Origin of the sequence: Bradyrhizobium sp. ORS 285 (assembly GCF_900176205.1) — a bacterium.
Lineage (GTDB): Bacteria > Pseudomonadota > Alphaproteobacteria > Rhizobiales > Xanthobacteraceae > Bradyrhizobium.
On the sequence record NZ_LT859959.1, the window covers coordinates 5,444,683 to 5,502,353 of the forward strand.

Here is a 57,671-nt window from a genome sequence, read left to right on the forward strand (position 1 = left end):
ATTGCTCTTGGCGGCCTTGCGCAGATACTGACCGAGAATGTCGCCGGTCACCTCCAGCGTCAGCGCGCGCTCGGTCAGGATGCCCTCGTCATTGACGAGCCGCGCCGTACCGCCGCCGGACGACAGCACGATGACGTCCTTGCGCGACCAGTCCATATCGCGATGCGACGAGTTCGGATCATCCGCGAAAAAGCCGATGCCGCGGCCGGAGAACTGCGCGCCGTAGCGGCCGCGCCAGGCAAAGTAGCGCTCCGCCGTCTCGTCATAGGCTGCGATCAGCTCGGACGTTTCCTTGAGGAAACCCTTCGCGGCGAAGATCTCGGCGACCGTCTTGCCGACGATGTCGCCGACGGAGATCCGCAGCGTCGATGTCGTGATCGCGCCCTTGGCGTTGGCCTTGAGCTCGATGAAGACGCGGCCCGCCTCGTCGTTCGACGGCGCGGTGTAGTCGAGCCGGGTGACAACATAGGGCAGAGGCCGGTTGGCGACGTTGGCGGTAAACATCCAGCCTCGGATGGCACCGGAGATCAGATAGCGAGCGATCGCCGGCAGCACCTGCTCGAGCTCGTTTTCCGAGAAGCGCGTGCCGGAATCGCTGAAGGCGCGTTGCAGGGTTGCGATATGCGCGGCGCGGGCGTGCCATTCGGGGCCCGCCTTCTGATAGCTGTCGCGCAGAAAATCGAGCTCGGCGGTCGCGAGCTGCGCGAGGTTGACCTCGACCTTGTCGCCGAAGCGCAGCTGCTCCGTCAGCGAGGCGAGATGCGGAAAGGCGGTCGCCATCGCCTCGATGATCGGACGCTCGATCTGCAGTTTCATTGGAGCTCACTCGATCTTTACTTGGCCATCCTTCGAGACGCCCGCCTGCACGGCGGGCTCCTCAGGATGAGGATCTTTTTGCGGGAACCGTATTGACCCTCTCCATGAACACGCCTCCCGGCGTGTTCATGGTTGAGGTGCAGGCCTCCTTGGGTGCCAACCCCTCATGGTGAGGAGCGCCGCATGCGGCGCGTCTCGAACCATGAGGCCACCTGACGCAGGTGTCGCACATCTCACGACGACACGCCCGTGGGCTGGCGGGCCGCCTCGCCCTTCGCCAGCAGCAGGCGGTTGGCTGCGAGCGAGAACTCCTGCCATGCGGCGGCGACGTCGCGCAGGATGGTCTGCACGTAGTCCTTCGACGGCTTGTGCTCGAACGGGAAGTTCGACAGCGCGCAAGAGGTGCGATTGAAGGCGACGGCGTCGTCGAGCAGCGACTGCATGACGTCGCGGAACGGCTTCTGGATCTCCGGCATCAGCGCCGAGCGGCCGCGCTCGACCGTGACGTCGCGCATGTCGAAGGTCAGCGCATCCAGTACCTGCAGCGCCGCCGCGAACACCTGCTCGATCGCGCCGAGCACGGCGAGCTGCGTCAGCTGCTCGCGCTGCTGCGTGGCGAGGCTGCGGTTGAGCCGCTGCCGGTAGTCGTCGAAGGCCGCATCCCGTTGCGCTGCGACCCAGGAGGCGAACCAGGCCAGGCTGGCCTCGTTGCCGGACAGCCCCTCGCCGATTCCCGCCGCGCGCCCCGAGGTCTCGGTGGCAGCGCGCGCAAGCGCTCGCTCGATGCGCTTGGCCGCGTTCACGGCGCCTTCGAGATAGCCGGCGGCATGGCTTGCGGTCTCAGCGCCGCCGAGATGCAGCCGTCCTTCCCACAGCGCGCGCCTCAGCATCGGATTGGCAATCTCACTATGCTCGCCGCGCGGCGTGGTCCGATCCAGCGCGCTGCAGGTGAAGCGCTCGGTCGCCCAATCCTGGTAGTGCTGCTCGCCGCCGTCCAGCGCAGCGCCGAACAGCTGCACCATCTGACTGTCCATCAGCATCGGCAATCCGACACTAAACGCCTCGCGCAGATCGGGGGAAAACGCGAGGAAGCCGCCGAGCGCGGCGCGGTCGCCGCCCTCGTCGCAGGCGTCGTAGATCTCGCCGACCACGGCCTGCTCGTGACTGACGAAGGCGTTGCCCGACTGGCCCTTGTCGCGCCAATGCGCCTGCTCATAGGCGATCACGACCTTGGCCTGCGCGGCCATCCACGTCTCGGCGTTGCGCATCGCCTCGAATGTCGCATCATCGAGCGCCGGGAAGAAGCCGACATGATCGATCAGCAACCTCGGTGGCAGCGCCAGAACGGCGCGCTTCGCCTCGATGGCGACCGACTCCGTTTCGGTGGCGAAGATCAGCCGGACATGCGTGCCGCAATCGACGATGCGCATCAGCTCATGGCCGAGGTGGATGGTGGCCGGCGGCAGCTCCCGTGCCAGCGCCTCGATCAGCCGGGCCATGCCGCCGGACAGCCGGCGCGCGCCCTGGTGGACCGGTGGGCCGCTGATCTGTTCCGCCGTCTTGTCGGCCTCCTTCAGGTGCAGCACCGTGCCGTCGTCATGCTGGGCGAAATGCGACAACCCCAGCTCGGTAATCAGGCCGGTCAGCAGCGGCTGGGTCTCGGGCCAGAACCAGGTCGGACCGAGATCGAGCGCGAGCCCCGCTTTGCTCCTGGCCGACAGCACGCGGCCGCCCAGGCGATGTCGGGCTTCGAACAAGGCGAACGTGCCGCCGCGCTGCTGCAGGCTGCGCGCGAGTGCCATTCCGCACAATCCGCCACCGACAATGGCCGTTTCAAGCATGACAGGACCCCGATTGATGCGTTGCGATGTCATCTCGATGAGGTCTTGCAAGAAGCTTGCAAGTTTTTGTGAGCCCCGCATGTGCGATTCCAAACATTGCTTGATTTTCGCAAGCGGCTGTCCCACCTCATCCCGATGAGCGACGAGAGCCAGATCCTGGCCGCCAATGCGGCCTTCTACGCAGCCTTCGCGGCCGGCGATTTCGCCACGCTCGCTTCGCTCTGGGCCGATCGCGACGGGATCTCCTGCATTCATCCGGGCTGGCCGGCCATCGTCGGCCGCGCCGCCGTGATCGGCAGCTGGCGCGACATCCTCGGCAATCCGAGCCGCCCGCAGATCGTCTGCGCCGATCCGCACGCGATCGTCGACGGCGATCACGGCCACGTGCTGTGCATCGAGCTGGTCGACGGTGCTGCTCTGGCGGCGGCCAATCACTTCGTGCGGATCGATGGCGGCTGGCGCATGGTCCATCATCAATCCAGCCCGATCGCGCAGCTCGCCACGCCGGACGATGATACGGACGGCCACAGCCTGCACTGATCGTCCTGCCTTTGGCACGAAACTTGATCTGCTCTCCCTGACCGGCAGCAATGTCGGAGATTGTTGATTGTCGTCGCGTCGGATACGGGCCGGATCTCCGTATCGCGCGAGGCCATCGCGCGCTGCCAACAGCATCGCGCAGAGGCCACCGTGAAACATCGGACGGGAGACGGAGATGGCACGCGTACTGACCGCCTATTTGAAGCGCAGTGATGTGCCGGCTCGTTCATCGCTGCAGCAGGCCATCGACCGTCTGCCCTTTGCGCTCACGCTCGACCATGACTATGCGCCATTCAAAACCGACGGCTATCTGCCGTGCGCGCTCGACGGCGAGGATTCGGGCTTCGATCTGCGCTTCGCAGACTGCCCCGCCCTCCGCAACGACGGGCGCGACGTGATGATGACATTCAAATGGGGCGGCGATCCGCGCGAAGAGGCCGCAGCGCTGGCGGTGTGCGCCGCTCTTGCAACGGCCTTCGGCGCGATCGTCCAGCGTGACGGCGTCGCACTCTCACCCGACCACATGCTCGAACAGGCGAAGGGAGCACTGGTATGAACATGACGGCTCCACTTCAACCCACCGCGATCCATGCCGTGCCGGCCGAGTTGTGCGACTGCGGCTTCCGCGTGCTGATGATCCGGCAGTTCAATGTCGGCGCCGTGCCGCCGGCCTTCGCCATCATCGACCAGCGCATCATGCGCATGCCGCAGCGGCTCGGACGCCACGGCGTCTCGTTTGCCGCGACCTTCCTGCCCGAGGTGATGTCCTGGTTGATCGAGCATCTCGGCCGGCCGTCGCTGCACGACGAGACCGGCCGCTCCTATCGCAATCCGCGCTGGCCGGTGGTGTGCTGGCATGATCGGGAACGCTATTGGCCGAGCGGCGCCGTCACGGTCGAGTGGTCCGCCGAGGTCGCGTTCCAGGATCACGCCTCGTGGATGGCCTTCCGCACCCATTGGTCGGAGAGCCTGATGGGACGGAATGCCGACCCCGACACGACGATCGGAGAAGCGGAGCCGCGCGACCTGCATGATGCGGAAAAAGAATTTTCCGACGCTGCGTTTCAGCGAGCATGATTTGTCAAACTGCATTCGCCCCGCGGACCGCTCTGTTCGATGGCCGTCGCAGCGTGATAGCTTTTAAGTGATGAAATCGCACGGAGGCGGTCATGCACTACGTCTCATGGCTTGGTCATTGGTTCGGTCATCTGCTGCCGCAACGGCTGACTGACTCGAGCGTGGTCCGGCGCGAGCTCATCGTCCGGCGCCCGGCCGCAGAGCTGTCGCACGAGGACCTGTTCTACATCGCGATGCTCGGTCCCCACGTCTGAGCAGACCATCGGCGCTGCCCGCCATTTCCGACACCACACGAGTCCCGACATGACCGACATTGCGCGTCTCCGCGACTTCGTCGCCGACACCGCACGCCTCGTCGCAACCACGACACACGAGCCCGAGCTGCTGGCCGCCCTTGCTCCCAGGCTGCAGGAACTGGTCGCGCATGACGACTGGCTGCCCGAGGCCTATGCCGTGGCCGATGGCCACCGCTACCGGCAATATCTGCTCTATGCCGATCCGCTGGAGCGTTTCTCGATCGTCAGCTTCGTCTGGGGCCCGGGCCAGGGCACGCCGGTGCACGATCATCGCGTCTGGGGCCTGGTCGGCGTGCTGCGCGGCGAGGAGACCTCGGTGAGCTATGCGCGGGGGCTGGATGGCCGCCTGCACGCAGGGCCGCCGGAGCGGCTGCGGGCTGGACAAACCGCCGCGGTGTCGCCAAGGATTGGCGACATCCACGCCATCTCCAACGGTCTGGCGGACCGCTCCTCGATCAGCATCCACGTCTATGGCGGCAATATCGGCCGCATCCGTCGCGCGGTATATGATCCGGACACCGGCGCCGCCAGAGACTTCATATCTGGATATTCGAATGACAGCGTCCCCAACCTCTGGCCCGACCGCAACGCTTGATGATGTTGCAGTCACGACACCGACCGAGTTGCGGCGACGCTGGCGCGCTCAGGAAGAGGTGGCGCTGCTGGATGTCCGCGAGGAAGGTCCCTACTCGCTGTCTCATCCGTTCTTCGCCGTGTCGCTGCCGCTCTCCCAGATCGAGCTTCGTATTCTCGACCTGATTCCGCGGCTGACCGCGCCGGTCGTCGTCTATGATGACGGCGAAGGCTACGCCGCGCGCGCCGTGCCGCGCATCCGCGCACTCGGCTATACCGATGTGAGCGTTCTCGAAGGCGGGCTGTCGGGCTATGCGCGGGTCGGCGAGGTGTTCCGCGACGTCAACGTACCGAGCAAGGCGTTCGGCGAGCTGGTCGAGGCCATCCGGCATACGCCGTCCTTATCGGCGGACGAGGCCAAGGCGCTGATCGAGCGCGAGAGCAATCTCGTGGTGCTCGACGCCCGACGCTTCGAGGAATACCGCACCATGAGCATTCCGCGCGGGGTCAGCGTGCCCGGTGGCGAGCTCGCCTTCCGGGCGCGCGAGATTGCGCCGTCGCCGGACACCACGATCATCGTCAATTGCGCCGGTCGCACGCGCTCGATCATCGGCACGCAGTCGCTGATCAATGCGGGCTTGCGCAACAAGATCTACGCGCTGCGCAACGGCACGATCGGCTGGACGCTCGCCGGCCACCAGGTCGAGCGCGGCAGGACTGCGCGCATGCTGGAGCGGCCGCAGGCGAGCTACGCGGCCGCGCTGGCCGATGCCAAAGCATGGGCTGAGCGGGTCGGCGTCAAGGTGCTCGATGCCGCGACCTTCGCGCGCTATCAGGCGGAGGCCGGCACGCGCACGCTGCATTGCCTCGACGTCCGCACGCCCGAGGAATACGCCGCCGGCCACCCGGACGGCTTCGCATCGGCGCCGGGCGGACAATTGGTGCAGGCGACCGACGAATGGGTCGGCGTGCGCGGCGCGCGCCTGGTGCTGTTCGACGATGACGGCGTGCGCGCGCGCATGACCGCGTCCTGGCTGAGGCAGATGGGCTGGGATGCGTCGATCATCGGCCCGGATGTGGTCGCGCCGGCGGAGACCGAGATCCGCGCGCCGCGACGGCCCGTATTGCCCGACATCGGCACCGCCGCGATCGATGTTGCCGAGCTCGCCACCAACAAGCATGCGTGGACGATCGTCGATCTCACCCGTAGCCCGAGCTACAAGGCGGGGCACATTGCGGGCGCGCATTTCGTGCTGGCGTCGCGCTTCGCGACGGACCTTGCCAAGCTGCCCGGCGACGGCCCGCTGGTGCTGACGAGCAACGACGGCGACGAAGCCGCATTTGCACTGGTCGACGCGCGTCTCGCGACCCCGCGGCAGCTGCGCGTACTCACGGGCGGCAACCGGGCTTGGACGCAAGCCGGCCACGCGCTTGAAACGGATCGCCAGTCGTGGATCTCGACGCCTGACGACGTCTACAAGCGCCCCTATGAAGGCACCGACAATGCCGCCGAGGCGATGCAGGCCTATATCGACTGGGAGCTTCAGCTGGTCGCCCAGCTTGCCAACGATTCGGTCTCGAACTTCCACGTCGTGTAGTTCGACATGCACGTCCGCATCGGCTGGCGCTACGACACGAACATGTCGAGCTGGCCGAGGCGGCCGGGCTGCAGCGGCGGCGCGTCGGCATATTGCGGAAGCGCCCAGCGGCGGATGGCGTCGAACAGCAGCGGCGGCTGGATCGGTTTGGTGACGTAGTCGTTCATGCCGGCGGCGAGATAGGTCTCGCGCTCGCCGACCAGTGCGTTGGCGGTGAGGGCGATGATTGGCACGTGGCGCTCGGGGCCCGGCAGCTGGCGGATGGCCTTGGTCGCGGAGATGCCGTCCATCTCCGGCATCTGCACGTCCATCAGCACGAGATCGTAGGGCTTCTCGGACACCGCCGCGACCGCCTCGATGCCATTGGCGACGATGGTGGGCTTGAATCCCTGCTTCACCAGCAGGCTGTGAATCAAGGTGACGATGATCGGACTATCCTCCGCGACCAGGATCTCGAGCGCCCGGTCCGATGACAGCATGACCGGCTCGGCCAGGAGCACCGGCTTCTGACCGAGCTGGCACCTCGCCTCGAACCAGAAGCGGCTGCCGCGACCGAGCTCGCTGTCGACGCCGATGCTGCCGCCCATGATGGTGCAGAGCTGCCTGCAGATCGCAAGCCCAAGGCCGCTGCCGCCATATTTGCGCGAGATCGAGGTGTCGGCCTGGACGAACGGATCGAAGATCTGGGCCTGGATCTCCGGCGACATCCCGATGCCGGTGTCGATCACCTCGATGCGAAGCACGATGGCGCCGTCGTCCTGCTCGCGATGCGCAGCACGCAATTCAATGGAGCCCTGCTCGGTGAACTTGATGGCGTTGGCGACCAGGTTCAGCATCACCTGCCGGATCCGCGTCGGATCGCCCTTCAGGAATCGCGGCAGTCCCGGCGCCAGGCCGACCTTGAGATCGAGACCGCGCTTCCTGGCCTTTTCGCCCATGAACGAGGCCGCGCTCTCGACCAGATTCGACACATCGAAGTCGATGCATTCCGACTGCAGGCGGCCTGCTTCGAGCTTGGAGAAGTCGAGGATGTCGTTGATGACCTCGAGCAGCAGGTCGGCGGATTCCTTGGCCAGCGCAGTGTAGCGCTTCTGCTCCTCGGTCAGCGAGGTCCCCCGCAACAGATCGACCATGCCGACCATGCCGCTGAGCGGGGTCCTGATCTCGTGGCTCATGATCGCGAGGAAGTCGGACTTGGCGCGGTTGGCGGCTTCCGCGGCATCACGCGCGGCGCGCAGCTCGGCGCCCGTCGCTTCGAGCTCCCGCTTCTGCCGCTCGAGGTCGGAACGGATCGCTTCGACATAAGCGAGCTTCTGCTCGAGCTCGGCCTGGACCGTCTTGAAGGCGGTGATGTCGGTCACGAGGCAGACCGTGCCGCCGTCGGAGATCCGGTGGTCGACACTCTGGATCCAACGTCCGTTGAGCTCGCGATGCTCGATCATGCGGCTACCGCCGAGGTGCCAGGCGCGCTTACGCGCGAGCCAGTCCTCGAAGCCGTCACCCTTGGAACGCATCAGCCCGTGATCATGCGCCTTCCGCATCAGGTCGGTGAACGGGATGCCGGGCCGCATCAGCGTCGTCCACCCTGGAAACATCTCGCGGAATCGCGTGTTCGACAGCACGAAGCGATCGTCCTTGTCGAACAGCACGAATCCATTCGTGAGCGCCTCGATTGCGTCGAGCAGCAGCTGTTGCGCCTGATCGGCGGCGATCTCCGCCAGCTTTCGTTCGGTGATGTCCTGGACGATACCGAAGCGCTCGCGGAAGCCGCCGTCGATATCGTCCGTCGGGTCGGCGACGACCCGGATCCAGCGGATCTCGCCGTCCGGACGAACGATGCGAATGTCCTGCTTCAGCGCGCCGCCTGTTGCCAGCGTGCGCTGCCTCGCGCGGATGTAGCTGCTCACATCCTCCGGGTGGATGATCTCGATCATCCTGGTGAAGGCGACGCTGGGCTCTTGCTCCAGGCCGGTGATATCGAACAGCTCCTCCGACCAGACCGCGGATTCACCGCCTTCCGCCGTCATCCAATGGCCGATACGACCGATCCGTTGCGCTTCGTTGAGGAGCCTCGTCGTCTGGGCCAACTGCTCGTTCTGCTGTCTCAGAACCTCCGCCATCGCCACCGCCTGGCGGCTGTTGCGGATCAGCATCGACGTCAACACGACCATGATGATGACGACGGCGACCGCGAGCATCAGCAGCGAGACCAGCCAGTCGTGCTTCAGATCCGTCATCTGCTCGACGGCGATGATGGTGAGCGACGCCGTCCCGACAGAGGTGACGACAGTCCGAAGCCGTGCGCCCGGCTCGACCGCAGCAGGCACTTGCCGCGGCCTGCCGCCGGGATCGGCGCAAGACGGACTTTGCACCTCGCCGGGGACTGCCCGCCTCATAGGCGCTCTGCAGCTCGTGTCAGAGCATCGGTCGTGGCGTCGATGGTCTCGTCGAGAGGCGGCAGATGCGCTTCGATCTCTTCAGCCGTTGCCAGCTCGAGCTCGATCACCCGCGCCAGTTCGGCAAGGCGCGCGGCGCCGAGGCTGGACGATGAGCCTTTCAGGACGTGGGCCGCCTTGCGGGCCCGCGGCAGATCGTCGGCCGCGAGCGCGGCCTTGATGGCGGCGAGCCCCGCAGCGGCGGCTGAGGGAAGCGCGACCAGCATTGCGCGCAGTTCGTCTGGATCGAGCGCGGCCTGCAGAAGATCGAGCTGATCCTGATCGATCAGCGGGACGGTGGCGGCGACGCTCACGTCAGCGGCCTCCCGCAGGACGAGGTCGCCGCCAGCTGCGTCGTGGCGCGATCGATCGAGCCCTGGCCGCGCTGGCGCGGCTTCCCGCGCCGATCGAGGCACACGATCGTCGTGTCGTCGGGCAACGGGCAACTATCACTCATGCCGGCCGTGGCGCAGAGCCGCTGGATGACCTCCTGCGGCGTGAGCGCGGGCTCGCAGGCATTGAGCGCCGCCTGCAGCCCATCGTCACCGACCCGGGCTCCTGTGGCATCTGGAAATTCGGAAAGCCCATCGCTGAACAGCAGCAGCAGCGAGCCGACCGGGAACTTGCGGCGCGAGGTGCGATAGCGCACGCCGCGCTCGACCCCGAGCGGAAAGCCGCTGCTGTCACAGAGGCGCGCGCGACTGTTCGCTCCCTGGACCAGAATGGCCGGCGGCGCACCTGCGGAGGCGCATTTCAACACGCCGGCGCGATGATCCACGACCACGTACATGAAGGTCGCGAACTGTCCGACGCGCAACAAGCGGACGAGACGCTCGTTCAGCATCGAGAGCAATGCGCCGGGATCGTCGTGCAGCCCCTTGTATTCATGGATCAGCGCATGCAGGCGAAACGTATTCAAGGCCGCATTGATGCCGTGCCCCGTGAAGTCGGCGAGAAAGATTCCGAATGCGCCATTGTTGATCGGCAGCATGCCCCAGAGATCGCCGCCGAGCTCCGAGGACGACCTGTTGTAGCTGGCGATGCGCAGGTCTGCCGTCCGGGCCGCCCATTGCAGGGTGATGGGATCCGGCAGCAGCTCGACCTGCATGCGGCGGGCGGCTTCGAGCTCCCGCGAGATGCGCTCGCGATAGTCGCGCAAGGCGCGCAGCGAGTTCCAGCGTTCGAGATGCACCACCACCCGGGCGATCAGCTCCGACGGATTGATCGGCTTGGACAGGAAATCGGACGCGCCCGCGGAAAACAGCTCGCCCATCTTCTTGCGGTCGACGGTGGCGGTCTGCACCAGGATCGGCGCATCGGCGAAATCGGGCTGCGCGCGGATCTGGCGGCAGACCTCCAGGCCGCTCATATCCGGCATCTGCATGTCGAGCAGCAGCAGGTCGGGCCGAAAGCGCCGCACCTGCTCCATGGCCGACAGCCCGCCCTCGGCAAATTCGATATTGGTGAACTTCTGCGCACGCAGCACGCCGGCGACCAGACGCCGGCACAACGGATCGTCGTCGGCGATCAGGATCCTCGCATCCGCGAGCCCTTCCGGCACGATGCGCTCGTCGACCGCGGTCTCGACGGTGTCCATGAGCGGGCTCATCGCTGAAACTCCAGCCGCACCGTCGTGCCGCCGTTCAGCACCGTCACGGCATCGGAGAAGACCTGAAGGATCTCCAGCCCCCGTCCCGACGCGCCGTCGTCGGCTGCCGGGCGGACGCTGCCGTAGTCGTAGCCGTCTCCGCTGTCGCCGATCGTGATCGCAATGCCGGTTGCAGTCCAGGCCGCGTCGAGGCGGATGATGGCGCCGCCGATCTCAGGCGAGTTCAGCCTGGTCTCGATGATCTCCTGGGCCGCGATCAGGCCATCGAGGCTGGCGCGGAGCTCGGCGTCGATCCGCAGATTGCCATGCAGGACGGCATTCATCAGCGCTTCCTGCGCCGCGCTGTGGATCCTGATCCGCAGGTCGTCGGTGAGCGGCAGCCGCGCCCGCAGCGCCTCCACGAACGTCTTCACGATCGAATGGCGATAGGCGGACCGTGTCGTGACGATCAGGCCCAGGTGATCGCCGGCGGCCGGCTCAACGTCGCGACCAACGTTGCCGCGGTCGACGATGCCGGCTTCAAGGCACTGCCGCACGGGCGATGCGAGCGCCGCCTGCAACGTCTCCTCGGAGACGCCATCCCAGAACGACACGCACGCATCCGCGTCAACCGGCTCATCGACCGACACGCACATCGAACGTCACTCCTCCACCTTGAAGAGCGTGTTGAACTTGGTGACGGAGAACATGCGCTTCACCTGGCCGCTCGGCCGGCGAAGGATCAGCTCGCGATCGCTCTTCTTGGCCTCGTCCCGCGCCAGCAGCAGCATGCCCAATCCGGCGGAGTCAATGAAATCGAGCTTCGAAAGGTCGATCACCACGGCCTTGCCGGGCGCGGCGAAAATCTCGGTGACCATCTGCTTGAAAGGAATATGGTCGGTGAAGGTGAACTCGCCGCTCATCGCAATCTGCCCGTCGGCGGTGTCGATCTGCATCTGCATGAAAGCCCCCTAGAAGAGTTCGACCGTTCCGGTCTCGGTTGGAGCAGCGACAACCTCGCCGTGATCAACCGGCTGCCTGCCCTCGATGATCTGCGCGACGAACCGCGACCTCATTTCGCCGAGCGTGAAGCGATCGAGCATCGCCTTCACCCATTCATTGTCACTCGTCGTCTCGACGACCGGCGTATCGAGCGTCTCCGCCGTCGTCGTCTTCAACTCGTCGAGCGCCTCATCGACGACGCGCAGCGTATCCACGACATGCTCCAGCCGCTGCCGCGTCCGGTCCTGGAACTGGATCCCGGTCACCATGCCGGCGACATCAGCCGAGATCACCTCCGCCTCCTTCATGGCCTCGCCGACCACCTCGGTGAGATTGCCGCTGCGCTGGATCAGCGCGTTCATCAGCACCTCGAGCCGATCCTTGGCCATCAGGTTCTGCGACATGTCGATGGTGGCGACGCGCTGCAAGGTCGCATGTCCATTGGCAATGCCTTCGGTGACCGCCTTCAGCTCGGCATCCATGTCGACCGACAGGCGCTGCGTCGCGCCCGACAATTCCCGCACCTCTCCGGCGACCACCCGGAAGGCAGCGCCCGCCGTGCCGGCGCGCTCCGCCTCGATCCGTGCATTGAGCGCCAGCATGTTGGTGACCTTGTTGATCTTGTTGAGCTCCTCCATGCAGCTGTCGACACGATTGACGTTCGCGTTGAGCTCGCTCAGCGCGTAGACCATCGACATGGCGTCCTTGGACAGCAGCAGGATCTTCTCGACGACATCGCTCAAGGTTTCCTCGAGCAGGCCGGCGATACGATCGATCGCCACCGCCTCGCCATCGACCTCGATGCCCATCGCAAGCTTGCTCAGGCTCTCGACGCGCCGGGTCTGCTGGTCGGCGCACACCGCCAAACGCTGGAACTTGCCGCTCAGACTGTCCGCCTCCGTTTCGACGACGGAGGATGTCTGCTGAATCTCGCTGACCAGCGTCCTGATGACGCGCTGCTGCACGTTGGCGAATGCGATCCAGCGACGCATCAGGTCGTCTTGCCGTTGCGGGATCTCAGGCGCGAGCGCGGGCGCCGGCTCGGGGCCAGCCGGCTCGGCCTCGGCCGCGTTGCTGCTTCTCCAACCGAACATGAGCTAAACCCTGACTCCGCGCGCAGCGAGCGCTTCACACCGCTTGAGGACATGATCGACGATCTTGCCGAGCGGCAGCTCGATCTCCACGGCGCCGTTGTCGCGCGCTGCCTTTGGCATGCCGTAAACGACGCAACTTGCCTCGTCCTGACCAATCGTCGGGGCTCCGGCCGAACGCATTTCGAGAAGGCCCATCGCGCCGTCCCGGCCCATGCCGGTGAGGATGATGCCGATCGCATTGGGGCCGGCGGCATGGGCGACCGAGCGGAACAGCACGTCCACCGAGGGCCGATGCCCAGACACCGCCGGCTCGTCATGGACGCGGCAGACGTAGTTCGCGCCGTTGCGCGCGAGCTCGAGATGGAAGCCTCCCGGTGCGATATAGACGTGCCCGGGCAGCACGCGCTCGCCGTTCTCGGCCTGCTTGACCGTCACCGCGCAGAGCTGGTTGAGCCGGCTGGCGAACGAAGCTGTGAACATCGCCGGCATGTGCTGGGTGACAACGACCGCCGGCACGTCCGACGGAAGCGCCGTCAACAGTTCCTGCAGCGCCTCCACTCCCCCAGTCGACGCGCCGATCGCGATGATCTTCTCCGAGGAATTGTAGGTGACGCCGGGCCGCTGCACGGGCCTGACCTGCTCGCCCGACCTCGGCCGGATATTCGCCACGGCGGCCGCCTTGACCTTGCCGATGATCTCATTGCGCAGGGCCGGCAATCCCTCGACCAGCCCGACGACTGGTTTGGCGATGCAGTCGAAGGCGCCCATTTCCAGCGCGCGTACGGCCGTATCAGCGCCCTTCTGGGTGAGCGACGAGATCATCAGCACCGGCATCGGCCGCAGCGACATGATCTTGTCGAGAAAGGCGAGGCCATCCATGCGCGGCATCTCGATGTCGAGGGTGACGACATCCGGGGTGAGACTCTTGATCATGTCGCGGGCGACGATCGGATTCGGCGCAGCCCCGACGACATCGATCGCGGGATCGCTCGACAGGATTTCGGTCAGGACCTGGCGAACGAAGGCGGAGTCGTCGACGATCAGGACACGGATGGCAGTCATGGGACTTCCTCAAACAGTTCGACCGAGCCGGCCACGGGATCGGCCTGAATTCTGGATTGGTAAGAGGACTCGTTGCGCAGCACGGCATCGCGGTCATTGCGCGGCAGCTCCAGCATGAGCACTCTTCCGCTAACGGGAAAATAATGAACCCGGCGCGGCAGTGCGCCGCGCAGATGGCGCGCCGCGATCGGGAGATCTTCCGTTGCCAGGTAATCCTCGACGAAGTCGGCGTTGCGGTGCCCGATCTTGGCCAGGCCGTTGAGGACGTTGGCGCCGCCGAACACCTTGATCTCGAGCCGCCCGCGCATGCCGCCACGAACCAGAACGTCGTTGATCAGGCGCTCCATCGCGACATTGCCATAGCGCATGCCGGCGGACGCGTGTCCCCAGTCACCAGAGGCTTCGGGCAGCATGAAATGGTTCATGCCACCGACCTGGACGACCGGATCTCGGATGCAGGCCGCGACGCAGGAGCCGAGGACGGTCACCAGCATCTCATCAGGCTGGTTGCTGACATAGTGCTCACCGGGCAGCACCTTGACGGCGAACGCTTCGAAACGTCGGTCGAAGTAGCGACATGGCTCCGCGGGGCCGTCATCCTTCCTCGCTGCGTGACGCACATGATGCCACTTCGATCTCGCCCTCATGGTCCGACTTTCCGATAGATCGTTCTGCCGACCAGTTCGAAGCGATCAGTGATGCCAAGAAGATTCTCGGAATGACCGACGATGAGCCAGCCATCCGGCTTGGTGATGTCAGCGTAACGGTTGAACAGCCGCGTTTGCGTCGGCTTGTCGAAGTAGATGACCACGTTGCGGCAGAAGATCACGTCGAACGGTCCAGACATTGGCCAACGCTCGAGCAAATTGAGATGGGCGAACGTGATGAGATCGCATAGTTCGTCGTTCATCACGACGTTGCCGTCCTGGACCGTCGTGAATCGATTTTTCATGGCGGCCGGTATGCCCTCCGCCCTTTCCGCGTCGTAGATTCCGCGCGCCGCGTGCGCGATCACATTGGTGTCGAGGTCGGTCGCGAGAATCTTGACGTCCCACCCAGCCAACGACTTTCCGCTGTTGTGGATCGCCATCGCGATGCTGTAGGGCTCCTCCCCGCTCGAACAGCCCGCCGACCAGATGCGGATGCGCCGCGTGTCGCTGTTGGCCGTCATGAGCTCCGGCAGGATCACGCGCGCCAGGTGGTCAAGGTGATGCGATTCGCGAAAGAAGCTGGTGTGATTGGTCGTGACGGCGTTGATGAAGTTGCGTAGCTCGCTATCCCCGTCGCTCGTCTCCAGCAGTTTGCAATATTGGGAGAAGTTGTTCAGCCCGAGCGCGCGCAGCCGCCGGCTGAGACGACCATGAATGAACGCGCGCTTGCGCTCGCTCAGCACGATTCCAGCCGTGTCCATCACGAGCTTGGACAACGTTCGAAAGTCTCTGTCTTGTAAGGCGAACTCTTCTTCCACCACCATCTCCCAACACCCTGAGGGGCGCCACCAGGGCGCCCCTCTTGGCGATCAGAATTCCTTCCAGTCCGCGTCGTTGCCGCCGACGACGCGACGACGCGACCGGTCGGGCTCGGGAGCGCGGGTCGGGGCCACCGGCGGTCGCTGCGCCGGCTTGCCGGCTCCAGCGCGCAGCCCGGCAAGCTTCTCCTTGCTCGCGCCCAGCGACCGATCGACCACCGGATTTCCGGTTCGGGCTGGTGGAGCCTGGCTCTCGAACTCCGGCAGCACCATGAAGCGGCCGACCATCTCGGTCATGGCCGCGGTCTGCTCCTCCATGGATTTGGCGGCGGCGGCGGCCTGCTCGACCAGCGCGGCGTTCTGCTGCGTGACCTTGTCCATCTGCGTGACCGCGTTGTTGACCTGCTCGATGCCGCCACGCTGCTCCTGCGACGCCGCCGAGATCTCGGCCATGATGTCGGTGACTCGCTTCACCGACTGGACGATCTCCTCCATCGTCTTGCCGGCGGTATCGACCAGGCGCGAGCCCGACTCGACCTTCGAGACCGAGTCCGAGATCAGCCCCTTGATCTCCTTGGCAGCGTTGGCGCTGCGCTGGGCCAGGTTGCGCACCTCCGCGGCCACGACGGCGAAGCCGCGCCCCTGGTCGCCGGCGCGCGCAGCTTCGACCGCGGCATTCAGCGCCAGAATGTTGGTCTGGAACGCGATCTCGTCGATCACACCGATGATGTCGGCGATCTTGCGGCTCGCCTGCGTGATGCCATCCATGGTCTGCACGACCTCGGCGACCACTGCACCGCCCTTGATCGCGACGTCCGATGCCGACGATGCGAGCTTGTTGGCCTGCTGCGCATTCTCGGCGTTCTGCCGCACGGTCGAGGTGAGCTCCTCCATGCTGGCCGCCGTTTCTTCCAGGCTGGCCGCCTGCTCTTCGGTGCGCTGCGACAGGTCGGTGTTGCCGCTCGCGATCTCGCGGGCCGCGCTCGACAGCGTATGCGAGCTGTCCGACACCTCCCCGATCATCGAGGACATCGTATCGAGGAGACCGTTGACCCCCTCGCAGAGCTCCAGAATCTCACCGGCCTTGTTATCCATCGGAATGCGCGGACGGAGGTCGTTCTGCTTCGCTGAAGCCACCGCGTCCTGGATCTGACCGGCGGCAATTCGCAACGCTTCGGCAGCCTTCACCTGCGCAGCCATCGTGTCCAGCAGACCGTTCACGCCGGAGCAGAGCTCGCCGAGACCGCCAGACTTTCCGGCCATCGAAATCCGCGGCTCCAGATCGTTCGCCTTCGCCGCAGCGACGACCTCCTGGATCTGGCCGACCGTGGTCTCGAGCGCTTGCGCCGCCTTCACCTGCTCGGTGACGTCGGTGGCATATTTCACCACCTTGAAAGGCTTGCCATCGGGACCCATGATCGGATTGTAGCTGGCCTGGATCCAGACCTCCTTGCTACCCTTGCCGATGCGCTTGTACTGGCCGGCGTCGTATTCGCCGCGGCCCAGCTTGTCCCAGAACATTCGATATTCGTTGGAGCTTCTATAGGCGGACTCGACGAACATCGAGTGATGCTGGCCCTTGATCTCGCCGAGCGTGTAGCCCAGCGCATTCAGGAAGTTGTCGTTGGCATTGAGAACCTTGCCATCCATCGTGAACTCGATGACGGCCTGCGCCTTGCCGATGGCCGCGATCTGACCGCTGAAGTCGGCGTTGCGGATCACCTCTTCGGTGATATCGGTGGCATATTTCACCACCTTGAACGGCCTGCCGTCCGGCCCCATGATCGGATTGTAGCTGGCCTGGATCCAGATCTCCTTGCCGCCCTTGCCGATGCGCTTGTACTGGCCGGCGTCGTATTCGCCGCGACCGAGCTTGTCCCAGAACATCCGATACTCGCTGGAGCTGCGGTAGGCGCCGTCGACGAACATCGAATGATGCTGACCCTTGATTTCACCAAGGGTATAGCCAAGCGTTTTCAGGAAGTTCTCGTTCGCATTGAGAATCTTGCCGTCCATCGTGAACTCGATCACCGCCTGGGCCTTGTTGATGGCGCTGATCTGGCCGCTCAAATCGGCATTGCGCATCACCTGCTCGGTGATGTCGGTCGCGCATTTCACCACGCGATATGGCTTCCCCTTGGAGTCCATCATCGGGTTGTAGCTGGCCTGGATCCAGACCTCGCGGCCGCCCTTGCCGATCCGCTTGTACTGACCCGCATCGTATTCACCGCGGCCGAGCTTCTCCCAGAACAGCCGGTACTCGTGACCCGTGCGATCGGCGGAATCGACGAACATCGAGTGATGCTGCCCCTTGATCTCGGCCAGTGAATAGCCCAGCGCATTCAGGAAATTGTCGTTGGCATCGAGAATGGTGCCGTCGAGCGCAAAGGTGATCACAGCCTGGGATCGCTTGATGGCCGCAAGCTGTGCAGCGATGTCCGCCATCTGACCGTCCCGCGCGGGCATGCGGTCCGGGGCAGACGCCGCCTTGGCGGCAGGCCGTGCCCGGCTGCTGCGCGACCGGGCCTTCTTGGTTGCCGCGTTCTCCTCGCCGGGGGCGCCGTCGGCGGTGAAGTCCTGCATGATGTTGTCCTCGAAAGTGTCGCTCATGACGATCTCGCAAATCTGCTTGGGGGTTTAGGCTGCCGCGGCCGCATCGGCCTGGTGGACCGTACGCTTGACCGAATCTGCTGATGTTCCGAATAGTCCGGCCAGCGACACCAGCGTCACCATCCGGTTTTCGATCGCGACCAGACCTTCGAGGAACTGGTCCTCGATCGGCATGCCCATGTCCGGCACCTCGCGGATCTCCTTCGGATCGACCGAGATGATATCGGAGACGGTATCGACCAGCAGGCCGACAGTACGCGTGCCCGCAGCCACGATGATCACGACGTGCATATTCGTTGGCACCGTCACGCCTGTGCCGAACCGGGCGCGCAGATCGAAGATCGGCACGATGACGCCGCGCAGATTGATCACGCCACGCACATGAGCGGGCGCATTGGGGATCATCGTGGTCTCGGTCCAGCCCTTGATCTCGCGGACCACCATGATGTCGATGCCGTATTCCTCCTCGCCCAGCGTGAAGGTGATGAACTGCTGCACGTTCTCGCTGACGGCCGCTTCCTGGCCGAAATGCGCGGCCGGCTTGTTGTCAGGCTGCATGGGTCAAGTCCTTTGCGGGTTCAGCTCTCGATGGGTCCGGTGTCAGCAGCCGGCCGGCGGTGCCCCGCAGGTCGATCTCATGCAGGCGCGCGACGTCCAGGATCAGCGCGACGCGGCCGTTGCCGAGAATGGTGGCGCCGCTGATGCCCTCGACCGGCTCGTAGTTGGCCTCGAGGCTCTTCACGACGACCTGCTGCTGTCCGAGCAGTTCGTCCACCACGATGCCGACACGGCCGGCATTCTCGCTCTGCACGATGATCACGATGCCGCGGCAGGGATCGCCGATGGCATCACTGATCGAGAACACGCGATGCAGGTAGACCAGCGGCAGATACTCGCCACGCAATGCCAGGACATGGCCGCGGCCGACGACGGGATGAATGTCGGCCGTCTGCGGCCGCAGATTTTCGACGATGGCGACGAGCGGAATGATGAAGGTCTCGCATCCGACCGACACCACCATGCCGTCGACGACCGCGAGGGTGAGCGGCAGGGACAGCGAGAACGACGAGCCCTGCCCGAAACGCGAGCGCACCGAGATCCGGCCGCCGAGCGCCTGCACGTTGCGCTTGACGACATCCATGCCGACGCCGCGGCCCGAGATGTTCGAGATCACATCGGCAGTCGAGAACGCCGGCAGGAAGATCAGATCGTCGACCTCGTCGTCACTCAGATTGGCGCCGGCCGGCACCAGGCCGCGCGCCCTCGCCTTGGCAAGAATCTTCTCGCGGTTGATGCCGCGGCCGTCGTCCGACACCTCGATCACGATGCGCCCGCTGCGCTGCGCGGCCGACAGATGAATGGTGCCCTGGCGTGGCTTGCCGGCAGCGGCGCGCTCGGCCGGCGGCTCGATGCCGTGGTCGAGCGCGTTGCGGATCATGTGCGTCAAGGGATCGTTGAGCTGCTCGATGACGGTCTTGTCGATTTCGGTCATCTCGCCGGAGGTGACGATGCGCACCTCCTTGCCTAAGGTGGTGGCAAGCTCGCGCACGATCCGCGGCATCCGCGCAAACACCGACTTCACCGGTTGGGCGCGGATCGCCATCACGCTTTCCTGCAGCTCGCGGGCGCTTTGGGCCAGCGCCTCGATGCCCTGGATGAGCTGCGGATATTTGTCAGCCGGCAACGAGAGCCCCTGCTCCGTGAGCATCGCCTGGCTGATCACCAGCTCGCCAACCAGATTGACCAGCCGGTCGACCTTGTCGACGTCGACGCGGATCGATTGCGCGACGCTGACCGCGGCGACGGCAGGCGCAAGTGCGCCGGCAGCATCGCTCGCGGCGGTCTCCGCCGGGCCAGCTGCCGCCTCGACGAGGTCGATCTCGAGATCGCAATCGTCCTCGACGAACTCGAACACGTCCTGGACGGCCCCGCGCGGCACCGCCGTGTCCAAGGTGAATGTCCAGTTGAGGTAGGCCGCCTCGGGATCCAGTTCGGCCAGCGCCGGCAGGCTGGAGCTGTCCACCTCGGTGCTGAGGACGCCGAGCTTGCGCAGTTGCCGGATCAGCAGCAGCGGCTCATTCGCCTTCTTCAGCATCTCCGTATGCGGCCGAAACCTGATGCGATATCTGTGCTCGCCGAGCGCTTTCGTTTCCACCGCGACAGCGCCGGTCGACACTTCGATCGTCTGCCCCGCGCCCTGCAACGCATCCAGCATGGCGGCGCTGATGTCGGCAGCGAAATTGGGCGGCAGCTGCTGCTCGAGCCGCGCTGCATTCACGATGTCCGCAAGCGCGTCGCTGGCGCGCAGCAGGAGCTGTTTGATCTCCTGGCTCGCGGGGATCTTGTGGTCACGCAGGGTGTCGAGCAGACTCTCGAACGTATGAGAGAATGCCACCAGATCGGTGCAGCCGAAGGCTCCCGCTCCGCCCTTGATCGAGTGCACGGATCGGAAGATCGCATGCAGCGTCTCGTCATCCTCCTGCCCGGACGACAACAGCTCCAGGTTGGACTGGAGGGCGTCCAGCAGCTCCGCGCATTCCTCGAAATAGGTCTTGCGGAATTGCGCGACGGGATAGACTTCCTGCTCGGGAGTTACGGGCATACGCGGTTGACCGTCGCGATCAATTGCTCAGGATTGAACGGCTTCACCAGCCATCCGGTCGCACCGGCCGCCTTGCCGTCGGCCTTCTTGGCCCCATCGCTCTCGGTCGTCAGGATCAGGATCGGCACCGCGCGATGCTGAGTGCCGGCCCGAACGTTCTTGATCAGCGAAATGCCGTCCATGTTCGGCATGTTCAGATCGGTGATGATCAGGTCGAACTTGCCGCCGGTGAGCACGTTCAGCGCGGCCTTGCCGTCCTCAGCCTCCGCAACGTCGAAACCCGCCTTCTTCAACGTGAAGGACACCATGTCGCGCATGGTCTTCGAGTCGTCGACTGCCAGAATTCGCTTGGTCATGTCACTCCATCCACTTGTCGAGTTCGTGCTGAAGTCCAAGGTCGATGATGGCCGCCCTGAACAGCTCGGAAGCCTGCGTGATCCTGAAGGGCTTGTTGGCGGCTTGCGCGCTGCGGGCCGCCGCTAGCAGAATCTGAGCACAGGGCGTCGACATCCGCCCCACGCCGCTGGCATCGAGCACGATGCTGCTGTCGGCAGCGATCCGGATCATCTCCTCACGCAACTGTGCGGCCTGTGTCAGATCCAGCATCTGGGGAAGCGCATAGGGCGCCCGCGGCATGTCGCCGGCGTCGTCAGGCTCTGTCGTCGGGATCGCGTCCGTCATCTCTGAAGCATCCGTGGTCCGCTGAACTCCGGCCGCGGCGCCGATGCGCCCGCGGCAGCACACGACTGGGATTCACCCGACCGACGGCCTGTATTGCTCGCCGTAGCTCGTTCAAATTGCGTGGAACTCGATTGTCGGAGTGTTAAATATGAGCGCCGTAATATTACGGCTACTCTACCTGGAGATGTCCGCCGCCCGAACGCAGCGCGTCGATGCGGTTGCGAGGCCTTCTCATCTGCTTGAAAGACGCCCCGGTTTGCTTCGGCCTGCTGGTCTGCAGCACTGCCCACGATCGACGACGATCGCCCGCGGCTCTGTCGGAGTCGCTTCAAGGTTGATCCCGCGAGCGACGTTGAGGTGATTGTCGTGCACATGCATTTCAGCTCGGCCAATTGCCGAAGCTGATATCAATGCGTCAGTTAAAGGAATTGGCGCGAACTGCTGCAGGGGCAGACCGGAAGACTACGGTCCGGCACAGTGGCCCGGCCGCTCCATTCCGAACGGTCCTCAAGCGCGTCAATCATCAGCAGACGTGACAAAAGGGGCGCGCGGCATACGCCGAGCGCCCCTGTCGTGGCTCTCATCGTCTTCCCGCAGCTGCAAACGAGGGAGCAGTGCGAGGGAGATCGCGTTGCTAACGACGCTGGTTGTAGACGTCGATGCAGACGGCGCCGAGCAGCACCAGGCCCTTGATGACCTGCTGATAGTCGATGCCGATGCCGAGGATCGACATGCCATTGTTCATCACGCCCATGATCATGGCCCCGATGACGGCGCCGCCGACGCGGCCGACGCCGCCATAGGCCGAGGCGCCGCCGATGAAGCAGGCCGCGATGACATCGAGCTCGAAGCCGAGACCCGCCTTCGGCGTCGCGGTGTTGAGGCGCGCCGCAAAGATCAGGCCCGCCAGCGCCGCCAGCACGCCCATGTTGACGAAGGTCAGGAACACCAGCCGCTCGGTCTTGATGCCTGACAGCTTGGCCGCCTTGGCATTGCCGCCGACCGCGTAGATCTGCCGGCCGACCACGGTGCGGCGCGTCATGAAGCCATACAGCGCGATCAGCGCGACCATGATCACCAGCACGTTGGGCAGGCCGCGATGCGAGGCGATCAGGTAGGTGAAGTACATCAGCACGCCGGCCAGCACGACGTTCTTGGCGGCGAACAGGCCGAACGGCTCGACCTCGATGCCATGCTCGACTTCACGGGCCCGTCCCTTGACGCTTGCATAGATCAGGACGAGCGTCAGCACCGCGCCGATGATGATCGAGGTCAGGTTGAGATTGCCGGAGTTGGAAATCAGCTCTGGAATGAATCCTGACGAAAGCTTCTGGAACGTGCCTGGGAACGGTCCGACCGATTGTCCCTGCAGCAACGCCAGCGCGAGGCCTTTGAACACGAGCATGCCGGCCAGGGTGACGATGAAGGACGGAATGCCGAAATAGGCGACCCAATAGCCCTGTGCCGCACCGATTGCGCCGCCGACGATCAGGCAGGCGATGATGGCGAGCGGAAAGTCGACGTGATAGCGGACCATCAGCACGGCGGCGACTGCGCCGACGAAGCCGGCGACCGAGCCGACCGAGAGGTCGATATGCCCGGTCACGATGACCAGCAGCATGCCCAGCGCCATGATGACGATGTAGCTGTTCTGCAGCACCAAATTGGTCAAATTGAGCGGCTGCAGCAGGGTGCCGTCGGTCATGATCTGGAAGAACAGCATGATGACGAACAGCGACATCAGCATGCCGTAGCTGCGCAGATTGTTCTTCAGGAAGCCGGCGTGGGGCTTCTCTTCCGGGAGTGAAACCGTCTTGTCGGTCATGGCTGGTGTCCTCCCGGCCGCTTAGGCGGCCGTCTCCTGGTTCGTAATGGCTTCGTTGCGCATGATGGCGCGCATGATCTTTTCCTGCGTGGCGTCCGGGCCTGCGAATTCGCCGACGAAGGCGCCGTCGTTCATGACGCAGATCCGGTCGCAGATTCCGAGCAGCTCCGGCATTTCCGACGAGATCACCACCACACCCCGGCCGGCATCCGCAAGCTCCTGGATGATACAGTAGATCTCATATTTCGCGCCGACGTCGATGCCTCGGGTCGGCTCGTCCAGGATCAGCACCTTGGGATCGGTCATCAGCCACTTCGACAGCACGACCTTCTGCTGGTTGCCACCGGAGAGCTGGCCGGCCTCCTGATAGACGTCCGAGCAGCGGATGCGCATGCGACCGCGGTAGCCGGAGGCCGCCTTGAGCTCGGCGATGTCGTCGATCACGCCCTTCGGCGCGACCTGGGAAAGGCTCGCGAGCGTGATGTTCTTGCGGACGTCGTCGGCCAGGATCAGGCCGAGCTGCTTGCGGTCCTCGGTGACGTAGGCGAGGCCGGCATCGATCGCGGCGGGCACGCTGGTCAGATTGACATCGTGGCCTTCGAGCCGGGCGCGGCCCGAGATGTTCACGCCCCAGGAGCGGCCGAACAGGCTCATCGCGAACTCGGTGCGGCCGGCGCCCATCAGGCCGGCGATGCCGACGATCTCGCCGCGGCGCACCTGGAAATCGACGTTCTTGATGACGCGGCGGTCCGGATGCTGCGGATGGAACACCGTCCAGTTCTCGACCGTAAACACCGGCTCGCCGATCTTCGGCTGCCGCTCGGGGAAGCGGTGCGCCATGTCGCGGTTGACCATGCTCTTGATGATGCGGTCTTCCAGGACCGGCTCGGCGCGGCAGTCGATACCGTCGACGCTGCGGCCGTCGCGCAGCACGGTGATGCGGTCGGCGACGCGCGCGACCTCGTTGAGCTTGTGGGTGATCAGGATCGAGGAGATGCCCTGCTCGCGGAAGGTGACGAGACGGTCGAGCAGCGCCTGGCTGTCGGCCTCGTTGAGGCTGGCGGTCGGCTCGTCCAGGATCAGGAGCTTGACGCGCTTGGACAGCGCCTTGGCGATCTCGACCAATTGCTGCTTGCCGACGCCGAGATCCGTGATCAGGGTATCCGGCGATTCCTTCAAGCCGACCTGCGCCAGCAATTGCTGGGTGCGGCGGTAGACTTCGTCGCGATCGATGACGCCGAAGCGCGATGGCGCGTGCGACAGGAAGATGTTCTCCGCGATGGACATCAGCGGAATCAGCGCGAGCTCCTGGTGGATGATGATGATGCCGAGCGCCTCGGAATCATTGATGTCGCGGAACTTGCGCTCCTCGCCCTCGAAGATGATCTGGCCTTCGTAGCGGCCATGCGGGTAGACGCCGCTCAGCACCTTCATCAGCGTCGACTTGCCGGCGCCGTTCTCGCCGACCAGCGCGTGGATCTCGCCGGGCTCGACGGTGAAGCTGACGTCGCGCAGGGCCTGGACGTTGCCAAAACTCTTGCTGACGTTACGCATTTCGAGGATTGCGGTCATCGTGTCATGTCTCTGTTCTGACGCCACTCTGTTTCTGACGCCACTCGCCCCCGCCGGGCGAGCTAAAATAAGATGTCCCTCTCCCCGGACACCGGGGAGAGGGCTGCTTGTCTGTTAGACCAGGATCAATCGAACTGCGACTTCTTGTAGTAGCCGCTGTCGATCAGGACCTTCTCCCAATTGCTCTTGTCGACCACGACCGGCTTGAGCAGATAGGACGGAACGACCTTGACGCCGTTGTTGTAGGTCTTGGTGTCATTGACCTGGACTTCCTTGCCGCTGAGGGAGGCGTCGACCATGTCGGCGGTCACCTTGGCGAGATCGCGGGTGTCCTTGAAGATGGTCGAATACTGGTCGCCGCGCAGCATCGCCTTGATCGACGGCACTTCGGCGTCCTGACCCGAGATCACAGGCATCGGCTGGTCGGCGCTGCCATAGCCCACGCCCTTCAGCGAGGAGATGATGCCGATCGACAGGCCGTCATAGGGCGACAGCACGGCGTCGACGCGCTTCTTGCCGTAGAACGCGCTGAGCAGGTTGTCCATGCGGGCCTGGGCGGTGGCGCCGTCCCAGCGCAGGGTCGCAACCTTGTCCATGCCCTTCTGGCCGGAACCGATCACGAGCTTGCCGGAGTCGAGATAGGGCTGCAGCACCGACATCGCGCCGTTGTAGAAGAAGTAGGCGTTGTTGTCGTCGGGCGAACCGCCGAACAGCTCGATGTTGAACGGACCCTTGCCGTCCTTCAGCCCGAGCTTGTCGACGATCGACTGCGCCTGCAGCACACCGACCTGGAAGTTGTCGAAGGTCGCGTAGTAGTCGAGGTTCGGCGTGTCGCGGATCAGGCGGTCATAGGCGATCACGGTGATGCCCTTGGCCTTGGCCTGCTTCAGCACGTCCGACAGCGTGGTGCCGTCGATCGCGGCGATGACCAGCACCTTGGATCCCTTGGTCACCATGTTCTCGATCTGCGAGAGCTGGTTCGGGATGTCGTCCTCGGCATATTGCAGGTCGGTGTTGTAGCCGCGCTCCTTCAGCACCTTGACGATGTTGTTGCCGTCGTCGATCCAGCGCGCCGAGGACTTGGTCGGCATCGCGATGCCGACGGTCCCCTTGCTCTGGGCCATGGCGGCGCTGGACAGCGCCAGGGCGCCGAGGCCGGCCAACGCGGCGGCCATGATGGTCTTGAAATTCAGCATGCTTCACTCCCTCTTGGACTTTCGAACTGTTGGATGTTCGAAGACTTGGATTTTCGAATTTCAATAAGACATACGCGATTGCGTATGCTGATACCAGTTAGCTGTTAGGCTGAACGACGCTCGACTTGATTGTTCCTCCTCTCAGATCGACAGCACGACGTCAGGCTCGGCACGTCCCCGGACGCCGACGTCGAGCAGAAAGGTCTGGCCATGGCCCGGATCGGCCGCCTTGGCCGCCGCGTCCATGTCCTGCCAGGCCGAGGTGACCAGCAGGCGCGACAGATCGGTACCGACGAAGGCCGGGCAACTGGCCTGGACGGCGGGAACCGCGATGCAGCGCAGATGCTCGCCCTGCGGGCTGTAGACGTCGACACAACCGCCGCCCCAGCGCGCGTTCCAGATCCGCCCCTCGGCATCGACCACGGCGCCGTCGAGGCCGCCGATGCCGGTGTGGCGCAGCAGCACCGCCGGTTCGCCGCGCGGCAGGCCGGTCTGTGGATCGAGTGCGACGCGGTAGAGCACGTTCTCGTCGGTGTCAGCGAAATAGCCGGTCGCGCCATCCGCGGTGAAGCAGATTGCGTTCGGGATGGTGACGTTCGGAAACAGCCGGACGATCTCGCCGCGATGCAGCGCATAGATCGCGCCCAGCCCGCGCTCCGCCTTGCGGCCCATGGTTCCGATCCAGAACGTGCCCGAGGGATGCACGCGCGAGTCGTTCGACCGCGTCGCCGGGTTGTCGGCTTCGAGCGGCCGGTACAGCGACAGCGCGCCGTCGGCGATGCTGCGGATATAGAGCCCGTCCTCGGCGACGATCAGTTGCTTGTTCGCATCGATGCGGCCGAGCGCGCTCGCCATCTTGCCCAGCACATGGCGGCGAATCTCGCCGCTGCCGATCTTGGCCTCGAACAGCAGGCCTTCGCGGATGTCGAACCACCAGGCAATGTCGGTTGCCGGGTCGTAGGTCGGCCCTTCGCCGAGATGGCAATGCTCGGCGCAGAGCACTGTTGTCGGCACCTGCTCCATCATCATGCGGACGCTCCCGTGGTCGAGAAGCGATAGATGGTCTCGTGCTTGTAGACCTCGTCGGGCGCCAGACGCGCGCTCGGGAAGTCAGGACGGTTCGGCGTGTCAGGCCAGACCTGCGGCTCCAGGCAGAGCGCGTCGGACTGCCGGAACACCCTGCCCTTCCCGCTGACGGTCGCGTCGATGTAGTTGCCGGAATAGACCTGGAGGCCGGGCTGATCGGTGTGCAGCTCCATGACGCGGCCCGAGCGCGGCGACTCCAGCCGGGCTGCGAGGCGGAGGCCATCGCCGGCGCGCAGGCAGAAATTGTGGTCATAGCCGCGGCCGCATTTGATCTGCGCATCGTCGGCGCGGATGCGCGCGCCGATCGGCTGCGCGTCGCGGAAGTCGAACGGCGTGCCGGCGACATCATGCGGCGGTCCCGGCAGCGGGATCGCGGTTTCGTCGATCGCGAGATAATGGTCGGCGGCCAAGGTCAGCCGATGGTCGAGGATGCCGGTGCCGGCCGCGAGGCCATCGAGATTGAAGAAGCTGTGGTTGGTCAGGTTGATGATCGTGGTGCGGGTCGTCCGCGCGGCGAAGGTCACCGACAATTCCATCCGGCCGGTGAGCTGATAGGTGACGCGGACGTCGAGCCGCCCCGGATAATTCGCCTCGCCGTCCGGGCTGACATAGAGCAATGTGACCGAGGGCTGCTCGCCGTCCTCGGTCGCGACGATCTGCCAGAGCTTGCGATCGAAGCCATCGGGACCGCCATGGAGCGCATGCGCGCCGTCATTGGCCTCCAGCCGCACGTCATCGCCATCGAGCGTGAAGCGCGCACCGGCGATGCGGTTGGCATAGCGCCCGACCGTGGCGCCGAAGAACTTGCGGAGCTTGACGTAGCTCAAGAGGTCGTCATGGCCGAGCACGACATCATCGACGGCGCCATGCGCATCCGGCACCAGCAGCGCCTGCAGCGCGGCGCCGAAGGTGATGATCCGCGCCTCGAAGCCGCCGGCGCCATGCAAGGTGACGCGCTCGACCTCGCGGCCATCAGGCAGGCTGCCAAACACATCCCTGGTGATCCGTGGCTCTGCCATGGCTTAGTCCTCGAACGGCTCGACGATGTTGCGGCGGCCGAGCAGGAAGGAATCGGCCACCAGACGCAGCGGCGCCAGGTCGACGTCGCTTGCGCCGGTCTTGGTCAGCTCGACGAAGCGGCGGTAGAGGCCGGGATATTCCCGTTCCTTCTCGTCGATCATGACCTGGTCATCCAAGGTCATCCGCGCGCCGCCCAAGGACAGCTTCAGCTGTCCGGCGTCGGTCTCGATGCGGATGTCCCAGCTCTGCGGCCCCGTCTGGCGGAAGTCGAACTCGGCCGCGATCGGCAACTCGCTCGCCGTGGACATCAAGAGATTGGCTGCGATCGGCGCCTGGCAGTTGGACGGGAACGACAGCTCGGCCTCGGTGACGAACACCGGCTCGGGCAGGATGCGCGTCAGGATCGACAGCGCGTTGATCCCTGGATCGAACACGCCGAGCCCGCCTGGCTGCCAGATCCAGGCCTGACCGGGATGCCAGACGCGGACGTCCTCCTTCCAGTCGATGCGAACGCTGCGGATCTCGCGCGACGCCAGCCACGCCCGCGCGGGTTCAACGGCGGGCGCGTAGCGCGAGTGCCAGGTCGCGAACAGCGTGCGCTGCTTCTTGGCAGCCAGCGTGACCAGCGGATCGAGCTCACTCACGGCCGCGCCCGGCGGCTTCTCCAGCATCACATGCTTGCCGGCCTCGAGCGCGACCAGCGCCTGGGCGCGGCGGACCTGCGGCGGCGTGCACAGCGACACCGCATCGATCTCCGGCCCGTCGCGCAGCAGCTCCTCGATCGAGCCGAAATGCGGCAGGCCGGGCAGCGACGCGTTGCGACTCGCCACCGCCGTCAAGGTTACGCCGTCGGTGCCGGCGATCGCCGGCACGTGCTGGTCTTTGGCGATCTTGCCGAAGCCGACGATGGCGACACGAAGTTCGCTCATGGCTCAGCGTCCCCAGCGCAACACGAGCGGATCGAGCCGGCGCGCGATCTCGATCAGGCCCTTTTGTGTCGCCGGATGGATCGGTGGCTGCGGCGCGCGCAACGTGTCGTGCTTGATCACGCCGCCCTCCTTCATCAGGATCTTGCAGGTCGCAAGCCCGCACTGCCGGTTCTCGTAGTTGATCAGCGGCAGCCAGCGCTCATAGGCAGCGGCCGCAGCGTCGCGATCGCCTGCGAAGTAGGGATCGATGATCTTTCGGATGCCGTCGGGATAGCCGCCACCGGTCATCGCGCCAGTGGCACCGGCGTCGAGATCGGCCATCAGGGTGATCGCCTCCTCGCCGTCCCACGGGCCCTGGATGTCGGCGCCGCCCGCCTCGATCAGCGCGCGCAGCTTGTCAGCGGCGCGCGGCACCTCGATCTTGAAATAGGCGAGGTTCTCGATCTCCTTGGCCATGCGCGCGAGCAGCGGCACCGACAGCGGCGTACCCGCGACCGGCGCGTCCTGCACCATGATCGGAATCGAGATCGCATCCGACACGCCGCGATAGAACTCGTAGATCGAGCTTTCGGGCACACGGAACGTCGCGCCGTGATAGGGCGGCATCACCATGACCATCGCAGCGCCCTTGTCCTGCGCGCGGCGCGAGCGCTCGGCGCAGACGAAGGTCGAGAAATGCGTGGTCGTGACGATCACCGGCACGCGGCCGGCGACATGCTCCAGCACCGTGGTCATGACGAGATCGCGCTCATCATCGGTCAGCACGAACTGCTCGGAGAAATTCGCGAGGATGCAGATGCCGTGCGAGCCCGCATCGATCATGAAGTCGATTGCGCGCTTCTGGCCGTCGAGATCGAGGCGGCCGTCAGCGTCGAAGACGGTCGGTGCGACCGGGAAGACGCCCTTGTAGAGCTTTTTGGCGGAAGCGGTCATGGGCACCTCTTAGTGATTGTCGCGCGGCACCGGCGAGCCGGTGCGGCCGACCAGGAAGTCGAAATCCACGCCGCGATCGGCCTGCAGCACGTGATCGATGTAGAGCTTCTGATAGCCGCGATCGGCGTGCGGCTTCGGCGGCGTCCACGCGGCGCGGCGCGCGGCGAGCTCCTCGTCGCTGACATGCAGGTGCAGCCGGCGGCCGGGAACGTCGAGCGTGATCATGTCGCCGTTCTTCACCAGCGCCAGCGGTCCGCCGACGGTGGCCTCGGGGGCGACGTGCAGCACCACCGTGCCATAGGCCGTACCGGACATGCGCGCGTCGGAAATGCGGATCATGTCGCGCACGCCCTGGCGCAGCACCTTCGCCGGAAGCGGCATGTTGCCGACCTCGGCCATGCCCGGATAACCCTTCGGACCGCAATTCTTCAGCACCATGATGGAGGACGCGTCGATGTCGAGATTGTCGTCGTCGACGGCGTCATGCATCTCCTCGACGCTCTCGAACACCACGGCGCGCCCGGTGTGGTTCATCAGCTCCGGCGAGGCCGCCGACGGCTTTATGACCGCGCCGTTCGGCGCGAGGTTGCCGTTGAGGATGGCGATGCCGGCTTCCGTCTTGAACGGCGTCTCGAACGGCGTGATCACCTCGGCATTATAGTTCGGGGCCTCGGCGACGTTGTCCCACAGCGTCTTGCCGTTGACGGTGCGTGCATCTTTGTGCAGCAGGCCGCGCTCGCCGAGCGCGCGCAGCACGGCCGGCAGGCCGCCGGCATAGTAGAAGTCCTCCATTAGGAAGCGCCCCGACGGCATCAGGTCGACGAGGCAATGCACGTCGCGGCACAGCCGGTCGAAATCATCGAGCGTGAGCTCGACGCCGATGCGGCCGGCGATGGCGAGCAGATGCACGACCGCGTTGGTCGAGCCGCCGATCGCCGCCAGCGTGCGAATCGCGTTCTCGAACGCTTGGCGCGTCAGAATGTCCGACGGCTTGAGGTCCTCATTGACCATCTCGACGATCCGCCGGCCGGCCATGCGGGCCAGCAAATTGCGGCGCGCGTCGGCCGCGGGGATCGCCGCGTTCTCCGGCAGGCCGATGCCCAGCGCCTCGACCATCGAGGCCATTGTCGAGGCCGTGCCCATGGTCATGCAGCTGCCGGCGGAGCGGTTCATGCCCGCCTCGGCCTCGTGGAATTCCTTCAAGGTGATCTCGCCGGCGCGCAGCTGCTCGCTCATCGAGATGATGTTGGTCCCGGAGCCGATAATCTGGCCGCGATAGACGCCGCGCAATTGCGGACCGCCGGAGACGCCGATCGCCGGCAGGTCGGCCGAGGCCGCGCCCATCAAGAGCGCCGGCGTGGTCTTGTCGCAGCCCATCAGCAGCACGACGCCGTCGAGCGGATGCGCGCGGATCGCTTCCTCGACGTCCATCGAAGCGAGGTTGCGGAACAGCATCGCGGTGGGACGCATCGTCACCTCGCCGAGCGAGGAGACCGGGAATTCCAAGGGATAGCCGCCGGCATCGAGCACGCCCTGGCGGACATGCTCAGCGATGACGCGGAAATGCGCGTTACAGGGCGTCAGCTCCGACCAGGTGTTGCAGATGCCGATGACCGGACGGCCCTCGAAGCGGTCCTGCGGCGTGCCGCTGTTCTTCAGGAATGAGCGATAATAGAAGCCCATCTTGTCCTGGCGGCCGAACCACGCCTGGCTGCGCAGCTGCTTGTCTGATTTGTCGTTGCTCATTCCTGGTCCGTTCGTGCAGCCGATTGCGCGTGACGCCGCCGGCCGTTGTAGATGACTTCGATCATGGCTTCCGAGGCGCCCTCGGGGTCTCCATTGGCGATCGCATCGATGATGCGCTGGTGCCAGACCAGCACTGTGTCGCGATCGGCGGTCTCGACCGGTGCGCTCAACACGAAGGAGGCGCGCAGCGCCGCTTCGATGACCGCGCCGATCGAGCGCATGAAGGGATTGCCGGAGGCGTTGGCGACCGCAATGTGCAGGGCCAGATCGGCCTCGGCGAACGCTACCGAGGTCGACGGCTCGCGCTCCATCTGCGCCATCGCCTTGCGCATTTCTGCGACATCGTCATCCGTGCGGCGTTCGGCCGCGAGGGCGGCCGCGCGCGGCTCGATCGCCAGCCGGATCTCGGCGAGATCGGCGAGGAAGCGCTTGTCGATCCCTGCGTCGAGGTGCCACGCCAGCACGTCCGGATCGAACATGTTCCAGGCGGAGCGCTCGCGCACGACGGTGCCGACGCGCGCCTTGGTCGAGAGCAGGCCTTTCGCGACCAGCGTCTTGACGCTCTCGCGCAGCACCGGCCTGGAGACGCCGAACGTCGCCGTCAGCTCGGCGTCGCCCGGCAGCCGCGCGCCCTCGCCGAGACGGCCCGAGATGATGTCGATGCCGATGCTGCGGGCGACCTCGGCGTGGTTGGAATGCGCACGGCGCGTCGGGATCGAGACGATGTGCGACGACGTCATGTCGGCGCCCCCGCCGGCGTGACGTCAGCAGGCTTGGCGCCCGCCAGCTTGGCCCCTGCGGGCTTGACGGATGAGCGGCGCGCGAGCGCCATCAGACCTTGCTGCAGCGCAATGAAGACGAACAACAGAACCCCCGTGGCGATCTTGGTCCACCAGCTCGACAGCGTGCCGTCGAAGTTGATGTAGGTCTGGATCATGCCCTGGATCAGGACGCCAAGGAAGGTGCCGATGACGGTGCCCTGCCCGCCGGTCAACAAGGTTCCGCCGATCACGACGGCCGCAATGGTATCGAGCTCGACACCGACGGCCGACAGCGAATAGCCGGCCGCGGTATAGAAGGAGAAGACGATGCCCGCGAGGCCCGCAAGCACGCTGGACAGCATATAGATGCGGATGGTCATCGGCCCGACCGGAATGCCCATCAGTGCGGTCGCCGCGCGGCTGCCGCCGAGGGCGTAGACGTTGGCGCCGAATCGCGTCAGGTGCAGCAGCAGCGCGCATACGACGAGGATGACGAGCATCGCAATCGCGATCGCGGTGAGCCGGCCGCCGCCGGGCAGCCTGATCGCGAAATCCGAAACGGCACTGTAGATCGGCGCAGTGATCGGAATTGACTCGGTCGAGAGCAGGAAGCTGACGCCGCGGGCCAGGAACATGCCGGCCAGCGTCACGATGAAGGGCGGCAGCTCGAAGACATGGATGACGGTGCCCATCGCGGCGCCGAACAGCGCGCACAGCACCAGCACCATTGCGAAGGCGGCGAGCGGCGGAATGCCCCAGCGCTCGATCGCGAGCGCCGTGAACACGGTGGTGAAGCCGATCACCGAGCCCACCGAGAGATCGATGCCGCCGGAGATGATGACGAAGGTCATACCGGCCGCGACGATACCGAGGAAGGCGTTGTCGGTGAGCAGATTGGCGACCACGCGAGTCGAGGCGATGTTCGGGAATTGCAGCGCGCACAGCACAAAGCCGGCGACCAGCACGAAGGCTGTGATCGCAACCGAGGTCGAGGCCTTCATGGCTTGGTCCTCCGCCAGCGCGCGGTGAAGCGCGAGAGATCGCCGAGCCGCGGCGACTGCGCCAGCAGCACGGCCAGCACGACGACGGCCTTGACCAGCAGATTGAGCTCCGGTGGATAGCCCGAGAGGAGAATGCCGGTGTTCATGGCCTGGATGATCAGCGCGCCGGCCACCGCCAGAACGAGACTGAAGCGGCCGCCGAACAGCGACGTGCCGCCGATCACGACCGCGAGGATCGCATCAAGCTCAAGCCAGAGTCCCGCGTTGTTGGCATCGGCGCCCATGATGTCGGCCGCGGCGATGACGCCGGCGAGCGACGCGCACAGGCCGCACCAGACGTAGACCGAGAGGATCATCGCGCGGGTGCCGACGCCTGAGAGCTCACTGGCGCGGGCATTGCCGCCGGTCGCCTCGATCAGGAGCCCGAGCGCGCTGCCGCGCACGACCGTTGCCGTCACCAGCAGCATGCCCAACGCGATCACGACCGGTGTCGGCAGGCCGAGCACGGCGCCGTTGCCCATCCACACGAGATCCGGCGAGGTGAACGTGACGATGCGGCCCTCGGTGATGAGCTGCGCAATGCCGCGACCCGCGACCATCAGAATGAGCGTGGCGACGATCGGCTGGATGCGCAGCACGGCGACGAGAATGCCGTTCCACAGCCCGCAGGCAAGGCCGACGGCGAGCGCCGACGCGAGCACGACCGGCAGTGAATGCGTATCGGCGAGGCTCGCCGCGGTGGCACCCGCGATCGCCATGACGGCGCCGACCGAGAGATCGATGCCGCCGGTCGCGATCACCAGCACCATGCCGAGCGACAGCAGCGCCACCGGCGTGCCGCGATTGAGCACGTCGATGACGCTGCCGAACAGGCGGCCATCCTGCAGATGCAGGTTGAAGAACTGCGGCGACACCAGGCGGTCGATCATCAGGATGATGATCAGCGCCAAGGCCTGGGCCATGCCGCGGCGGGGAATGCGGAGCGTCATGATGCGGCCTCGTGCGCCGGCGCGGTGTCGGCGGCAATGGCCGCGAGAATGCTGGAGACCTCGATGGCGTCGCCCTTCAGCTCCTCGACATGTTCGCGATCACGCAGCACCACGACGCGGTTCGAGTAGGTGACGATCTCGTCGAGCTCGGAGGAGATGACCAGCAGCGCCAAGCCCTGGTCGCACAGCTCACGGACGAGACGGATGATCTCGGCATGCGCGCCGACATCGATGCCGCGCGTGGGCTCGTCCAGCACCAGCAGCTTCGGCGAGGTCGCCAGCCAGCGAGCAAGCAGCGCCTTCTGCTGATTGCCGCCGGACAATAGCCCGATCGGCCGCTCCGGGTCCGGCGGCCGGATGTCGAGCATGCGGATGTAGCGCATCGCGATCTCGTCCTGCTCGCGCCGCGACAGCGGACGGTGCAGCCCGCGCCGCGCCTGCAGCGCCAGCACGATGTTCTCGCGCACGGTGAGGTCGGCGACGATGCCCTCGGTCTTGCGCTCCTCCGGGCAGTAGCCGAAGCCGAAGCCTGCCCCGTCGCGCGGCGAATTCAGCTTGATCGCCTTGCCGTCGATCGTGGCTTCACCGCTGTCAGCGCGCTCTGCGCCGAACACCAGCCGCGCGGTCTCGGTGCGACCGGAGCCGAGCAGGCCGGCGAGCCCGACGACCTCGCCGCGGCGCAGCTCCAGATCGAATGGCGCGACGTACCCCTGCTTGCCGAAATTCTTGAAGCTGACGCAGACCTCGCGCGCCGTGTCGGGCTGGCTCGCCGCACGCTCATGGGTGGTCTCGGCAAGCTCGCGGCCCAGCATCATCCTGATGAGATCGAGCCGCGGCAGGTCGGCGATGTCGCGGCTGCCGATCAGCCGGCCGTTGCGCAGCACGGTGACACGGTCGCAGATCTCATAGACCTGGTCGAGGAAATGGCTGACGAACACGATGCCGATGCCACGATCCGCCAGCTTGCGCATCACGCTGAACAGGATTTCGACCTCGTGGCGGTCGAGGCTCGCGGTCGGCTCGTCGAGGATGAGCACGCGCGCCGACAGATCGACCGCGCGCGCGATCGCCGTGATGTGCTGGACCGCGACCGAGTAGCTGGAAAGCGGCGCGCCGACATCGATATCCAGGCCGTAGTCGAGCAGCAGCGCACGCGCGCGCCGCTTCATCTCGCCCTCGCGCACGACGCCGAAGCGCGTCGGCTGGCGGCCGAGATAGAGATTCTGCGCCACCGACAGATTCGGCAGCAGGTTTACTTCCTGATAGACGGTGGCGATGCCGGCATCGACGGCGTCCTTGGCCGAGCGCGGCGCGATCTCGCGACCAGCGAGCCGGACAGTGCCGGCATCACGCGCGAACACGCCGGTGACCACCTTGATGAGCGTCGACTTGCCGGCGCCGTTCTCGCCCAGCAGCGCATGGATCTCGCCCTCACCGAGGGTGAAGTCGACGCCATCGAGTGCTTTCAGCGTACCGAAGCTCTTCGACAGACCACGGATGTCCAGCAGGGCTGGACGGCTGGCCGGCGGAGCTGAAGGATCAGACATGACGAACTACACGGACTACTTGGCCAACGGTCCGGCGTCCGCGACACGCGCGGACGCCAGGGAGCTATCTCCGTCGTCCCGGCGAAAGCCGGGACCCATACCGCGGAAGGGTCGATTGAGGCACTTGGCCAATACCGCGAACCTCATCAAAGCCGGTGGTTATGGGTCCTGGCTCCAGGTGCGCAATTGCGCACCAGGCCAGGACGACGGCGGGATCCTGGACTCAGTAGCCCAGGCCCTTCTTGCTGTCGTAGACCTTCATCGGCTCGTCAGCCGACGTGTAGAGCTTCGACTCGGTCTGGATCCACTTCGGCGGGACCGTACCCTTCTCCTTGAAGGCAACGATGGCGTCGAAGGCCGGGCCGGCCATGTTCGGCGTCAACTCGACGGTCGCATTGGCTTCGCCCGCGGCAATCGCCTTGAAGATGTCCGGAACCGCGTCGATCGAGACGGTCAGGATGTCCTTGCCCGGCTTGAGGCCGGCTTCCTTCATCGCCTGGATCGCGCCGACCATCATGTCGTCGTTATGGGCATAGACGGCGCAGATCGACTTGCCGCCGTTCTCCGCCTTGATGAAGCTCTCCATCACTTCCTTGCCCTTGGCGCGGGTGAAGTCGCCGGTCTGGCTGCGCACGACCTTCAGATTGGCGTTCTTGGCGACGACGGAGTCGAAGCCCTTCTTGCGGTTGGTGGCGACGCTGGCGCCAACCGTGCCCTGCAACTCGACGACGTTGCAGTCCTTGCCGGCCACGGTCTTGGCGAGCCACTCGCCGGCGACCGCGCCTTCATGCACGCTGTCGGAGGTGACGGCGGTCAGATAGAGGTCCTTGCCGGAGGGATCGATGTCGCGGTCGAGCAGCACGACCGGGATCTTGGCTTCCTTGGCTTCCTTCAGCACGGCGTCCCAGCCCGAGGCCACGACCGGCGCGAGGAAGATGGCGTCCACACCCTGCGCGATGAAGGAGCGGATCGCCTTGATCTGGTTTTCCTGCTTCTGCTGGGCGTCGGCGATCTTCAGGTTGATCTTGCGCTTGGTCGCTTCCGACTTCGAGACCGAGGTCTCGGCGGCGCGCCAGCCGGACTCGGATCCGATCTGCGAAAAGCCGACGGTCAGCTCAGCGGCGCTGGCGGAGGTCGCAAGCAGCAGGGCGGCCGTTGCCGAGGCCGCAAAAAGGGCTTTCAAATTCATCAGGCGTTCTCTCCCACAAGAGTATCTGTTGTAGATGCGGCGCCGCTTGATAGCGGTGTCTTCGCACCGTTCGCGCCAGCCGCCAGGCTGACGGGGCCGTTATTCCACGGAACCTCCGGCCTGACTAGTCATATTATTTGACTGTAATACTTTTTGAGGGATCTTTGCACAGCCCGCGCGGATGCGCAGCGGAGCACTTCCGGAAATCGGCAGCAGATCAAACTGCAATCAGAGGTAAAAGAGGCTTAACGCAGCGTCGTCGCGTCGCGCGCGCGCTGCTCGATGGCGGCCCAGGCCGCCGCCTTGATGTCCGCCGCCGGCGCGATCCAGGAGCCACCGATCGCAACGACCTTCTTGTGCGCGAGCCACTGCGCGGCGTTGCCGGCATTGATGCCGCCGGTCGGACAGAAGCGTACGTTCGGGAACGGCCCCGCCAATGCGTCGAGCGCGGCGAGCCCGCCGGCCGGCACCGCGGGGAAGAACTTCACGAACTCATAGCCGCGCGTGACGCAGGCAATCAGGTCCGACGGCGTCTGGATGCCCGGCGCGAACGGCAGTTCGCCGGCGTTGGCGGCGTCGAGCAATCCAATCGACATCCCCGGACTGATCGCAAACGCAGCGCCGAGATTGGCGGCGCGCTCGTAATCCGCCGGCGTCAGCACGGTGCCGATGCCGACGACCGCGTCGGGCACCTCGTTGATGATCGCGCGCGCCGCGTCGAGTCCGGCCTGCGTGCGCAAGGTGATCTCGATGACGCGAAGACCACCCGCGACGAGCGCGCGCGCGAGCGGCACGGCCTGCGCGGCGTCGTCGATCGTGATCACCGGAATCACCGGCGCGAGCGCAAACACTGCATCGAGCTTCGCGCGCTTGTCCGAACTGCTCATCATGCCTCGCTCAGTGCCAGAATGTCCCGCGGCATCGCGGTGGCCGGGATCACCGCGCCGGGCGCCATGATCACGGCGCCGGCCAGCCGATGCCCTGCCAGCGCCGCCTTGCGCGGCGGCATGCCCTTGATGCGCGCGGCCAGATAGCCCGCGTTGAAGGAGTCGCCGGCTGCCGTGGTGTCGATCGGCTGCAGCACGGCGGGCGGCGCGATGTCGACCAGCACGCCATCGGCATGGATCAGACAGCCGCGCGGCCCGCGCTTGACCACGACCTCACCCACGCCCGCTTCCTTGAAGCGGCGCAGACAGACGGAGGCATCGGCGTCACCAAACAGCATCTGCTCGTCCTCGAGCGTCGGCAGCGCGATGTCGACCAGCGGCAGGATCGCCCGGAACGCACGCTGCGCCACCTCGCGGCTGGCCCAGCCGCGCGGTCGGTAGTTGCCGTCGAACACCACGCGCGCCCCGCGCTTGCGGGCGACCGTGAGCAGCTCACGCAGCTTGGCTTTGCCGGTCTCGCCATACAGCGACAAGCTGATGCCGGAGAGATAGATCCAATCGAAGCGCGAGAGCCGGTCGAGCATGTCGCGATCGGCGCGGTCGAACAGCTCGCGCGCCGGCGCACGATCGCGCCAATACAGGAAGCTGCGCTCGCCCCGGGCGTCGCGCTCGATCATATAGAGGCCGGGCACGCGGCCCTCGACCTGCAGCACCTCGGAGGTGTCGATGCCCTCCGCCCGCCACGCCACCAACATCATCGCGCTGAGCGGATCGTCGCCAAGGGCGGTCACGTAGGAGGTGGGCACGCCGAGCCGGGACAGATAGAGCGCCGTGTTGAGCGTGTCGCCGCCGAAGCCGCGCCTGAACAGGCTGCCGTCCTCCTGCGCGAACTCAACCATGCACTCTCCGATGCAGGCGACTCTCATCGGCGTCAATCCCACGATCAAAACGTCAAATGAACCTTCATCGCGCGGCTTCGATCGCTGGCGAGCTCGAAGGCGGAAATTGCCTCCTGGAACGGCAGCGTGGCTGAGATCAGCGGCTTTACGTCGAGCAGTCCCTCGCCCATCAGCCGCACCGCCAGATCGAATTCACGGTCGAACCGGAAGGTGCCGCGCAATTGCAGCTCCTTCGTGACCAGCGTGTTGAGCGGGAGGGTCATTTCGCCGCCGAGCCCGAGCTGCACGATGACCCCGCCCGCCCGCATGACATCGAGCGCCGCCCGCAGCGCGGCCTGGTTGCCGGAGGCCTCGAACAGCACGTCGAACGTGCCCTTGCCCACGCGCCACGGATCGAGCGCGGCCGGCTCGGCCGCGACGTTGACGGCATGGCTGGCGCCGAGTTTGCGGGCGACCGCGAGCGGCGCCTCGGCGACGTCGGTCGCAACGATCTCGGCCGCGCCGCCATAGCGCGCGACCAGGATCGACAGCGCGCCGATCGGGCCGCAGCCGGTCACCAGCACGCGCTTGCCGAGCAGCGAGCCGGCCTGATGCGCGGCATGCAGGCACACCGACAGCGGCTCGGCCATCGCCGCCTCGCCGAGCGACAGCGATGGCGCGATCGGCACGGCCTGGGACGCATCGACGGTGACGAACTCGCGGAAACCGCCCTGCACGTGCGGATCGCGCATCGCGCTGCCCATGAAGCGCATGTCCAGGCACTGGTTGCGCAGCCCTTCGCGACAATAGGCGCAGTGGCCGCAAGGCAGGCTCGGGTTGACGGCAACGCGCGTGCCTTCGGAGAGGCCGGTCACACCGGCGCCGACGGCCGCGATGACGCCGGCAATCTCGTGGCCCAGCGCCATCGGCTGCTTGATCCGCACCGTGCCGAAACCGCCATGATGATAGTAATGCAGATCCGAGCCGCAAATGCCGCCGGCCGCGATCTTGACCCGCACCTGCCCCGCCTCCGGCGCGGGATCCGGAAAGTTGTCGATGCGCAGGTCCTTGGGCGCGTGAATCACGACGGCACGCATCGGCCGGGTCTACCTGTCTGGTCTTGTCCGTCGATCCTAGATCACGGCGCGGTCAGACCGGCAAGCGGTTGATGGCCGCAACCGCCGTCATCACGCCGCGGATCTCGGCGAGGCCCTTCAAGCGGCCGACCAGGGGATAGCCGGGATGGGTGCCGCGGCCGATATCGTCGGCCAGCTCATGGCCGTGATCGGGCCGGAACGGGATGCGCCAGTCCGGCTCGCCCTCGGCTTTGCGGCGCGCCTGCTCCTTGAGCAGCGTTGTCACGACCTTAACCATGTCGACATCGCCGCGCAGATGCTCCGCCTCCATGAACGAGCCGTCGAGCATCTTCGTCACGTTGCGCAGGTGCACGAAGCGAATGTGTGGGGCGAAGCGCTCGGCCATGGCCGGCACGTTGTTCTGGCCGCCGGCGCCGAGCGCACCGGTGCAGAAGGTGATGCCGTTGGCCTTCGAGGAGGCCGCATCGACGATGAACTGAAGGTCGTCGGCCGACGACACCACGCGCGGCAGGCCGAACAGATCGCGCGGCGGATCGTCGGGATGCACGCACAGGCTGACGCCGCATTCCTCCGCCGTCGGCACCACCTCGCGCAGGAAGCGCGCATAGTTGGCGCGCAGCTCGGCATGGCCGATGCCGCGATATTTTTCCAGCATGCGGCGCAGGCCGGGCACGTCGTAACGGTCATAGGCCCCAGGCAGTCCAGCCATGATGGTGGCGAGCAGACGGTCCTTGTCGGACTCGGAAGCCTGCGCCACCCAGGCCTTGGCACGGTCGAGCACATCGGCGGAGAACTCCGCCTCCGCGCCTGGGCGCTGAAGGATGTAGCAGTCGAACGCCGCGAAGCGATCCATGTCGAAGCGCAGCGCGGTGGCGCCGCCCGGCAGGCGATGCGCAAGCTCGGTGCGGGTCCAGTCCAGCACCGCCATGAAATTGTAGCAGACGGTGGTGACGCCGCAGGCGGCGAGGTTGCGCAGCGACTGCCGGTAGTTGTCGAACAGCTCGGTGAGATTCCCCTCGCCGAGCTTGATGGCTTCGGAGACGGGAAGGCTCTCGACCACGCTCCAGCGCAGCCGCAGCGACGAATCGCCCTCGATCAGACCGATGCGCTTGATGATCTCGTCGGTGCTCCACACCACGCCGTAGGGGATGTGATGCAGCGCCGTCACGATCCCGGTCGCGCCGGTCTGGCGCACCTGCGGCAGGGTGATGGGATCATCGGGTCCGAACCAGCGCCACGTCTGTTCCATGTCGTCCACCTCTTCAACAATGAGTGCACGCGATCAACGCCGCCGCCGGGCGCGGGTGCGCGGCTCCGCCTGCGCCATCTCTTCCTGACGCGCAAAGATGCCGTCGGCGCGGCGGAACACCTCGCGCAGATGCCGCCGCATCGCCGCCACCGCCTGGGCCTCGTTGCACGCTGCGAGCCCGTCCAGGATCTCCTGATGCTGCGCGATCAGGAGCGGAATATGGCCGGCATCCTCGATCAAGGTGAGATGACGGACGCGGTCGAAATGAATCTTGGTCTGCCGGATCACCTGCCAGACATGCGGATGCCGGCTGGTGCGGGCGATAGTCTGATGGAACGCCTCGTCATGGACGTAGAACTCCGCCGGATCGGCCGCAGCCTTCTGTTTCTCGATCAGCTCGGTCAGCTCACGCAGCGAGGTCGCATCCATGTAGCGCACGGCTTCCGCAACCAGCGCGCATTCCAAATGCTCGCGAATGAACTGCGCCTCGCCGAAAGCCTCGCGCAACACCGGCGCCACGACGCTGCCGCTCTGCGGATAGATGCGCACGAGATCGACGTCGGCAAGCTTGATCAAGGCCTCGCGCACGGGGGTGCGGCTGACGCCGAGCCGCTCGCACAGGTCGAGCTCGGCCATCGGCGTGCCCGGCGGCAGCGCGCCGGAGACGATGTCCTCGAGCAGCCGCTCATAGACCTGGTCGGCGAGCCGCCGCCCGGCCTTGCCGTCCAATCGCGTCAGCGGTGTCTGATCGTCATCCATGGCGGCAGTCTATCCGATTCACAGGAAGCCGATCGAGATCCACGGCAGGAACACGATCAGCAGCAGTGCCACGAGCAGCGCGGCGAGATGCGGCCAGACGTGGCGGATGACCTCATCGGGCGAGGCGCGGCCGATCGCGCAAGCGAGATAGAAGCCGACGCCGAATGGCGGCGTGAACAGGCCGAGCCCCATCGCGAACACCGCGATGATCGCATAGTGCACCTCGTGCACGCCCATCATGCGCGCGATCGGAAACAGCAGCGGCCCGAACAGCACGACAGCCGGCACGCCTTCGAGCACGCTGCCGAGCACGACGAAGGCGAGCGCCGAGATCAGCAGAAAACCCCAGCGGCCACCGGGCACGGCGACCATGAGGTCGACGAGCTGCTGCGAGAAGCCGGACTGGGTCAGCGCCCAGGCCATGCCGGTGGCGGCTCCCACGACGAGCAGGATCGCCCCTGACAGCGAGGCCGTATCGACCAGGATCGGATAGACACGCTTCCAGTCGAACTGCCGGTAGACGAAGATGCCGACCAGCACGGTGTAGATCACGCCGATGGCGGCGACCTCCGTCGCAGTGGCGACGCCTTCGACCACCGCCGAGCGGATCACGATCGGCAGGCCGAGGCCGGGGATCGAGATCGCGAACAGCTTCAGCCGCGTCTTGGCATCGAAGTGCTGCGCGCCGCTCATGTCCTCCTTGCGGGTCTGCAGATAGACCACGACTGACAATGCAAGGAGCCCGACCACCGCTGGCAGCAGATCACCGGTGAACAAGGCGGCGATCGACACGCCGGTCACCGAGCCCACCGTGATCAGCACGATCGAGGGCGGGATCGTCTCCGACATCACGGCTGAGGCCGACAGCAGCGAGACCAGATCGCCCTCGCGGCTGCCGCGCTGCTTCATCTCCGGAAACAGTGCCGGCGCGACGGCGGCCATGTCGGCGGCCTTGGCGCCGGAGATGCCGGAGACCAGATACATCGCGCCGAGCAGCACATATTGCAGGCCGCCGCGGAGATGGCCGATCAGCGAGACCAGGAACAGGATCATCGCGCGCGCCAGCCCTGCGATCTCGATCAGCGCCCCGAGCAGCACGAACATCGGCACTGCCAGCAGCACCATATGCGACATGCCCTCGCTGACGCGGCCGGGCACGATGAGGACCGGCACCGTGGTGCTGAAATGCAGATAGGCGACGGTGGCGAGCAGGAAGGCGAAAGCGATCGGCGTGCCGATCACCATCGCGCCGGCGACGAGGACGAAGAAGAAGATGAAGAGATTGTAGTTGCCGAGATCCTCCAGGACAGGCGCGGCCGCATACAGCGCCCCGGCGCCTGCGAGCACGACAGCCAGCGCGCCGATGATCTGCGGCAGCGTGGCCTGTTGGATCAGCCGGTCGACCGCCGTGAGTAGCATCAGCAGCACGCCCAACAGCATGGCCGCTTCGCGATAGCCCTCGCTGATTTCGAGCACCGGCATCTTGGCGATCAGATGGCTGTCGAGATGATGCCAGGACGGCATCACCAGCGCGACCAGCACGGTGCAGACCAGCATCAGGCCGAGCGCATCCGTGCGCGCCCGCCACGCCGGCGACAGGTTGCGCACGAAGGCGGTCAGCCGCATGTGCTCGGTGCGGCGCAGCGCCACCACCGCGCCGAGCATCGCCAGCCAGACGAACAGCACGGTGGCGAGCTCGTCCGACCAGATCAAGGGCGCATTGAAGAGGTAGCGTGCGGCGGTCGCAGCGCCGAGCAGGACGAGCTCTGCTACGACGAGCGCGGCGGCCAAGGCCTCGACCGTGCGGCCGAGCACCTGATCGAATCGCGCGAATGCGCCATGCGATGGCGCGGAGGTCGTCGCTGTGATGTCAACGGCCATTGCATTCTCCCCGGTCAACGCGAGCGCATCATTATCAGCTCGGCCTCATGGTCGAGACGCGTCGCACGTGCGACGCTCCTCGCCGGGAGGGTCTCGTCGTGCCACGCCGTCAGCCCTCGTCCCCGAGGAGCCCGCCACAGGCGGGCGTCTCGAACGACGGCGGCAAGCACGAACGCCTCAGAGCTGCCCCACTGACTTCTCGAGCAGGCCCCACGCCTCGGCGCCGAACTTCGTCTTCCATTCCGTGTAGAAGCCGGCAGTGCGCAGCGCGTCGCGGAACGGCTTGGTATCGACCTTGTTGAAGGTGACGCCGGCGCCCTGCATCTCGGCCTGCGCCTTCTCGTTGAAGCTCTGGATGTCCTGCCGCTCTTTCACGGCCGCATCCGACAGCGCCGCGGTGACGACGTCGCGAACGTCGGCCGGCAGGCTGCCCCAGCGCATCGTATTGGCGAAGATGTAGTGGCCATCCCAGATATGGCCGGACAACGCGATATACTTCTGCACCTCGTAAAGCTTCGCACTCTGGATCAGCGCCAACGGATTCTCCTGGCCGTCGACGATGCGAGTCTGCAGCGCCGCATAGAGCTCGCCGAAATTGATCGGCGTCGGCGCGGCGCCGAGGGTCTTGAACAGGGTCAACCACAGCGGATTGCCGGGGACGCGGATCTTGAAGCCCTTGAGGTCGTCCGGCGATGCGATCGGCTTGGCGCCGGAGGTGATGTTGCGATAGCCGTTGTCGAGGCATTTCGGCAGCACGTGCAGGCCGACCTTGGCGAACTCGCCGCGGACGTGATTGCCGAGATCGCCATCCATGGCCGACCAGACCTGGTCGTAGCTCTCGAATGCGAAGGCGACTGCATTGATGCCGCCGATCGGCACCACCGTCTGGTTCACGCCGGAGGTCGACATGAAGTCGAGCGCGCCGGAGCGCACCTGCGAGAACATGTCGGGCTCGCTGCCGAGCTGGCTGTTCGGATAGACCTGCAGGTCAACCAGCCCGTTGGTCTGCTTCTTGATGAACTCCGACGCCTCGATGATGCGGACGACGCCGGGATGCGTGGCCGGAAACGCGGTGCCGTAGCGCAGCCGATATTTGGCCGACTGCGCCTGCGCGGGACCGAACGCGAGCGCCGAGGCGCTTGCGAGCGCGGTGCCGACGAAGCGGCGACGGGACATGAATGTGGCTGACGACATTGGCAAACCTCCCCTGCCGGCCCGCTTGGGGACCTTTTGTATGTCATACCTATCCCCCAAGCCTATAAGGGATACCAAAATACGTTTCAACAGATAACTTGTATCCAAGTTTTGGGATTGCTATACGACCTCGGCTCACCGCCGAGATGAGCTCAGACGAAGGGAGCGACGCGTGAAGAGCCTCGTGGTGGAGCGGCCCGGCCGCCTGTCGATCGAAACCCGCGCCACTCCCGAGCCTGCCGCCGGCGAGGTCCGCATCAAGGTCGAGCGCGCCGGCATCTGCGGCTCCGACATCCATATCCTGCACGGCAGCAACCCGTTCGCGCGCTATCCGCGCGTGATCGGCCACGAGTTCTTCGGCCGCATCGACAAGCTCGGCGAGGGCGTAAACGCGCGGCTCGGCGCCCGCGTGGTGGTCGATCCCGTGGTCTCCTGCGGCACCTGCTATCCCTGCTCGGTCGGACGGCCCAATGTCTGCGCGGAGCTCGCCGTGCTCGGCGTGCATCGCGACGGCGGCTTCTCCGAATATGCCTGCGTGCCGGCCGAGAACGCGCATCTGCTGCCTGATAGCGTCGACGACGACAAGGCGCCGCTGGTCGAGCCGTTCTCGATCGCCGCCAACATCACCGACCACACCCGCGTGTTCGCCTCCGATGTCGCGCTGGTCTATGGCGCGGGCCCGATCGGGCTGACGGTGATCCAGGTGCTCAAGCACGTCTATGGCGTGAAGCAGCTGATCGTCACCGACCGTATCGACGCGCGCCTTGAGGCCGCGCGGCACAGCGGCGCCGACATCGTCGTCAACACGGCGCAGAGCGCCCTGCCCGCGGCACTCGCAAACGCCGGCATCCGGCCCACGCTGATCATCGATGCCGCCTGCCATCCTGCCATTCTCACCGAGGCCATCGAGATCGCCTCGCCCGCCGCGCGGATCGGCCTGCTCGGCTTCTCGGCCGAGCCGTCGACCATCGTGCAGCAGAAGGTCACCGCCAAGGAGCTCGCGATCCACGCCTCGCGATTGAACAGTGGCAAGTTCGGCAAGGTGATCGACTGGTTCGCCTGCGGCACCTTGCAGCCGGAGCGGCTGATCACCCACCGTTTCGACCTCGATGCCTACGCCACCGCGTTCGACACGTTCGAGCACAACCCAACCGAATGCTGCAAAGTGCAGCTGATCTTCTGACGTCCGCACATGGATCGGCTCAGCCCCACCACGCTCCACCGCCTGCCGGCCAGCATCATCAAGCCGGACTATGACCGCGCGGCGGTCGCCACCGGCATCGTCCATCTCGGCCTTGGCGCCTTTCATCGCGGCCACCAGGCGGTCTACACGGACGGCCTGCTGAAGCACGATCCGCGCTGGGGCATCCTCGGCGTCTCCTTGCGCTCGCCGGAGACCCGCGATGCCCTGGAGCCGCAGGGCGGGCTCTACAGCGTCACGGCGAGCAACGGCGAAGGCCATCAGCTCCGTATCATCGGCGCGCTCACCGGCTTGGCCGTGGCGCCGGAAGATCCCGCGGGCCTGCTCGCGCGCCTCGCGGATCCCGCGGTGCGGATCGTCTCCACGACCGTGACCGAGAAGGGCTACAGCCACGATCCGGCCACTGGCGCACTGCGCGCCGATGATCCGGACATTCAGCACGACATCAGCAATTTGGGCCTGCCGCGAACGACGCTCTGCTTCATCGTGAGCGGCCTGCGGTTGCGGCGGCTGCACGGCCTGCCGCCCTACACTGTGCTGGCCTGCGACAATCTCCCCGCCAATGGTCACACCTTGCGCGGCCTCGCCATCGCCTTTGCCGAGCTGGTGGATCGCGATCTCGCCCGGTGGATCGCCGACAACGTCCGCTTTCCCTCGACCATGGTCGACCGCATCGTGCCGGCTACCACCGATGCCGATCGGGCCGATGTCAGCGCCGCGATCGGCCTTCTCGACGCGTGGCCTGTTGTCACCGAGCCATTCAGCCAATGGGTCATCGAGGACGATCTCGGCGGCGCTCGCCCGGCGTGGGACATCAGCGGCGCGCAGTTCGTGCGCGACGTCGCGCCGTTCGAGCTGATGAAGCTGCGGCTGCTCAACGGCGCACATTCGACGCTTGCTTATCTCGGCTATCTCATGGGCTGCGAGACGGTTGCCGCCGCCATGTCCGAGCCGGATCTCGCCGGCCTCGTCGAGGACATGATGCGCGAGGAGGTCACACCGACCTTGCCTGCTCTCGGCGGCTTCGACGTCGCAGCCTATCGCGCCGCGCTGTTGCAGCGCTTCCGCAATCCGGCACTGAAGCACCGCACGGCGCAGATCGCGATGGACGGCTCGCAGAAGCTGCCGCAGCGCCTGCTCGGCACGATCAGTGACCGGCTCGCGCGCGACCTGCCGATCACCTGCCTCGCCCTCGCCGTCGCCGGGTGGATGCGTTACGTCAGCGGCACTGACGAGCAGCGCCGGCCGATCGATCTGCGCGATCCCCTGTCGACGCAATTGCGTGCGCTGGCGGATGACGCCGGACCAGTGGCGCAGCGGCTCGTACCCGCGCTGCTGTCGCTCACGTCGGTGTTCGGCAGCGACTTGCGGAGGGATCCCCGCTTCACGTCGGCGGTCGAGACCGCGCTCGATAGCCTATTCAAGCAAGGCGCCCGCGCGACGGTGGCACAGACGCGCCAGGCGGCGCTAAGCTAGGCTTCGCTCCGCCGCACCATGAGATCAGGCCGCTCGAACACCGACGGCGTGAGCTCCACGCCGAGCCCCGGCTCTTGCATCGGATAGACATACCCGTCCCTGATCTCCGGCATCGTTGTGACCAGCTCATTGTACCAGCCGTTGTAGAAGGCGCGCACCGACTCCTGGATCAAGGTGTTCGGCTGGCTGAACGACATGTGCACCGCGGCGACGAAGCCGACCGGGCCGATGCAGTCATGCGGCGCGAACGGCCGGTGATAGGTCTCCGCCAGCGCGGCGATCTTGCGCCCCTCCGTGAGCCCGCCGGTCCAGCACAGATCGGCCATGACGACGTGGACCGCATCGCGATCGAGCATGTCCTTGTGGGGATAGCGCGAGCCGAGCGTCTCGCTGGCGGTCACCCACACGTCGGTCGCGCGCGCGAACTCGGCCAGCGCCTGCGGCGAGTTCATGCGGATCGGATCCTCGTACCAGGTCGGCTGATAGTCTTCCAGCACGCGCGCGATCTGCTTCGCCGTCGGAAGATTCCAAAGGGAGTGCAGCTCGACCATGATCTCCATGCGGTCGCCGACCGCCTTGCGGATCTTCTCGAACGGCGCCACCGCCGCCTTCATCTGAGCTGCCGTGATGAACAGGCCCTCGTTCTCCTGCGCCGCCGGATCGAACGGCCAGATCTTCATCGCCGAGATGCCGCTCGCCAGCAGATCCTCGGCAAGCGCATCGGCGCGGTTCATGAAGGCGTCGAGATCCTCGTAGCGTCCCTTGGTTTCGAGGCTCCAGTTCGACACCGGCCGGATGTTGGACGAGCGGACGTAGCGCGTGCCGGCGCAGGTGTTGTAGATGCGCTGGCGGTCGCGGCAGAGGCCGCCGAGCATCTGGTGCACCGGCTGGCCGCAGACCTTGCCGAACACGTCCCACAGCGCGATGTCGATCGCGGACGCCGCGCGATATTCGACGCCGGTGGACGACTGCGCCATCGGCAGGTTCAGCATGTCGCGATGGATGGCCTCGATGCGCAGCGGATCACGCCCGAGCAGACGGGCCGCCAGCGTCTCGTGGATATGGGCCTCCACCGCACCGGCGCCATAGAACGTCTCGCCAAGGCCGATGAGTTCGCCATCCGTATGCACGCGCACCCAGATGACATTGGCGAACTCTTCCGTGCGCAGCGTCTCGATGGCGGTGATCTTCATTCTCGTCTCCCGTGGCCTGGCCCACGGTTCCACCCGCAGACCACCAATGTCGTGCGACGAGACAACGCAAGGGAACCTTGATCGATCTCAGCCGTCAAAGAAATCGGACATTGGAACGGCGACCGAACCCTCCGCGCGACCTCACGCTGCGGAAACGCTACGTGTCGCCGCAGTGAAAGGCACCCCCCATGAGCGTCGCAACGGCAACCGACATCCCTCCGCAGCGAACGACGATCGACAACGCCGTCCGCTATCTCGTCCAGAACTACAGTCCGAAGGGCAACCGCGTCGGCTGGCTGATGATGGCCTCGATCCTGGTCGAGGCCTGGGACCTCTACTCGATCGCCTTCGTGCTGATCTTCATCAAGGAGCAGTTCAATCCCGGTCCGCTGGAGCTCGGCCTCGCCGCCGCCGGCACGCAGGGCGGCGCGCTGATCGGCGCTTTGCTCGGCGGCTGGCTCTCAGACAAGATCGGACGGCGCTGGATGTTTCTCGGCACGATGACGATGTTCGTCGTGCTCGCCCTGGCGCAAGCGTTCGTTCCCAATGTCGCCTGGCTGATCGTGGTGCGCTTCCTGCTCGGCCTGCCGCTCGGCAGCGACATCTCGACCGGCTACACCTACATCATGGAGTCCATGGCCAAGGGCCAGCGCGAGGTCATGGGCAATCGCTGGCAGTTCATGTTCGCGGTCGGCGAGGTGCTGACATTAGGCGTCATCGCGTTGTTCCTGATTGCCGAGATCAACCACGAGACCGTCTGGCGCGTCACGCTCGGCCTCGGCGCGGTGCCCGCGCTGATCATCCTGTTCCTGCGCCACGACGTACCGGAGACCGCCGTCTGGCTGGTGCAGCACGGCCGCTTCCGCGAGGCCAAGGAGGTGGCGCGGCAGATGTACAATGACGAGCTCGCGATGCTGCCGAACCAGGACATGGTCGTGGAGAAGCCGAGCACCTGGGACTTCCTCTCCGATCTGCGCAAGGACCCGATCCGTTGGCGCGCGACGATCTACGGCTGGATCGCCTGCTTCGCGCAAGGCGCCGAGTTCGCGACCTTCGGCTTCTACCTACCGGTGCTGTTCACGATGGTCGGCGTCTCCACCACGCTCGGCAACAATCTCGTCACGATGGCGCTGTTCTGCCTCGCCGCCGTCTCAGGCTGGGTCGGGCCGCTGCTGACGCCGAAGATCGGCCACCGCGGCATCGGCATCGCCGGCTTCGCGATCGTGCTGGTGTCACTGATCGTGGCCGCCGGCGCGCTCTACACCGGCCACACGATGATCCTGCCGTTCGCCGCCGCGGCCATGCTGTGGGGCCATTACTGGGACGCCTCGAACTGCATGACCATCCCGACCATGGTCGCACGCCCGCGCTATCGCGGCACCGCGAGCGGCTTCGCCTACATGTTCGTGAAACTGCCGTCGTTCCTGGCGATCTTCCTGTTCCCGGCATTGTTCACCGCGATCGGCCAGGCCAACGCGACGCTGTTCGTCGCGATATTCCCGCTGGCGGGCCTGCTCGCCGCGATCTTCATCCTGCCGGAGGTGTATGGCTACGAGGCGGATTGAAATCGGGACGCTGAACTACGCCAACGGCAGCAGCTTGCCCGGGTTCATCAGCCCGAGCGGATCGAGCGTCCGCTTGAGCTGACGCATCAGCTCGAGCTCGAGCGGCGGCTTGCACAGCGGCATCTCGGAGGTGCGGAGCTGGCCGATGCCGTGCTCGGCGCTGATCGAGCCGCGGCGGCGGGTGATCTCGTCGTGGACGAGGCGGGTGATGCGCGAGCCCTGCTCGTAGAACTCGGCCTCGGTCATCGCGAGCGGACGCATCAGATTGTAGTGCAGATTGCCGTCGCCGAGATGACCGAACACTATCGGGCGGATGCCGGGCAGCGCCGCGCTGACGGCCGCATCCATGACATCGACGAAGTCGGCGATCTCGGCAACGGGCACGGCGATGTCATGCTTCAGCGCCTTGCCCTCGCGCACCAGCGCCTCTGAGACGCTCTCGCGCACGCGCCAGAACGCCTTGGCCTGGGTGCCGTCCTGCGCGATGACGGCGTCGGCGACGAGTCCCTCAGTCATGGCGTCGGTCAACGTGGTTTCGAGCCGCGCCGTCAGCGCGGCTTCCTCGCCGATGTCGCTGAGCTCGATCAGCACGGCCGCCTCAGGCATTGCCGCGAAGGGCAGCCGCGCGTCCGGAATTTGCCGCGTGATCATCTCGAGCGTCGCCGCGGTCAGGAATTCGAACGCCGTCAGGCGATCGCCGCAACGGGCACGCGAACGCTGCAGCAGCTTGAGTGCGGCGGCCGCATCGGCGACGGCGACGAAGGCCGTGGAACGCGCGGTCGGCTGCGGGAACAGCTTCAGCACCGCGCCCGTGATGATGCCGAGCGTGCCTTCCGAACTGATGAACAGGTCGCGCAGCGCATAGCCGGTGTTGTCCTTGCGCAGGGAGCGCAGGCCATCCCAGATGCGCCCGTCCGGCAGCACGACTTCGAGCCCGAGCGTCAGCTCGCGCATCACGCCGTAGCGCAGCACGGCGACGCCCCCTGCATTCGCTGCGAGATTGCCGCCGACCGTGCAACTGCCTTCGGAGCCGAGGCTGAGCGGGAAGAACAGGCCCGCCTCGCGCGCGGCATCCTGCACCTTGGCCAACACGACACCGGCATCGACGACCAAGGTCTGGCCGATCGCATCGACCGCACGGATCCGGTTCATCCGCGACAGCGACAGCACGATCGCCTTGCCGCTCGCATCCGGCGTGGCGCCGCCCGACAGGCTGGTGTGGCCGCCCTGCGGCACCACGGCGACACGCGCCTCGGCGCAGGCCGCCATGACGGCCGCGACCTCGGCGGTCGAGCCGGGCCGCACCACGGCAATGGCGGCGCCGTGATACTTGCCGAGCCAGTCGCGCAGATAGGTCGCCTGATCCTCGGGGGCGGTCAGGACATGAGAGGCACCGACAAGCCCCTGCAACGTGGAGATCAGCTTCGTCATGACGCGCGCGGAGACCTTTGTCGGTGAGCGTTTTGCGATGGCCGCAAACTAACAGGATGGGCGGCATCGCCCCCAATACCAAGTTGTCCGCCGTCCATAACCTGCTGTTATGGGTGAGGTCAGGCCGTCGCCAACGCCATCGGCGGGGCGATGTGCGGGACCGCGTCGACCAGCTCGCGGGTGTAGTCGGTCTGCGGATTGGCGAACAGCGCCCGGCTCTCGCCCTGTTCGACGATGGCGCCGGTGCGCAGCACGATGGTGCGGTCGCACATCATGCGCACGACGTTGAGATCGTGGCTGACGAACAGGAAGGCGAGATTGTCCTCGCGCCTGAGCTTGTTGAGAAGCTGCAGCACCACCGCCTGCACGGAGACGTCGAGCGCTGCGGTCGGCTCGTCGAGCACCAGCAGGCGCGGCTTGCAGGCGATCGCGCGGGCGATGCCAACGCGCGCCTTCTGCCCGCCGGAGAGCTGGTGCGGGAAGCGCTGCAGCAACTCGCGCGGCAGCCCGACGCGGTCGGCGCATTCCTCGACGCGCCGGCGCATCGTGTCGCCCGAGCGCATGTTCATCAGCCGGAACAGCGGGTGCGCGATGCAGTCGTACGCCGTGTAGCGCGGATTGAGACTGTCGTTCGGATCCTGGAAGACGATCTGGATGTCCTTACGCAGCTCCGAACGGTGGAAGTCGCGCGCCGGAATGCCGCCGATCGACTGGCCGTCGAACAGGATCTCGCCCTCGCTCGGATCGAGCAGCCGGCAGATCATCCGCGAGGTCGTGCTCTTGCCCGAGCCGCTCTCGCCGACCAGACCGACGCTCTCGCCGCCGCGCATCGTCATCGAGAAGTCCGCCACGCCAATCGTACCGTCGTCGAAGCGCTTAACGATGTTTTTGACGTCGAGCAGCAGCGGCGTGCCGTGCGGCGGAGGCGGCAGCTCGGTGACCTCAACCAGCGGAATTTTGTCGCCATCGGGCACGAGGTCCTCGATGCGCGAGGTCGCGGTCGGCGACGCCGCGACCAGCCGCTTGCTGTAAGGATGCTGCGGCCGGTGGAACAAGGTCAGTGGCTCGGCCTCCTCGACCAGCCTGCCCTGCTCCATCACCACCACGCGCGCGCAATAACGCGCGGCGAGGCCGAGATCATGCGTGATCAGGATCGTCGCCATGCCGCGCTCGGCCGCGATCTTGGCGAGCAGGTCCATCACCACCTTCTGCGTGGTGACGTCGAGGCCGGTGGTCGGCTCGTCGGCGATGAGCAGCGACGGATTGCAGGAGATCGCGACCGCGATCATCACGCGCTGGCACATGCCCCCGGAGAGTTCGTGCGGATAGGCGCTCATGCGCCGCTCGGGATCGCGGATCTGCACCGCCTTGAGCAGGTTCAGCGCCTCGGCCAGCGCCTCCTGCCGCGACCGCCGCCGATGCGCCAGGATCGCGTCCGCGACCTGCTGGCCGATGGTGCGGATCGGGTTCAGCGCCGCGCGCGGGTTCTGGAAGATCATCGACATCGCAGCCCCATGCAGGCTGCGCAGATCGGCGCCGCCGGCGCGGGTGATGTCCTGGCCCTTGAAGCGGATCCGGCCGTCGGCAATGCGGCCAGCCTTGTCGAGCAGATGCGTGATGGCAAAGCCGGTGACCGACTTGCCCGAGCCGCTCTCGCCGACGAGCCCGAGCATCTCGCCCGGCTGCAGCGACAGCGACACGCCACGCACGGCCTCGACGAGGCCGCGGCGGGTTGAGAAGGTCACCTTGAGGTTTTCGACTTCCAACAACGGCGAGGTCACGTGCGCATCCTCGGATGCGCCACGCTTGTTCATTCTGATATCCGCCGTCATGTGCGCATCCGGGGATCGAGAATATCACGCAGACCATCGCCAAGCAGGTTGAAGCACAGCACCGCGCTCATCAGCGCGAGGCCTGGGAAAGCCACCAGCCACCAGCGCCCGGTCGAGATGAAGCGCGCGCCCTCGGCGACCATGATGCCCCATTCCGGCGTCGGCGGCTTGACGCCGAGGCCGATGAAGGAGAGGCCGGCGGCATTGAGGATCGCCCAGCCGAGATTGAGTGACATCTGCACCGCCATCGCCGGCAGCACGTTCGGCAAGAGGAAGCGCAGCACCACGGCGACATGGCTCTCGCCGCAGGCGCGCGCGGCCTCGACCCAGCCGAGGTTGCGGCGGATGTTCACCTCGGCGCGCGCGAAGCGGATGTAGAACGGCAGGTTGATGATCGCGGTCGCGATCACGATGTTCTCGACGCGGTTGCCGAGCGCGGCGACCATCGCCATCGCCAGCACGAACAGCGGGAACGCCATCAGCACATCGACAAAGCGCCCGACCGCCTTGTCGAGCCGTCCGCCGGCATAGCCGCAGAGCGCGCCGATCACCGAACCGATCGCGAAGGACACCGCGACCGCCGTCACGGCGATGGTGAGGTCGAGCCGGCTCGCCACGATCAAACGGCTCAGCACGTCGCGCCCGAGTTGGTCGGTGCCGAACCAATGCGCCGCACTGGGCGGCTGCAAGGCGGCGGGCACATCGGAGGCGATCGGATCGTAGGGCGCGAGCCACGGCGCGAAGATCGCCATCAACGCCAGCAGCAGCGCGCCGCCGGCGGCGATCGCCGTGACCGGATTGCCCCGCAGCACGAAGGCGGTGTGGCGAAGGGTCGATGAGGTCTCGATCGTGGTCATGCTCATGCCACCGTCGCGCGGGGATCGGCCATGCCGTAGAGCAGATCGACCAGCAGATTGACGATCACGAAGATCGTCGCCATCAGCAGCACGAAGCCCTGCACCGGCGCGTAGTCGGAGACCAGCAGCGCGTCGAGGGCGTAGGACGCGACACCCGGCCAGGAGAACACTTTCTCGACCAGCACGTTCGCGCCCAGCATGGTCGAGAACACGATGCCGGCAATGGTGATGACGGGGAGGATCGCGTTCCGCAAGGCATAGGTCACGACGATGCGCCACCAGGACAGCCCGACCGAGCGCGCGGTGCGGACGAAATCGCTGCCGAGCGAGACCAGCATCGAGGCACGGGTGATCCGCGCCAGCGGCGCGATCACGAACAGCGCCATCGTCAAGGCCGGCAGCATCAGCTGCCGCGCCGCCGCCCACCAGCCCTCGAGATCGCCGGCCAGCAGGAAGTCGATGATCAGGAAACCGGTCCGTTGCGGCGGCAGGCTCGCGAAGATGTCGATGCGGCCCGTGGGATCGGGCGCAATGCCGAACAAATAGTAGAACACGTAGATCAACAACAGACCGGAGACGAAGGTCGGCACGCAGACGCCGAGCGAGCAGAACAATCGCACGCCGTGATCGATCAGCGATCCCGGCCTGAGCGCTGCGATCACGCCGAGCGGCACGGCCGAGACCAGCGCGATCAGCAGCGCCGTCAAGGTCAGCTCCAGCGAGGCCGGCAGGCGCTCCTTGAGATCCTTGGCGACGGCCTGCCCCGTCATCATCGAGCGGCCTAGATTGCCGCTGGCAACGTCTGTCAGATAGATCACGAGCTGGTTCGGCAGCGGCTTGTCGAGCCCGAGCTGCCGGCGAATGACCTCGATCTCCTCCTTGCCGGCATTGGGGCCGGAAGCGAAGAACACGGCCGGATCCCCCGGCAGCACGCGCATCAACAGGAAGGTGAAAACCAGGACGCCGAACAGCGCCGGCAGCGACGAGACGAAGCGTCGTCCCGCCCGCAGCAGAGTTGCGCCGATCGTGGCCATCGTCTTTCCTTCTCCCAACTTGGTCCGTCCTCAATAAACCGCAGCGCCGGCCGCGACTTCCACCTCTCCCCACCGGGGAGAGGTCGCGCCGAAGGCGCGGGTGAGGGGGCGCCACGGCAAAATCATCCACTGTAACCCCTCACCCGGATCGCATCTTGCGATCCGACCTCTCCCTACGGGAGAGGTGCGCGCGCATGCAGCGCGCGGTCTACTCCGGTCGGGTCTTCAGTCCTACTTCCGGCTCAGGTTACGATAATCGACCTGCCGCGTGAACTGGTAGACGTAGCCGTCCACCGTCGGCTGCATCACCGCGTCCTGGGCCGCCTGCCAGATCGGGATCTGGAACATCTGGTCGAAATGGATGGCGTTCAGCGCCTTGCCCTCTGCCTCATACTTCGCCTTGTCGGCCTCGAAGCGCGCCTCCTGGGCGATCTTCTCCAATTCGGCATTGTCGGTCGAGGAGTAGTTCCAGCGCTGCTTGCCGGTGTAGAAGTTGCGGTAGAAGTAGTCGGTCGAGGGCAGACAGGCGACGATGCCTTCGATGAAGAACGGCAGCTTCTTCTCGTTGATGGCTGTCGACATCTGCGCATCCGGCAGCTTCTGGATGTCGACCTTGATGCCGATCTTAGCCAACGATTCCTTCACCAGCGCCGCCAGCGGCTCGGCGGTCGCGGCCTGGCCGACGTTGAAGCTGAAGGTGGTGGAGAAGCCGTCGGGCATGCCGGCGTCCTTCAGATAGGCCTTGGCTTTCTCCAGGTCGAGCTTGATCGGCTGCGGGATCGGATAGCCGCCGCTCGGCGGCTTGCCGTCGGCCCAGGTCGCGCCATAGAGCGGCGCGCCGCGGCCGAACAACGCCGCCTTGAACATGTCGTCGTACGGTAGCGCGGCAGCGATCGCGCGGCGCACATTGACGTTGTCGAACGGCGGAATGGTGTTGTTCATCGAGATGAAGGTCACCGCATTGTATTGCGGCGTCGAGATCACCTTCAGCTTGCCCTTGCCCTCCAGCGACTGCACGTCGCTGGCCTGCAGGTCGATGACGAGGTCGGCGTCGCCACGCTCGACGAGGTTGGCGCGCGTCGCCGGCTCCGGCACCGACTGGATGATGAGCCGCTTGAACGCCGCCGGCTTTTCCGGCGTGCCGCGGTTCCAGGCGTCGTTGCGCTTGGCGATCACCTGCTCGCCGGGCTTGAAGGTCTCGACGATGTAGGCGCCGCTACCGGCTGCGTTCTCCTTGGTCCAGTTCAGCGCCCACGGATCTTCAGCCGTCGCATGCGCCTTGGCGAGCTTGGAGTTGATGATGATCGGATAGACGGTGGCGAGGTTCGGCAGCGCCAGCTTGTCCGGCTTCGGCAACGTCACTTCGATCGTCAGGGGATCGATGACCTTGAACTGATCGGCCGAGGTCAGCGAGCCCGTCAGCAGCTGCGCCTTGCCGAGGATCGGCGCGGTGACGCAACGGTCGAGCGACCATTTGACGTCCTCAGCGGTGACCGGCGAGCCGTCCTGGAACTTGGCATCGGGGCGTAGCTTGAAGGTGATCTTCAGGCCATCGGCGCTGACCGAATAGGATTCGGCGAGCTCGCCGGTGATCGTGTCGAGATCGAACACCCACTTACCATTGAGCTGCTTGCGGCCGAACGACACCAAACGGTCGTAGCTCGACATCGACAGCGCGAAGGCTTCGCGCGTCGAGCCAGGAATGTTCGGATCGAGCGTGTTGACGGTCGCGCCGGTGACATAGCGCAACGTCTCCGCGCGACTCTGTGCATGCGCCGATGGCGCTGCGAGCGTCACCGCGAGCAACGCGGTCGCCGCGAACAACGAACGTTTGGACATCTTGAAACTCATCGCCCCTGTTCCCTCGCTAGTCTCAAAATCCGGGACTAAAACATCTGCCAGCAGTCCCCGGCGCTGCCGGCTTATCTGATGCACGCGTAGCAGCAAATCACGTGCCACGACGCACCTCGGCCTGTCTCACATCATAGGCCTGGAAGTTGGCCCAATGCTTGTCGATGTCGGCCGTGAACAATCCACGCGTCAGACCATGCACGAGCTTC

At 65.8% G+C, this 57,671-nt stretch carries 52 protein-coding genes (2 of these 52 only partly in view); 9 read left to right on the plus strand and 43 right to left on the minus strand.

Annotation, left to right across the window (positions count from 1 at the left end; genetic code table 11):
* Together BRAD285_RS24455 and BRAD285_RS24460 are read right to left on the minus strand one after the other, a co-directional pair.
* Positions 1–816, minus strand: partial view of an ATP-binding protein gene (locus tag BRAD285_RS24455; protein WP_035645498.1) — the 5' portion only. The gene continues 903 nt to the left of window position 1, outside the view; 816 of the gene's 1,719 nt are visible here — the first part of the coding sequence; it begins with the start codon at positions 814–816; its stop codon lies beyond the left edge, outside the window.
* Between the two features lie 233 nt (positions 817–1,049).
* The gene (locus BRAD285_RS24460) at positions 1,050–2,618 is read right to left on the minus strand and encodes an FAD-dependent oxidoreductase (RefSeq protein WP_244422132.1); all 1,569 of its coding nucleotides are present in this window, start codon (positions 2,616–2,618) and stop codon (positions 1,050–1,052) included.
* A 174-nt stretch (positions 2,619–2,792) separates the two neighbouring features.
* On the opposite strand from BRAD285_RS24460, the gene BRAD285_RS24465 reads away from it, so the two are divergent.
* The 6 genes from BRAD285_RS24465 to BRAD285_RS24485 all read left to right on the plus strand — a co-directional run bounded on the left by BRAD285_RS24465 (position 2,793) and on the right by BRAD285_RS24485 (position 6,741).
* Positions 2,793–3,197 carry a nuclear transport factor 2 family protein gene (locus tag BRAD285_RS24465; RefSeq protein WP_035645493.1) on the plus strand — a complete coding sequence of 135 codons (405 nt, stop codon included), beginning with the start codon at positions 2,793–2,795 and terminating at the stop codon, positions 3,195–3,197.
* A 175-nt stretch (positions 3,198–3,372) separates the two neighbouring features.
* Positions 3,373–3,753 (plus strand): hypothetical protein, encoded by a 381-nt coding sequence (locus BRAD285_RS24470; RefSeq protein WP_006610821.1) that lies wholly within the window; start codon positions 3,373–3,375, stop codon positions 3,751–3,753.
* 2 nt (positions 3,754–3,755) lie between these two features.
* A complete protein-coding gene (locus BRAD285_RS24475) occupies positions 3,756–4,274 on the plus strand; it encodes a hypothetical protein (protein ID WP_006610820.1) in 519 nt (172 codons plus the stop codon).
* Positions 4,275–4,366: 92 nt separating this feature from the next.
* Positions 4,367–4,528 carry a hypothetical protein gene (locus BRAD285_RS35870; protein ID WP_172889804.1) on the plus strand — a complete coding sequence of 54 codons (162 nt, stop codon included), beginning with the start codon at positions 4,367–4,369 and terminating at the stop codon, positions 4,526–4,528.
* 49 nt (positions 4,529–4,577) lie between these two features.
* Positions 4,578–5,165 (plus strand): cysteine dioxygenase, encoded by a 588-nt coding sequence (locus BRAD285_RS24480; protein ID WP_006610819.1) that lies wholly within the window; start codon positions 4,578–4,580, stop codon positions 5,163–5,165.
* Positions 5,125–6,741 (plus strand): rhodanese-like domain-containing protein, encoded by a 1,617-nt coding sequence (locus BRAD285_RS24485; protein ID WP_006610818.1) that lies wholly within the window; start codon positions 5,125–5,127, stop codon positions 6,739–6,741. Before BRAD285_RS24480 ends, BRAD285_RS24485 begins: the two co-directional genes overlap by 41 nt.
* A 29-nt stretch (positions 6,742–6,770) precedes the next feature.
* Here the strand turns inward: BRAD285_RS24485 and BRAD285_RS24490 are convergent, their stop codons facing one another.
* The 34 genes from BRAD285_RS24490 to BRAD285_RS24655 all read right to left on the minus strand — a co-directional run bounded on the left by BRAD285_RS24490 (position 6,771) and on the right by BRAD285_RS24655 (position 45,022).
* Positions 6,771–9,137: an ATP-binding protein gene (locus BRAD285_RS24490; RefSeq protein WP_006610817.1), complete on the minus strand. Its 2,367-nt coding sequence runs from the start codon at positions 9,135–9,137 to the stop codon at positions 6,771–6,773.
* The gene (locus tag BRAD285_RS24495) at positions 9,134–9,490 is read right to left on the minus strand and encodes an Hpt domain-containing protein (protein ID WP_006610816.1); all 357 of its coding nucleotides are present in this window, start codon (positions 9,488–9,490) and stop codon (positions 9,134–9,136) included. Before BRAD285_RS24495 ends, BRAD285_RS24490 begins: the two co-directional genes overlap by 4 nt.
* Positions 9,487–10,785 carry a PP2C family protein-serine/threonine phosphatase gene (locus tag BRAD285_RS24500; protein WP_083846352.1) on the minus strand — a complete coding sequence of 433 codons (1,299 nt, stop codon included), beginning with the start codon at positions 10,783–10,785 and terminating at the stop codon, positions 9,487–9,489. The genes BRAD285_RS24495 and BRAD285_RS24500 overlap by 4 nt, the downstream gene beginning before the upstream one ends.
* A complete protein-coding gene (locus tag BRAD285_RS24505; protein ID WP_244422129.1) occupies positions 10,782–11,378 on the minus strand; it encodes an ATP-binding protein in 597 nt (198 codons plus the stop codon). The genes BRAD285_RS24500 and BRAD285_RS24505 overlap by 4 nt, the downstream gene beginning before the upstream one ends.
* Positions 11,379–11,426: 48 nt before the next feature.
* A complete protein-coding gene (locus BRAD285_RS24510; protein WP_006610813.1) occupies positions 11,427–11,726 on the minus strand; it encodes an STAS domain-containing protein in 300 nt (99 codons plus the stop codon).
* 9 nt (positions 11,727–11,735) lie between these two features.
* Positions 11,736–12,860, minus strand: a complete 1,125-nt coding sequence (locus BRAD285_RS24515) for a methyl-accepting chemotaxis protein (RefSeq protein ID WP_244422128.1) — start codon at positions 12,858–12,860, stop codon at positions 11,736–11,738.
* Between the two features lie 3 nt (positions 12,861–12,863).
* Positions 12,864–13,922 (minus strand): chemotaxis response regulator protein-glutamate methylesterase, encoded by a 1,059-nt coding sequence (locus BRAD285_RS24520; RefSeq protein WP_006610811.1) that lies wholly within the window; start codon positions 13,920–13,922, stop codon positions 12,864–12,866.
* On the minus strand, positions 13,919–14,542 hold the full coding sequence (gene cheD / locus BRAD285_RS24525) for a chemoreceptor glutamine deamidase CheD (RefSeq protein WP_244422127.1): 624 nt from the start codon (positions 14,540–14,542) through the stop codon (positions 13,919–13,921). Before cheD ends, BRAD285_RS24520 begins: the two co-directional genes overlap by 4 nt.
* Before the next feature lie 23 nt (positions 14,543–14,565).
* Positions 14,566–15,390, minus strand: a complete 825-nt coding sequence (locus tag BRAD285_RS24530) for a protein-glutamate O-methyltransferase CheR (RefSeq protein WP_172889806.1) — start codon at positions 15,388–15,390, stop codon at positions 14,566–14,568.
* Positions 15,391–15,441: 51 nt separating this feature from the next.
* Positions 15,442–18,000 (minus strand): methyl-accepting chemotaxis protein, encoded by a 2,559-nt coding sequence (locus BRAD285_RS36570; protein WP_283806898.1) that lies wholly within the window; start codon positions 17,998–18,000, stop codon positions 15,442–15,444.
* A 27-nt stretch (positions 18,001–18,027) separates the two neighbouring features.
* Positions 18,028–18,558, minus strand: a complete 531-nt coding sequence (locus tag BRAD285_RS24540) for a chemotaxis protein CheW (protein ID WP_006610807.1) — start codon at positions 18,556–18,558, stop codon at positions 18,028–18,030.
* The gene (locus BRAD285_RS24545; protein ID WP_006610806.1) at positions 18,548–20,602 is read right to left on the minus strand and encodes a chemotaxis protein CheA; all 2,055 of its coding nucleotides are present in this window, start codon (positions 20,600–20,602) and stop codon (positions 18,548–18,550) included. The genes BRAD285_RS24540 and BRAD285_RS24545 overlap by 11 nt, the downstream gene beginning before the upstream one ends.
* Complete coding sequence (locus BRAD285_RS24550) at positions 20,593–20,958, minus strand: response regulator (protein WP_006610805.1); 366 nt, start codon at positions 20,956–20,958, stop codon at positions 20,593–20,595. The genes BRAD285_RS24545 and BRAD285_RS24550 overlap by 10 nt, the downstream gene beginning before the upstream one ends.
* A gap of 1 nt (position 20,959) precedes the next feature.
* The gene (locus BRAD285_RS24555) at positions 20,960–21,283 is read right to left on the minus strand and encodes an STAS domain-containing protein (RefSeq protein ID WP_006610804.1); all 324 of its coding nucleotides are present in this window, start codon (positions 21,281–21,283) and stop codon (positions 20,960–20,962) included.
* Positions 21,284–21,917: 634 nt separating this feature from the next.
* The gene (mmsB, locus tag BRAD285_RS24560) at positions 21,918–23,108 is read right to left on the minus strand and encodes a multiple monosaccharide ABC transporter permease (RefSeq protein WP_006610803.1); all 1,191 of its coding nucleotides are present in this window, start codon (positions 23,106–23,108) and stop codon (positions 21,918–21,920) included.
* A gap of 21 nt (positions 23,109–23,129) precedes the next feature.
* Entirely contained in the window at positions 23,130–24,680 is a 1,551-nt protein-coding gene (gene mmsA / locus BRAD285_RS24565; RefSeq protein ID WP_035645487.1) for a multiple monosaccharide ABC transporter ATP-binding protein, read from the minus strand.
* Between the two features lie 125 nt (positions 24,681–24,805).
* Positions 24,806–25,876 (minus strand): multiple monosaccharide ABC transporter substrate-binding protein, encoded by a 1,071-nt coding sequence (gene chvE / locus BRAD285_RS24570; RefSeq protein WP_006610801.1) that lies wholly within the window; start codon positions 25,874–25,876, stop codon positions 24,806–24,808.
* Positions 25,877–26,017: 141 nt separating this feature from the next.
* Entirely contained in the window at positions 26,018–26,899 is an 882-nt protein-coding gene (locus tag BRAD285_RS24575) for an SMP-30/gluconolactonase/LRE family protein (RefSeq protein WP_006610800.1), read from the minus strand.
* A 2-nt stretch (positions 26,900–26,901) separates the two neighbouring features.
* Positions 26,902–27,981, minus strand: coding sequence for an aldose epimerase family protein (locus BRAD285_RS24580; protein ID WP_006610799.1), 1,080 nt, complete (start codon positions 27,979–27,981; stop codon positions 26,902–26,904).
* A 3-nt stretch (positions 27,982–27,984) separates the two neighbouring features.
* Positions 27,985–28,911 (minus strand): Gfo/Idh/MocA family protein, encoded by a 927-nt coding sequence (locus BRAD285_RS24585; RefSeq protein ID WP_006610798.1) that lies wholly within the window; start codon positions 28,909–28,911, stop codon positions 27,985–27,987.
* A gap of 3 nt (positions 28,912–28,914) precedes the next feature.
* Positions 28,915–29,844 (minus strand): dihydrodipicolinate synthase family protein, encoded by a 930-nt coding sequence (locus tag BRAD285_RS24590; protein WP_035645484.1) that lies wholly within the window; start codon positions 29,842–29,844, stop codon positions 28,915–28,917.
* Positions 29,845–29,853: 9 nt separating this feature from the next.
* A complete protein-coding gene (locus BRAD285_RS24595) occupies positions 29,854–31,590 on the minus strand; it encodes an IlvD/Edd family dehydratase (RefSeq protein ID WP_035645482.1) in 1,737 nt (578 codons plus the stop codon).
* Positions 31,587–32,330, minus strand: a complete 744-nt coding sequence (locus tag BRAD285_RS24600; protein ID WP_006610795.1) for a FadR/GntR family transcriptional regulator — start codon at positions 32,328–32,330, stop codon at positions 31,587–31,589. The genes BRAD285_RS24595 and BRAD285_RS24600 overlap by 4 nt, the downstream gene beginning before the upstream one ends.
* A complete protein-coding gene (yjfF, locus tag BRAD285_RS24605) occupies positions 32,327–33,352 on the minus strand; it encodes a galactofuranose ABC transporter, permease protein YjfF (protein WP_006610794.1) in 1,026 nt (341 codons plus the stop codon). Before yjfF ends, BRAD285_RS24600 begins: the two co-directional genes overlap by 4 nt.
* On the minus strand, positions 33,349–34,341 hold the full coding sequence (locus BRAD285_RS24610; RefSeq protein WP_006610793.1) for an ABC transporter permease: 993 nt from the start codon (positions 34,339–34,341) through the stop codon (positions 33,349–33,351). Before BRAD285_RS24610 ends, yjfF begins: the two co-directional genes overlap by 4 nt.
* A complete protein-coding gene (locus BRAD285_RS24615; RefSeq protein ID WP_006610792.1) occupies positions 34,338–35,888 on the minus strand; it encodes a sugar ABC transporter ATP-binding protein in 1,551 nt (516 codons plus the stop codon). Before BRAD285_RS24615 ends, BRAD285_RS24610 begins: the two co-directional genes overlap by 4 nt.
* Positions 35,889–36,111: 223 nt before the next feature.
* On the minus strand, positions 36,112–37,077 hold the full coding sequence (gene ytfQ, locus BRAD285_RS24620) for a galactofuranose ABC transporter, galactofuranose-binding protein YtfQ (protein ID WP_006610791.1): 966 nt from the start codon (positions 37,075–37,077) through the stop codon (positions 36,112–36,114).
* 245 nt (positions 37,078–37,322) lie between these two features.
* Positions 37,323–37,967 carry a bifunctional 4-hydroxy-2-oxoglutarate aldolase/2-dehydro-3-deoxy-phosphogluconate aldolase gene (eda, locus tag BRAD285_RS24625; RefSeq protein ID WP_006610790.1) on the minus strand — a complete coding sequence of 215 codons (645 nt, stop codon included), beginning with the start codon at positions 37,965–37,967 and terminating at the stop codon, positions 37,323–37,325.
* Positions 37,964–38,890 (minus strand): sugar kinase, encoded by a 927-nt coding sequence (locus BRAD285_RS24630; protein ID WP_035645507.1) that lies wholly within the window; start codon positions 38,888–38,890, stop codon positions 37,964–37,966. Before BRAD285_RS24630 ends, eda begins: the two co-directional genes overlap by 4 nt.
* Before the next feature lie 17 nt (positions 38,891–38,907).
* A complete protein-coding gene (locus BRAD285_RS24635; protein ID WP_006610788.1) occupies positions 38,908–39,939 on the minus strand; it encodes an L-idonate 5-dehydrogenase in 1,032 nt (343 codons plus the stop codon).
* A 52-nt stretch (positions 39,940–39,991) separates the two neighbouring features.
* A complete protein-coding gene (gene uxuA / locus BRAD285_RS24640; RefSeq protein WP_006610787.1) occupies positions 39,992–41,188 on the minus strand; it encodes a mannonate dehydratase in 1,197 nt (398 codons plus the stop codon).
* A 33-nt stretch (positions 41,189–41,221) separates the two neighbouring features.
* On the minus strand, positions 41,222–41,947 hold the full coding sequence (locus BRAD285_RS24645) for a GntR family transcriptional regulator (RefSeq protein WP_006610786.1): 726 nt from the start codon (positions 41,945–41,947) through the stop codon (positions 41,222–41,224).
* An 18-nt stretch (positions 41,948–41,965) separates the two neighbouring features.
* Positions 41,966–43,828 carry a TRAP transporter large permease subunit gene (locus BRAD285_RS24650; protein ID WP_035645478.1) on the minus strand — a complete coding sequence of 621 codons (1,863 nt, stop codon included), beginning with the start codon at positions 43,826–43,828 and terminating at the stop codon, positions 41,966–41,968.
* 177 nt (positions 43,829–44,005) lie between these two features.
* Positions 44,006–45,022, minus strand: coding sequence for a TRAP transporter substrate-binding protein (locus BRAD285_RS24655; protein WP_035645472.1), 1,017 nt, complete (start codon positions 45,020–45,022; stop codon positions 44,006–44,008).
* Positions 45,023–45,194: 172 nt separating this feature from the next.
* Between BRAD285_RS24655 and BRAD285_RS24660 the strand changes: the two genes are divergently transcribed.
* Complete coding sequence (locus tag BRAD285_RS24660; protein ID WP_006610783.1) at positions 45,195–46,205, plus strand: Zn-dependent oxidoreductase; 1,011 nt, start codon at positions 45,195–45,197, stop codon at positions 46,203–46,205.
* 9 nt (positions 46,206–46,214) lie between these two features.
* Complete coding sequence (locus BRAD285_RS24665; protein WP_006610782.1) at positions 46,215–47,699, plus strand: mannitol dehydrogenase family protein; 1,485 nt, start codon at positions 46,215–46,217, stop codon at positions 47,697–47,699.
* On the opposite strand, the gene BRAD285_RS24670 is transcribed toward BRAD285_RS24665, so the two are convergent.
* Positions 47,696–48,892: a mandelate racemase/muconate lactonizing enzyme family protein gene (locus BRAD285_RS24670; RefSeq protein WP_035645470.1), complete on the minus strand. Its 1,197-nt coding sequence runs from the start codon at positions 48,890–48,892 to the stop codon at positions 47,696–47,698. The genes BRAD285_RS24665 and BRAD285_RS24670 overlap by 4 nt on opposite strands.
* A gap of 188 nt (positions 48,893–49,080) precedes the next feature.
* Between BRAD285_RS24670 and BRAD285_RS24675 the strand changes: the two genes are divergently transcribed.
* Positions 49,081–50,457: an MFS transporter gene (locus tag BRAD285_RS24675; RefSeq protein WP_006610780.1), complete on the plus strand. Its 1,377-nt coding sequence runs from the start codon at positions 49,081–49,083 to the stop codon at positions 50,455–50,457.
* 15 nt (positions 50,458–50,472) lie between these two features.
* Here BRAD285_RS24675 and BRAD285_RS24680 read toward each other — a convergent pair whose 3' ends face one another.
* The 6 genes from BRAD285_RS24680 to BRAD285_RS24705 all read right to left on the minus strand — a co-directional run.
* Entirely contained in the window at positions 50,473–51,888 is a 1,416-nt protein-coding gene (locus BRAD285_RS24680; RefSeq protein ID WP_006610779.1) for an FAD-binding oxidoreductase, read from the minus strand.
* A gap of 119 nt (positions 51,889–52,007) precedes the next feature.
* Positions 52,008–53,702: a nickel ABC transporter ATP-binding protein NikE gene (gene nikE, locus BRAD285_RS24685; RefSeq protein ID WP_371507226.1), complete on the minus strand. Its 1,695-nt coding sequence runs from the start codon at positions 53,700–53,702 to the stop codon at positions 52,008–52,010.
* 14 nt (positions 53,703–53,716) lie between these two features.
* The gene (locus tag BRAD285_RS24690) at positions 53,717–54,577 is read right to left on the minus strand and encodes an ABC transporter permease (RefSeq protein WP_006610777.1); all 861 of its coding nucleotides are present in this window, start codon (positions 54,575–54,577) and stop codon (positions 53,717–53,719) included.
* 2 nt (positions 54,578–54,579) lie between these two features.
* Positions 54,580–55,611 (minus strand): ABC transporter permease, encoded by a 1,032-nt coding sequence (locus BRAD285_RS24695; protein WP_006610776.1) that lies wholly within the window; start codon positions 55,609–55,611, stop codon positions 54,580–54,582.
* Between the two features lie 231 nt (positions 55,612–55,842).
* Positions 55,843–57,462, minus strand: a complete 1,620-nt coding sequence (locus BRAD285_RS24700) for an ABC transporter substrate-binding protein (RefSeq protein WP_006610920.1) — start codon at positions 57,460–57,462, stop codon at positions 55,843–55,845.
* A gap of 97 nt (positions 57,463–57,559) precedes the next feature.
* Positions 57,560–57,671 carry the final stretch of an NAD(P)-binding domain-containing protein gene (locus BRAD285_RS24705; protein ID WP_035645621.1) on the minus strand. 1,304 nt of this gene lie beyond the right edge of the window, so 112 of the gene's 1,416 nt are visible here — the last part of the coding sequence; its start codon lies off the right edge, out of view — the gene reads right to left on this strand; its stop codon occupies positions 57,560–57,562.

Coding starts and splice junctions, on each gene's coding strand:
- BRAD285_RS24645 (WP_006610786.1), bottom strand. CDS start 41,947: ATGGATGACGATCAGACACCGCTGACGCGATTGGACGGCAAGGCCGGG.
- BRAD285_RS24515 (WP_244422128.1), bottom strand. CDS start 12,860: ATGTTCGGTTGGAGAAGCAGCAACGCGGCCGAGGCCGAGCCGGCTGGC.
- ytfQ (WP_006610791.1), bottom strand. CDS start 37,077: ATGAATTTGAAAGCCCTTTTTGCGGCCTCGGCAACGGCCGCCCTGCTG.
- eda (WP_006610790.1), bottom strand. CDS start 37,967: ATGATGAGCAGTTCGGACAAGCGCGCGAAGCTCGATGCAGTGTTTGCG.
- BRAD285_RS35870 (WP_172889804.1), top strand. CDS start 4,367: ATGCACTACGTCTCATGGCTTGGTCATTGGTTCGGTCATCTGCTGCCG.
- BRAD285_RS24540 (WP_006610807.1), bottom strand. CDS start 18,558: ATGCAGCCTGACAACAAGCCGGCCGCGCATTTCGGCCAGGAAGCGGCC.
- BRAD285_RS24520 (WP_006610811.1), bottom strand. CDS start 13,922: ATGACTGCCATCCGTGTCCTGATCGTCGACGACTCCGCCTTCGTTCGC.
- BRAD285_RS24595 (WP_035645482.1), bottom strand. CDS start 31,590: ATGAGCAACGACAAATCAGACAAGCAGCTGCGCAGCCAGGCGTGGTTC.
- BRAD285_RS24470 (WP_006610821.1), top strand. CDS start 3,373: ATGGCACGCGTACTGACCGCCTATTTGAAGCGCAGTGATGTGCCGGCT.
- BRAD285_RS24580 (WP_006610799.1), bottom strand. CDS start 27,981: ATGGCAGAGCCACGGATCACCAGGGATGTGTTTGGCAGCCTGCCTGAT.
- BRAD285_RS24600 (WP_006610795.1), bottom strand. CDS start 32,330: ATGACGTCGTCGCACATCGTCTCGATCCCGACGCGCCGTGCGCATTCC.
- BRAD285_RS24690 (WP_006610777.1), bottom strand. CDS start 54,577: ATGACCACGATCGAGACCTCATCGACCCTTCGCCACACCGCCTTCGTG.
- uxuA (WP_006610787.1), bottom strand. CDS start 41,188: ATGGAACAGACGTGGCGCTGGTTCGGACCCGATGATCCCATCACCCTG.
- nikE (WP_371507226.1), bottom strand. CDS start 53,702: ATGAACAAGCGTGGCGCATCCGAGGATGCGCACGTGACCTCGCCGTTG.
- BRAD285_RS24670 (WP_035645470.1), bottom strand. CDS start 48,892: ATGAAGATCACCGCCATCGAGACGCTGCGCACGGAAGAGTTCGCCAAT.
- BRAD285_RS24510 (WP_006610813.1), bottom strand. CDS start 11,726: ATGCAGATGCAGATCGACACCGCCGACGGGCAGATTGCGATGAGCGGC.
- mmsA (WP_035645487.1), bottom strand. CDS start 24,680: ATGACCGCAATCCTCGAAATGCGTAACGTCAGCAAGAGTTTTGGCAAC.
- BRAD285_RS24575 (WP_006610800.1), bottom strand. CDS start 26,899: ATGGAGCAGGTGCCGACAACAGTGCTCTGCGCCGAGCATTGCCATCTC.
- BRAD285_RS24695 (WP_006610776.1), bottom strand. CDS start 55,611: ATGGCCACGATCGGCGCAACTCTGCTGCGGGCGGGACGACGCTTCGTC.
- mmsB (WP_006610803.1), bottom strand. CDS start 23,108: ATGACCGACAAGACGGTTTCACTCCCGGAAGAGAAGCCCCACGCCGGC.
- BRAD285_RS24680 (WP_006610779.1), bottom strand. CDS start 51,888: ATGACGAAGCTGATCTCCACGTTGCAGGGGCTTGTCGGTGCCTCTCAT.
- BRAD285_RS24555 (WP_006610804.1), bottom strand. CDS start 21,283: ATGACGGACGCGATCCCGACGACAGAGCCTGACGACGCCGGCGACATG.
- BRAD285_RS24615 (WP_006610792.1), bottom strand. CDS start 35,888: ATGTCTGATCCTTCAGCTCCGCCGGCCAGCCGTCCAGCCCTGCTGGAC.
- chvE (WP_006610801.1), bottom strand. CDS start 25,876: ATGCTGAATTTCAAGACCATCATGGCCGCCGCGTTGGCCGGCCTCGGC.
- BRAD285_RS24480 (WP_006610819.1), top strand. CDS start 4,578: ATGACCGACATTGCGCGTCTCCGCGACTTCGTCGCCGACACCGCACGC.
- BRAD285_RS24490 (WP_006610817.1), bottom strand. CDS start 9,137: ATGAGGCGGGCAGTCCCCGGCGAGGTGCAAAGTCCGTCTTGCGCCGAT.
- BRAD285_RS24590 (WP_035645484.1), bottom strand. CDS start 29,844: ATGACCGCTTCCGCCAAAAAGCTCTACAAGGGCGTCTTCCCGGTCGCA.
- BRAD285_RS24500 (WP_083846352.1), bottom strand. CDS start 10,785: ATGAGCCCGCTCATGGACACCGTCGAGACCGCGGTCGACGAGCGCATC.
- yjfF (WP_006610794.1), bottom strand. CDS start 33,352: ATGAAGGCCTCGACCTCGGTTGCGATCACAGCCTTCGTGCTGGTCGCC.
- BRAD285_RS36570 (WP_283806898.1), bottom strand. CDS start 18,000: ATGAGCGACACTTTCGAGGACAACATCATGCAGGACTTCACCGCCGAC.
- BRAD285_RS24635 (WP_006610788.1), bottom strand. CDS start 39,939: ATGCGTGCCGTCGTGATTCACGCGCCCAAGGACCTGCGCATCGACAAC.
- BRAD285_RS24550 (WP_006610805.1), bottom strand. CDS start 20,958: ATGACCAAGCGAATTCTGGCAGTCGACGACTCGAAGACCATGCGCGAC.
- BRAD285_RS24545 (WP_006610806.1), bottom strand. CDS start 20,602: ATGCCCGTAACTCCCGAGCAGGAAGTCTATCCCGTCGCGCAATTCCGC.
- BRAD285_RS24630 (WP_035645507.1), bottom strand. CDS start 38,890: ATGAGAGTCGCCTGCATCGGAGAGTGCATGGTTGAGTTCGCGCAGGAG.
- BRAD285_RS24485 (WP_006610818.1), top strand. CDS start 5,125: ATGACAGCGTCCCCAACCTCTGGCCCGACCGCAACGCTTGATGATGTT.
- BRAD285_RS24610 (WP_006610793.1), bottom strand. CDS start 34,341: ATGACGCTCCGCATTCCCCGCCGCGGCATGGCCCAGGCCTTGGCGCTG.
- BRAD285_RS24665 (WP_006610782.1), top strand. CDS start 46,215: ATGGATCGGCTCAGCCCCACCACGCTCCACCGCCTGCCGGCCAGCATC.
- BRAD285_RS24465 (WP_035645493.1), top strand. CDS start 2,793: ATGAGCGACGAGAGCCAGATCCTGGCCGCCAATGCGGCCTTCTACGCA.
- BRAD285_RS24655 (WP_035645472.1), bottom strand. CDS start 45,022: ATGTCGTCAGCCACATTCATGTCCCGTCGCCGCTTCGTCGGCACCGCG.
- BRAD285_RS24700 (WP_006610920.1), bottom strand. CDS start 57,462: ATGAGTTTCAAGATGTCCAAACGTTCGTTGTTCGCGGCGACCGCGTTG.
- BRAD285_RS24675 (WP_006610780.1), top strand. CDS start 49,081: ATGAGCGTCGCAACGGCAACCGACATCCCTCCGCAGCGAACGACGATC.
- BRAD285_RS24585 (WP_006610798.1), bottom strand. CDS start 28,911: ATGAGCGAACTTCGTGTCGCCATCGTCGGCTTCGGCAAGATCGCCAAA.
- BRAD285_RS24460 (WP_244422132.1), bottom strand. CDS start 2,618: ATGGCACTCGCGCGCAGCCTGCAGCAGCGCGGCGGCACGTTCGCCTTG.
- BRAD285_RS24650 (WP_035645478.1), bottom strand. CDS start 43,828: ATGGCCGTTGACATCACAGCGACGACCTCCGCGCCATCGCATGGCGCA.
- BRAD285_RS24475 (WP_006610820.1), top strand. CDS start 3,756: ATGACGGCTCCACTTCAACCCACCGCGATCCATGCCGTGCCGGCCGAG.